Source organism: Streptomyces sp. NPDC051051 (genome assembly GCF_040682975.1).
Classification (GTDB): Bacteria; Actinomycetota; Actinomycetes; order Streptomycetales; family Streptomycetaceae; genus Streptomyces.
The window spans coordinates 56085-113170 of record NZ_JBFBCB010000019.1 but is presented as its reverse complement, the minus strand read 5'-3'; the positions used below and the strand labels follow the sequence as shown (position 1 = coordinate 113170).

Annotated in this window: 49 protein-coding genes, 1 tRNA gene and 2 pseudogenes (1 of these 52 only partly in view); 30 read left to right on the top strand and 22 right to left on the bottom strand. The window is 72.4% G+C overall.

The annotated features are described in order from the left end of the window. Positions 1-23: 23 nt before the first annotated feature. The 3 genes from AB0N31_RS16870 to AB0N31_RS16860 form a co-directional block, all read right to left on the bottom strand. Positions 24-1217 carry an HTTM domain-containing protein gene (locus tag AB0N31_RS16870; protein ID WP_366059126.1) on the bottom strand — a complete coding sequence of 398 codons (1194 nt, stop codon included), beginning with the start codon at positions 1215-1217 and terminating at the stop codon, positions 24-26. Then, complete coding sequence (locus tag AB0N31_RS16865; RefSeq protein WP_366059125.1) at positions 1207-1722, bottom strand: DUF5819 family protein; 516 nt, start codon at positions 1720-1722, stop codon at positions 1207-1209. The genes AB0N31_RS16870 and AB0N31_RS16865 overlap by 11 nt, the downstream gene beginning before the upstream one ends. 337 nt (positions 1723-2059) lie before the next feature. Next, on the bottom strand, positions 2060-3370 hold the full coding sequence (locus AB0N31_RS16860; protein WP_366059124.1) for an ice-binding family protein: 1311 nt from the start codon (positions 3368-3370) through the stop codon (positions 2060-2062). Positions 3371-4404: 1034 nt separating this feature from the next. Here AB0N31_RS16860 and AB0N31_RS16855 point away from each other — a divergent pair. The 3 genes from AB0N31_RS16855 to AB0N31_RS16845 all read left to right on the top strand — a co-directional run bounded on the left by AB0N31_RS16855 (position 4405) and on the right by AB0N31_RS16845 (position 6304). Beyond that, positions 4405-5199 carry a hemolysin III family protein gene (locus tag AB0N31_RS16855; RefSeq protein ID WP_366059123.1) on the top strand — a complete coding sequence of 265 codons (795 nt, stop codon included), beginning with the start codon at positions 4405-4407 and terminating at the stop codon, positions 5197-5199. A gap of 476 nt (positions 5200-5675) precedes the next feature. Continuing rightward, positions 5676-6047, top strand: coding sequence for a DUF952 domain-containing protein (locus AB0N31_RS16850; RefSeq protein WP_366059122.1), 372 nt, complete (start codon positions 5676-5678; stop codon positions 6045-6047). Continuing rightward, entirely contained in the window at positions 6038-6304 is a 267-nt protein-coding gene (locus AB0N31_RS16845) for a CopG family transcriptional regulator (protein ID WP_366059121.1), read from the top strand. Before AB0N31_RS16850 ends, AB0N31_RS16845 begins: the two co-directional genes overlap by 10 nt. Positions 6305-6340: 36 nt before the next feature. Here AB0N31_RS16845 and AB0N31_RS16840 read toward each other — a convergent pair whose 3' ends face one another. From AB0N31_RS16840 to AB0N31_RS16830, 3 genes are all read right to left on the bottom strand, one after another. Then, positions 6341-6742: a luciferase family protein gene (locus AB0N31_RS16840; protein ID WP_366059120.1), complete on the bottom strand. Its 402-nt coding sequence runs from the start codon at positions 6740-6742 to the stop codon at positions 6341-6343. Positions 6743-7048: 306 nt separating this feature from the next. Continuing rightward, positions 7049-7429 (bottom strand): hypothetical protein, encoded by a 381-nt coding sequence (locus tag AB0N31_RS16835; protein WP_366059119.1) that lies wholly within the window; start codon positions 7427-7429, stop codon positions 7049-7051. Between the two features lie 11 nt (positions 7430-7440). After that, positions 7441-7788: an antibiotic biosynthesis monooxygenase gene (locus AB0N31_RS16830; RefSeq protein WP_366059118.1), complete on the bottom strand. Its 348-nt coding sequence runs from the start codon at positions 7786-7788 to the stop codon at positions 7441-7443. Between the two features lie 291 nt (positions 7789-8079). Between AB0N31_RS16830 and AB0N31_RS16825 the strand changes: the two genes are divergently transcribed. Then, positions 8080-8901 (top strand): ferritin-like domain-containing protein, encoded by an 822-nt coding sequence (locus AB0N31_RS16825; RefSeq protein ID WP_366059117.1) that lies wholly within the window; start codon positions 8080-8082, stop codon positions 8899-8901. Here AB0N31_RS16825 and AB0N31_RS16820 read toward each other — a convergent pair. From AB0N31_RS16820 to AB0N31_RS16810, 3 genes are all read right to left on the bottom strand, one after another. After that, entirely contained in the window at positions 8792-9187 is a 396-nt protein-coding gene (locus AB0N31_RS16820; protein WP_366059116.1) for a MerR family transcriptional regulator, read from the bottom strand. The genes AB0N31_RS16825 and AB0N31_RS16820 overlap by 110 nt on opposite strands. A gap of 266 nt (positions 9188-9453) precedes the next feature. Then, positions 9454-11007: a DEAD/DEAH box helicase gene (locus AB0N31_RS16815; RefSeq protein WP_366059115.1), complete on the bottom strand. Its 1554-nt coding sequence runs from the start codon at positions 11005-11007 to the stop codon at positions 9454-9456. A gap of 229 nt (positions 11008-11236) precedes the next feature. Next, on the bottom strand, positions 11237-11440 hold the full coding sequence (locus AB0N31_RS16810) for a cold-shock protein (RefSeq protein WP_363087555.1): 204 nt from the start codon (positions 11438-11440) through the stop codon (positions 11237-11239). Between the two features lie 534 nt (positions 11441-11974). On the opposite strand from AB0N31_RS16810, the gene AB0N31_RS16805 reads away from it, so the two are divergent. Then, positions 11975-14197, top strand: coding sequence for an MMPL family transporter (locus AB0N31_RS16805; protein ID WP_366059114.1), 2223 nt, complete (start codon positions 11975-11977; stop codon positions 14195-14197). Between the two features lie 116 nt (positions 14198-14313). Further along, positions 14314-15549: a sensor histidine kinase gene (locus AB0N31_RS16800; protein WP_366059113.1), complete on the top strand. Its 1236-nt coding sequence runs from the start codon at positions 14314-14316 to the stop codon at positions 15547-15549. A gap of 27 nt (positions 15550-15576) precedes the next feature. On the opposite strand, the gene AB0N31_RS16795 is transcribed toward AB0N31_RS16800, so the two are convergent. The 3 genes from AB0N31_RS16795 to AB0N31_RS16785 all read right to left on the bottom strand — a co-directional run bounded on the left by AB0N31_RS16795 (position 15577) and on the right by AB0N31_RS16785 (position 17377). Further along, a complete protein-coding gene (locus AB0N31_RS16795) occupies positions 15577-16125 on the bottom strand; it encodes a tellurite resistance TerB family protein (RefSeq protein WP_366059112.1) in 549 nt (182 codons plus the stop codon). 180 nt (positions 16126-16305) lie between these two features. Continuing rightward, a complete protein-coding gene (locus AB0N31_RS16790; protein WP_366059111.1) occupies positions 16306-16629 on the bottom strand; it encodes an SCO5918 family protein in 324 nt (107 codons plus the stop codon). 280 nt (positions 16630-16909) lie between these two features. Next, a complete protein-coding gene (locus tag AB0N31_RS16785) occupies positions 16910-17377 on the bottom strand; it encodes a DUF5994 family protein (protein ID WP_366059110.1) in 468 nt (155 codons plus the stop codon). Positions 17378-17670: 293 nt separating this feature from the next. Between AB0N31_RS16785 and AB0N31_RS16780 the strand changes: the two genes are divergently transcribed. Then, positions 17671-18366 (top strand): hypothetical protein, encoded by a 696-nt coding sequence (locus AB0N31_RS16780; protein ID WP_366059109.1) that lies wholly within the window; start codon positions 17671-17673, stop codon positions 18364-18366. Between the two features lie 26 nt (positions 18367-18392). On the opposite strand, the gene AB0N31_RS16775 is transcribed toward AB0N31_RS16780, so the two are convergent. Beyond that, positions 18393-18653: a hypothetical protein gene (locus tag AB0N31_RS16775; RefSeq protein ID WP_366059108.1), complete on the bottom strand. Its 261-nt coding sequence runs from the start codon at positions 18651-18653 to the stop codon at positions 18393-18395. A gap of 211 nt (positions 18654-18864) precedes the next feature. Here AB0N31_RS16775 and AB0N31_RS16770 point away from each other — a divergent pair, with 211 nt between their 5' ends. From AB0N31_RS16770 to AB0N31_RS16710, 13 genes and pseudogenes are all read left to right on the top strand, one after another. Continuing rightward, positions 18865-19809, top strand: a complete 945-nt coding sequence (locus AB0N31_RS16770) for an RNA polymerase sigma-70 factor (RefSeq protein ID WP_366059107.1) — start codon at positions 18865-18867, stop codon at positions 19807-19809. A 93-nt stretch (positions 19810-19902) separates the two neighbouring features. Beyond that, entirely contained in the window at positions 19903-21117 is a 1215-nt protein-coding gene (locus AB0N31_RS16765) for an FAD-dependent oxidoreductase (protein WP_366059106.1), read from the top strand. Positions 21118-21280: 163 nt separating this feature from the next. Beyond that, complete coding sequence (locus AB0N31_RS16760; RefSeq protein WP_366059105.1) at positions 21281-22936, top strand: helix-turn-helix domain-containing protein; 1656 nt, start codon at positions 21281-21283, stop codon at positions 22934-22936. Between the two features lie 227 nt (positions 22937-23163). Then, positions 23164-24495, top strand: coding sequence for a diaminopimelate decarboxylase (locus AB0N31_RS16755; protein ID WP_366059104.1), 1332 nt, complete (start codon positions 23164-23166; stop codon positions 24493-24495). Between the two features lie 33 nt (positions 24496-24528). Continuing rightward, positions 24529-24759, top strand: a complete 231-nt coding sequence (locus AB0N31_RS16750; protein ID WP_366059103.1) for a hypothetical protein — start codon at positions 24529-24531, stop codon at positions 24757-24759. Positions 24760-25131: 372 nt separating this feature from the next. Continuing rightward, positions 25132-26010, top strand: a complete 879-nt coding sequence (locus tag AB0N31_RS16745; protein ID WP_366059102.1) for a universal stress protein — start codon at positions 25132-25134, stop codon at positions 26008-26010. 235 nt (positions 26011-26245) lie between these two features. Then, on the top strand, positions 26246-28216 hold the full coding sequence (locus AB0N31_RS16740) for an Ig-like domain repeat protein (RefSeq protein ID WP_366059101.1): 1971 nt from the start codon (positions 26246-26248) through the stop codon (positions 28214-28216). 326 nt (positions 28217-28542) lie between these two features. Continuing rightward, complete coding sequence (locus AB0N31_RS16735) at positions 28543-29082, top strand: hypothetical protein (RefSeq protein ID WP_366059100.1); 540 nt, start codon at positions 28543-28545, stop codon at positions 29080-29082. After that, positions 29079-29594, top strand: coding sequence for a PP2C family protein-serine/threonine phosphatase (locus AB0N31_RS16730; protein ID WP_366059099.1), 516 nt, complete (start codon positions 29079-29081; stop codon positions 29592-29594). Before AB0N31_RS16735 ends, AB0N31_RS16730 begins: the two co-directional genes overlap by 4 nt. 281 nt (positions 29595-29875) lie before the next feature. Beyond that, complete coding sequence (locus AB0N31_RS16725) at positions 29876-30364, top strand: hypothetical protein (protein WP_366059098.1); 489 nt, start codon at positions 29876-29878, stop codon at positions 30362-30364. A gap of 195 nt (positions 30365-30559) precedes the next feature. Beyond that, complete coding sequence (locus AB0N31_RS16720; RefSeq protein ID WP_366059097.1) at positions 30560-32593, top strand: flotillin family protein; 2034 nt, start codon at positions 30560-30562, stop codon at positions 32591-32593. A gap of 84 nt (positions 32594-32677) precedes the next feature. Then, positions 32678-33454, top strand: a pseudogene (locus AB0N31_RS16715) (DNA repair ATPase); the annotation flags it as partial. A gap of 792 nt (positions 33455-34246) precedes the next feature. Beyond that, the gene (locus AB0N31_RS16710; protein ID WP_366059096.1) at positions 34247-35326 is read left to right on the top strand and encodes a helix-turn-helix domain-containing protein; all 1080 of its coding nucleotides are present in this window, start codon (positions 34247-34249) and stop codon (positions 35324-35326) included. A 138-nt stretch (positions 35327-35464) separates the two neighbouring features. Here AB0N31_RS16710 and AB0N31_RS16705 read toward each other — a convergent pair whose 3' ends face one another. Both AB0N31_RS16705 and AB0N31_RS16700 read right to left on the bottom strand, forming a co-directional pair. Beyond that, complete coding sequence (locus tag AB0N31_RS16705) at positions 35465-37132, bottom strand: transglycosylase domain-containing protein (RefSeq protein ID WP_366059095.1); 1668 nt, start codon at positions 37130-37132, stop codon at positions 35465-35467. Positions 37133-37263: 131 nt separating this feature from the next. After that, the gene (locus AB0N31_RS16700; RefSeq protein ID WP_366059094.1) at positions 37264-38328 is read right to left on the bottom strand and encodes a sigma factor-like helix-turn-helix DNA-binding protein; all 1065 of its coding nucleotides are present in this window, start codon (positions 38326-38328) and stop codon (positions 37264-37266) included. Between the two features lie 257 nt (positions 38329-38585). Between AB0N31_RS16700 and AB0N31_RS16695 the strand changes: the two genes are divergently transcribed. Beyond that, positions 38586-39122 (top strand): SigE family RNA polymerase sigma factor, encoded by a 537-nt coding sequence (locus tag AB0N31_RS16695; RefSeq protein ID WP_366059093.1) that lies wholly within the window; start codon positions 38586-38588, stop codon positions 39120-39122. After that, positions 39112-39864 carry a hypothetical protein gene (locus tag AB0N31_RS16690; protein ID WP_366059092.1) on the top strand — a complete coding sequence of 251 codons (753 nt, stop codon included), beginning with the start codon at positions 39112-39114 and terminating at the stop codon, positions 39862-39864. The genes AB0N31_RS16695 and AB0N31_RS16690 overlap by 11 nt, the downstream gene beginning before the upstream one ends. A gap of 52 nt (positions 39865-39916) precedes the next feature. Here the strand turns inward: AB0N31_RS16690 and AB0N31_RS16685 are convergent, their stop codons facing one another. After that, complete coding sequence (locus AB0N31_RS16685) at positions 39917-41398, bottom strand: endo-1,4-beta-xylanase (RefSeq protein ID WP_366059091.1); 1482 nt, start codon at positions 41396-41398, stop codon at positions 39917-39919. A 280-nt stretch (positions 41399-41678) separates the two neighbouring features. Continuing rightward, positions 41679-42287 (bottom strand): TetR/AcrR family transcriptional regulator, encoded by a 609-nt coding sequence (locus AB0N31_RS16680; protein WP_366059090.1) that lies wholly within the window; start codon positions 42285-42287, stop codon positions 41679-41681. Between the two features lie 86 nt (positions 42288-42373). On the opposite strand from AB0N31_RS16680, the gene AB0N31_RS16675 reads away from it, so the two are divergent. Then, on the top strand, positions 42374-43141 hold the full coding sequence (locus AB0N31_RS16675) for an SDR family oxidoreductase (RefSeq protein ID WP_366059089.1): 768 nt from the start codon (positions 42374-42376) through the stop codon (positions 43139-43141). Between the two features lie 131 nt (positions 43142-43272). Here the strand turns inward: AB0N31_RS16675 and AB0N31_RS16670 are convergent, their stop codons facing one another. Further along, entirely contained in the window at positions 43273-44643 is a 1371-nt protein-coding gene (locus tag AB0N31_RS16670) for an MFS transporter (protein WP_366059088.1), read from the bottom strand. A gap of 120 nt (positions 44644-44763) precedes the next feature. Here AB0N31_RS16670 and AB0N31_RS16665 point away from each other — a divergent pair, with 120 nt between their 5' ends. Both AB0N31_RS16665 and AB0N31_RS16660 read left to right on the top strand, forming a co-directional pair. Further along, on the top strand, positions 44764-45660 hold the full coding sequence (locus AB0N31_RS16665; RefSeq protein ID WP_366059087.1) for a LysR family transcriptional regulator: 897 nt from the start codon (positions 44764-44766) through the stop codon (positions 45658-45660). 1504 nt (positions 45661-47164) lie between these two features. After that, on the top strand, positions 47165-47731 hold the full coding sequence (locus AB0N31_RS16660; protein WP_366059086.1) for a dihydrofolate reductase family protein: 567 nt from the start codon (positions 47165-47167) through the stop codon (positions 47729-47731). Between the two features lie 80 nt (positions 47732-47811). On the opposite strand, the gene AB0N31_RS16655 is transcribed toward AB0N31_RS16660, so the two are convergent. Then, positions 47812-48108, bottom strand: a complete 297-nt coding sequence (locus AB0N31_RS16655; protein WP_366059085.1) for a hypothetical protein — start codon at positions 48106-48108, stop codon at positions 47812-47814. A gap of 41 nt (positions 48109-48149) precedes the next feature. Here AB0N31_RS16655 and AB0N31_RS16650 point away from each other — a divergent pair. Continuing rightward, positions 48150-48521, top strand: a pseudogene (locus tag AB0N31_RS16650) (conjugal transfer protein TraS); the annotation flags it as partial. Positions 48522-48964: 443 nt separating this feature from the next. On the opposite strand, the gene AB0N31_RS16645 reads toward AB0N31_RS16650, so the two are convergent. Next, positions 48965-49038, bottom strand: a tRNA-Gly gene (locus AB0N31_RS16645). Positions 49039-49590: 552 nt separating this feature from the next. On the opposite strand from AB0N31_RS16645, the gene dcd reads away from it, so the two are divergent. The 3 genes from dcd to AB0N31_RS16630 all read left to right on the top strand — a co-directional run bounded on the left by dcd (position 49591) and on the right by AB0N31_RS16630 (position 52462). After that, entirely contained in the window at positions 49591-50166 is a 576-nt protein-coding gene (gene dcd / locus AB0N31_RS16640) for a dCTP deaminase (protein WP_366059084.1), read from the top strand. Positions 50167-50173: 7 nt separating this feature from the next. After that, entirely contained in the window at positions 50174-50683 is a 510-nt protein-coding gene (locus tag AB0N31_RS16635) for a phosphoribosyltransferase (RefSeq protein WP_366059083.1), read from the top strand. Positions 50684-51124: 441 nt separating this feature from the next. After that, the gene (locus AB0N31_RS16630; protein WP_366059144.1) at positions 51125-52462 is read left to right on the top strand and encodes a DUF5933 domain-containing protein; all 1338 of its coding nucleotides are present in this window, start codon (positions 51125-51127) and stop codon (positions 52460-52462) included. 105 nt (positions 52463-52567) lie between these two features. Here the strand turns inward: AB0N31_RS16630 and AB0N31_RS16625 are convergent, their stop codons facing one another. Together AB0N31_RS16625 and AB0N31_RS16620 are read right to left on the bottom strand one after the other, a co-directional pair. Next, on the bottom strand, positions 52568-53575 hold the full coding sequence (locus tag AB0N31_RS16625) for a Yip1 family protein (RefSeq protein WP_366059082.1): 1008 nt from the start codon (positions 53573-53575) through the stop codon (positions 52568-52570). Between the two features lie 149 nt (positions 53576-53724). After that, positions 53725-56016 carry a (Fe-S)-binding protein gene (locus tag AB0N31_RS16620; protein ID WP_366059081.1) on the bottom strand — a complete coding sequence of 764 codons (2292 nt, stop codon included), beginning with the start codon at positions 56014-56016 and terminating at the stop codon, positions 53725-53727. Between the two features lie 286 nt (positions 56017-56302). Here AB0N31_RS16620 and AB0N31_RS16615 point away from each other — a divergent pair, with 286 nt between their 5' ends. Continuing rightward, positions 56303-57086 carry the 5' portion of an undecaprenyl/decaprenyl-phosphate alpha-N-acetylglucosaminyl 1-phosphate transferase gene (locus AB0N31_RS16615; protein WP_366059080.1) on the top strand. Its footprint extends 392 nt past the window's final position, so the window shows 784 of its 1176 coding nt (coding positions 1-784); its start codon is at positions 56303-56305; the stop codon falls past the right edge of the window.

Below are 57086 nucleotides of genomic sequence, written 5' to 3'. Positions count from 1 at the left end.
GGGACCGGACGGTGCCGCCCGGCTCAGCCGCTCTTCGGGGGGACCTGGGGGGACGCGGGTCCGATACCGGGCGCGGTGTCCCTCCGGCCTGCCGGAAGGGCGACTCGCCGCGGGGAGCCGGGTGTGCCGCCGGGCCGTCCCTGCGCGGGTACGACTCCGGGCCCTGCCGTCTGTTCGGGTGCGGCCCACCCTCCGCCCGTCCGCCGGACCGCGCGTCGCCAGAGGCGGGGGAGGAAGGTGTAGAAGCGGTCGGGGAGGAACACGGCGTCCGCGATGATCATCGCGCCGGAGAAGAGGGGCAGCCCCATGAGCACCGCGATGCCGACGTGCATGCTCAGCAGCATCGCGAGAACGGGGTACTTGAGCCTGCCGAAGAGCACGAACGGGAAGGCCACCTGCAGGAGCACGGTCAGGTAGCCCGCGACCGCGACCAGGAGGGTGTACTGGTCCACGAAGTGGGAGAGCGCGGGCCAGGGCCGGAAGAGTTCGAGGTTCAGGGCGTAGTGGAGAGCGGTGCCGCCGCCCCAGGTCGCGCCCTGGACCTTGTACAGACCGGCCGACCCGTACAGGAAGCAGACCTGCGCCGCGATGACGAACATGCCGCAGTTGTGCACCACCGTGATCAGGGTGGTGCGGACATCGCGGAGTTGCCCGGCGAAGGGGCTCCTCGCCGGTTCCGGCGCGCTGCCCGCACGGACCGCTTCGAGTCTCTTCCTGCGCGCGTCCAGGGACCAGCGCCGACCGCACGCGGTGAGGACGAGGTAGAGGGCCATCAGCAGGACCAGGTTGTCGCCCCCGTCCGTCATGAAGATCGCCCGGCCGTGGAACGAGGCCACCACGACGGCGAAGAGGACGGACGTCACGCGGGTCCGCCAGCCCAGCAGGAACAGCGCGGACGTGACGAGGGCCAGCGCGTAGCAGAGCTCGAAGTAGGCGCGGTCGTCGGACAGGGTCAGGACGCTCCTCCACCCCGTCTGTTCGAAGAGCTGGTGTGCCAGGGCGGGCGTCCACGGGGAGTCCGGGCCCCAGATCTGGGCACGGTGGGGGAACTCGCGCAGCAGGAAGACCAGGTAGAGCAGTCCGTAGCCGATGCGCAGCACCGACGCGGCGTACAGGGACACCGGCCGACCGGTCACCAGCTCCCGGGCGGCGCCGATCCGGTCGGCGAGCCACCGGCGGCCGACGGCGGACGTGGTCCTTCGGGCCTCACTCTCCATGGCCGCTCACCTTCCACCAGGGCAGGAGCCGGTTCTCGACCGGCGTCGGGGGACGATCGCCGTCGGCAGTGCCGGGCGCGGCGACGGGCAGGGTGACGACGCGCAGCTGAACGAAGCCGAAGGCTCCGCCGTCGTGGGCGGCGACGCGGTCCGCGGCGATGTTGCCCAGGTATCTCTGCATCATCAGGGCGCGTTCCGTACGCGCCTTGTCGTCTCCTCCGTGGGAGTCGACGTAGGCGGCCCACGCGCGGCGCAGCATGTTCTGGGCCGTGTGGCTCGGGAACGGCTGGTGCGCGACCGCGGAGGCGTCCACGGCGGTCAGGTCGAACCAGGCACTCACCCGCATCGATCCGCCGGGGCCGGTGTGTGCGGTTCTCGCCAGGATCTGCCGGTTGACGGATTCGGGATCCGGTGCGAAAAGCCGCCAATTCTGTTCGAAGTAGGGGTAAACCCAGGAATTGATCATCGGGCTGTACCGCTTGGAGACGGGGTTGGCCGGTGCCACGTGAAGGAACACCAGAACCACGTGGACGACACTCGCCGTGAGGCACAGGAAAACGGCGGTACGCAGTGCGTAGGTCAGCGCACGGGCACGTCTCGGCAACCCGGGCGGTGCGGCCGTGGCGTCAGGAATTTCCCGCCCGACCGGATCCGATGCGGAATGCTGAACTTCCTTCGCGTCCGCTGAGTGAATTCCGCCCGACACTGCACACCCTGTCTTTCTCGTTCCGACTGCTCGCACCCGCGTTCCGCGCCGGCTGCCACCGGCGGCGCGCGGCGGATTCGATGGGAATTCCGCCGCGCGCCGTCATCCGGTGAGCGCACTGATCGAAGCGCGCCGCCTAGCCCTCGTGACCCTTGGAGTGGTCGTCGCCCTCGTGGGTCTCGGGAACGTCGTCGTAGCCGAAGTTCTCGTCCGACTGCTTGTCGTGGTCGTACCCGCCGGGGTGGGGCTTGCCGCCGTGGTCGGGCCCACCGTGTTCGTGCTTGCCGCCGTGGTCCGGCTTGCCGTGGCCGTGCTCGCCGCCCTGGCCCGGCTGCCCCTCGCCCTCGTGATCCGGCCCGCCCGGCGCATGGTCGGGACCGCCGTGCCCGCCACCGGGGCCGCCGCCGTGCCCGCCAGTGGTGTTGCCGCCGATCGTGTTGCCCTCGGTGTTCCCGCCGGTCGTGTTGCCCGCGTTGTTCCCGGCGGTGTTGCCCGCGGTGTTCCCGGACGTGTTGCCCGAAGTACCGCCGGAGGTGACGAGCGGTCCGCCCAGGAGGCCGCCGCTGACCAGGCCGCCGCCGAGGAGTCCGCCGCCCGTGGTCGTGCCGGTGGTGGTTCCGGTCGTCGTGCCGGTGGTGGTTCCGGTAGTGGTTCCGGTCGTCGTGCCGGTGGTGGTTCCGGCCGTCGTACCGCCGGTGGTGGAGGCCGCGCAGCCGCCGAGGAAGATCCTGTTGTTGTTGAGGGTCACGGAGCCTTCCTGCGCCAGCAACCGGCCCTCGACGTTGGCACCCTGGTTCGCGCTGATCGAGATTCCGGTCATGAGCGTGCCCACGAAGCTGGAGGTGACGCCCAGCGTCGCCGATGCCCCGACCTCCCAGAACACGTTGCAGGCCGAAGCGCCGTTGGTGAGGAGGATCCGGCTGGAGGTCGCCGTCGTCAGCGATTCGGGGATCTGGAAGACCCAGACCGCGTCGGAGCTTCCCTGACCGTCCAGGACCAGGTCGCCGGTGATACCGACGCCGGACGTGGCGCGGTAGACGCCGGGAAGCAGCGCCGGGCCGCCGCCGATTCCCGCCGGAAGGGCGAAGTCCGGCGCCTGGCCGGCGGCGTTGTTGAACGCCACGAGCAGGTCGGCCTTGGCCTGGAGGGCCGCGGCGTCCGCGGCGTGGATGGCGCCTCCCACCTGGCCGGGCGGGAATCCGGTGATGGACGGGGTCGGGTGGGTCCCGAGGTCGTGGGCGAGCACCGAGTTGCCGGTGTTGGTCACTCCCGCACCCGCCAGAACGGAGTAACTGGCGGTCGTTCCCAGAGGTACGGGCAACGCGATGGCCGACGCCGCCGTCGGCGTCATGAAGACCATCGCGGCGGAAACCGTCGTGGCGAGGGCCGAGGCCAGCAGGCCGGACAAAGTGCGGCGGCGAACCGCTTGGGGAATCTTCAGCTTCATCGAAAGGCCATTTCCTTGTGTGGGGGCCGTGGGGTGCCGGGCCCTGCCGGACGCCCGGAAATCCTTGTTCGTTGCTGCCGCCGCATATTACGCAGAAATATCCTGGCGCCAAGTCGGACGGGACCGGGAGGAATTGCCGCTCATTCAAGTGGCGCACCGCGTTACGGAAATAATTTGATTCATATTTCCGATCATTTCCGTGCCCTCGGACGGGTGGATCCGCCGCACCGGAATCGGCCACCCGCGCTGCACGGCCGGCGCGGACGCCGAGGCGCGGGGCGCGGGCGGCGGGTGGCGGAACGGCCGGGGGGACGCATGTGCCCCGCCCTGCGGTCGCGAACCCGGCGGGGGCGGTCCCCCCGCCCCTCTCGCTCTCCGGGGGCGATTACCTCACCGTCCGACGCGCAAAAATCTGTCGTCGTCGGAGTAGACATTGGGCGGTGGCGCGGCTATGGTTTCTCTCGTAGCCAGAAGGACCCAAGGGCCCGGCAGACACGAACTGCCGGGCAGCAGTACCGCAGTTGCAGTGCGCAGGACGGTTCGGTGGTGGAGTTTCGAAGCCAGGTTTGTCGCAGGACGGCGACGGGGCTGACGACCGGACCGGGTGGCCCGCAGTGATCAGGGGCCGCCACGAGCAGTACCAGTAGTACGCAGTACCAGCAGTACGCAGTTCCCCGTTTGGCAAGCAGTTGATCACCGAGGGAAGAACGGAGGAGCCGAACGCCATCAGGATCGCCCGGGCGAGTGCCTTGAACCCGGGTACCGCAGGACATCGATAGTGAGGTGGTCTCCGGTCGAGCAACCGCGATCCCGGCACCCCCGACAGCGTTTCGGTCGGGGCTGCGGAAACAGAGGGCCGGCGCATCACGAAGGCCGGCAGATGGTGTAGCAGTTCCTTCGGGCCCTGGCGCCGTACGGCGCCAGGGCCCTCCTACGTGTTCCCCGCAGAGGTGCCGCCGGCATCCGACCCGCACCCCGCACCCCGTGGCGTCGCGCCGGGCCGCCCGCTTCAGCCGACTCCAGAATGTGGACGCATGATCGCCGAAGACGCTCAGCCGCCGGCCCACGGACGGGAGCCCCGGCCCCGCCCCGGCACCACGCCCGACCCCCTCCGTCCCCCCGCCGCCGACGCGCCCGCCGACACGGCCGGCCGGCCGACCGCGGCCGCCGCCCTGGAGGACGGCGTCGAGCGGGCGGTGGCCGTGCTGAAGCCGAAGATGCGCGGCTGGCTGCACGCCGGCGTGTTCCCCCTCGCGCTGGCCGGTGGCATCGTCCTGGTCGCCGTCTCCCGCTCGGACGCCGCCGTGGCGGCCTGCACCGTGTACGCGCTGTCGGCCTGCCTGCTCTTCGGCACCAGCGCCGTCTACCACCGCGGGACGTGGGGCCCGCGCGGTGAGGCGGTCCTGCGGCGGCTCGACCACGCGAACATCTTCCTGATCATCGCCGGCACCTACACACCGCTGGCGGTACTGCTGCTCGACGCGGACCGGCAGCGGGTGCTGCTGGCCGCGGTGTGGGCGGGCGCCCTGGCCGGCATCGCCTTCCGCACCCTGTGGATCGGGGCTCCCCGATGGCTGTACACGCCGTGCTACATCGTGCTGGGCTGGGTGGCCGTCTTCTACCTGCCGGACTTCGCGCGCACCGGCGGCACCGCGGTCGTCGTCCTCGTCATCGCCGGCGGCCTGCTCTACACCGCGGGCGCCGTCGTCTACGGGCTCAAGCGCCCCGACCCGTCCCCGGCCTGGTTCGGCTTCCACGAGGTCTTCCACGCCCTGACCATCGCCGCCTTCACCGCGCACTACACGGCCATCCTCCTGGCGGCCACGTGACGGAGGCGGGGCGGGCCGGGGCCCCCGCTTCGGGTGGTGGTCGGCGGCAAGCCGGGATTCGGAGGGGGATGGCAGTCCCGGCGAGGGCCGACGTGTGTCCGGGCGCAGGTGGTCACCTGCTGCGCCGACCCCAGGGCCTCTCGTTCGGATCATGCCGGGCTCGCGGGCCCTGACGCCCTCCTCCGCCTTGCGATGCACGGCATCAGACCCCGCTCCCCGATCCGGCCTGATCCGGATGAAAGACTCCAAGGTGCCGAAGCCCCCGCAAAACCAGCCGAGTTGGCATATTCACCCACGCGAGTGAGCCGCGCCCGGCGGGAGGGAGGGGTGGGGCTCGGTGGGGTTTCTTTCCCCCTGATGATCCTTGGGGAAGATCGCCCATTGGCGCCGCAGCCCGAGTTCTCGGGCTGCGGCCGCACGGTCCGAGTCCGTGGCCGCCTCGCCGGGTGGACCCCGCACCGGGATATAACCGGACGATGATCTACCACCTGGTCCCGAAGGCGGAGTGGGACGCCCGTCCCGACCATCCGTACGCGCCCGCCTCCCTCGGCGAGGAGGGCTTCGTGCACTGTTCGCCGGACGAGGCGACGACGCTGGCCGTCGCCGATGCCTTCTACCGCACGGCCCCCCGACCGCTCCTGGCGCTCCTCGTCGACGAGGACCGCCTGACCGCCCGCTGCGCCTGGGAGGCGGCGGCCCCGGCCCCGCCACCAGGTGTCCCCGACTCCACCCGGTTCCCCCACGTCTTCGGCCCCCTCGACCGTGACGCGGTCACCGCTGTGCTGGAAGTCCAGTGGGACGAGAACGACAGGGCGACGGGACTGACTACGCTGGGTACATGTCGCTGAAGCGCATCGACGTCTACGCCGACCCCGAGGACCTGGCGATCATCAGGGAGGCGGCCGCGCGGCGGGGTGTGAGCGAGACGGAGATCATCCGGCAAGGCATCCACCTCGCGGCGATGGCCCACCGGGTCCGGGACGAACCGCCGTTCTCCGGCGCCGCCGAGGGGCCCGGTCGTACGGCGTCCCGGGCCGAGGTCCGTGACGCCGTCGCCGACGCCGTACGCCGCCAGAGCGGCTCGGCCCCGGAGCGCACCACCTGATCTCCGGTGGCAGCCGGACGGCAGTGCGGCCGCGCCTCAGCGGTCGTCCGGATCGTCGCGCGGCACCAGCGTGACCCGGTGCAGGTTGCAGGTGAAGGGGGAGGGCGCCGCGGCGGCGACCGGGCCCTGCGAGAGGTGGGCCTTGAGAGCGACGCTGACCAGGCTCATCAGCAGGTCCACGTCGGTGTCGCAGTCGAGGTGGACGGTGACCCAGCGGGAACCGGGCACCACCCGCACCGCCGTCGATCCCATGAGGTCGGAGTGGATCCGCCGGATGGCCGGAACGGTCAGATGCAGGTCCACGTCCCGGTCGGAGTGGAAGTGGAGTATCTCGCTGTGGACGGAGCGCAACGCCCGCCCTGCGCCACAACTGGCCTGTCCCGTACTGAGGTCGGGCCAGACTTCCAGTCGCGCCATGGCGCGCTCGGCCAGAGTCATGGCCTCATGGTCGCCTGCTTGCCGCCCGGCTACCAGGGGTTGAACGAAATGTGACTGTGGCGTGAGGCCGCCGTCACGTGCCGTACGTGGCCCGTGACGCCCCGGTCGCCTTCGCCGGTGCCCTCCTGCGCACGAGCACGAACAAGCGCACCGGCGGCGAACGTGTGGTCGATGCCGACCGGGGGGTCGCGCACCCGCCTGCCGCAGGCGTCCGGCGCCGGGCGGCGGTGACCGCGGTACGGGAGGACCGGGGCGGCAGGGCCCGCCGGACCGGGCCCGCCGGCCCTGCCGCCCCTCAGTGCTCCGTCACTGATCCGCGTACCTGAGGTCCCCGATCGTCCACGCGCTCACGTCTTCCAGGGCGACGCGGTACATGCCGCCGGTGTCGGGGATGCCGAAGTTGCCCTGGAGGATGCGGGCCACGTGGAAGTGCAGATGGGTGGGCCGTCCGGCCCGCGGTTCGGGAGGTGCGTCGGTGCCGTCCGCGCGGGTGAACACCGAGGAGAACGCCCCGAGCTGGTCGGAGGCCTCGAGTACCTCCGCCACCCGCTGCTTCCACAGGGTCTCCGGTGCGAGCCGGCCCGTGATCACGGCCCCGGGGATCACCACGGTGAGGGACATCCGACTGTTGTGCTCCGACTCCACCCTTGCAGCGATGTCGACGAGCAGGTCATCAGCGTGCGCCATGAGTGTGGAGCCTACTCGGTGGCGGGTCCGCTCTGCCCGGGGGATGCCTGCTGGACCACCTCGAAGGACCACAGCGTGGCACCCGAGGCGGCCGGTTTCCGCTGTTCGGCGCCCTCGGCACCGCCCTCGCCGCCGTGCGCCGCCTGGGCCCGCCCGGACATCCAGTTCTGGAAGTCCTCCTCGCTGCGCCAGCGCGTGTAGACGAGGTAGGTGTCGGTGCCCTCGACCGGGCGCAGCAGCTCGAACCACTCGAACCCGTCCGAGTTCTCGACCGCGCCCGCCCGCGCGGCGAACCGCTTCTCCAGCGTCTCGCGCTGCTCCTCGGGAACGGTCAGCACATTGATCTTGACGATGCTCATGACCCCCATTGTCCGCCGTCCACGGGGAGGGTGCCCACCGGCCCCACCCCCCGCCGGCCGGCGCCCACGGCTGACGCGTCGTCATCACCAGTGCCCGCCCGGTAAGTTGCGGTCGACCGGCACCGCTGAGCCGCCGCCTCCCGGACCACCCGCGAAACCGGCACATCTGTACGAGCGCGGCCGTTAGGTTGACCCCATGGAACAGGGTGGGGAACCGCGACTCCCGTCGTACCGGTGGGCCGACGCGGGCGGCCGCGGCGGTCCCGGGGCCGTCCGGCCCGTGAGGGACCGATGACCGGGCCCGGCCGCGGCGGCTTCGCGCCGTGGGCGCGGCACTTCGAGGACGAGCGCGAGCGCCGCGACGCCCGGGGCGACCCGGACTGGGCGCGGGGCGCGACACTGCACCCTGCGGTGTGGTCCGGCATCCAGCGCTTCCAGGTCGGCGAGGACGGCGACGGCGCCCACCTCGTCGCCAAGGCCGACCGGGCCGGTGACCCCGACTACGCGCGGGCGGTCCGGCTGTTCGTCGCCGAGGAGCGCGACCACGCCCGCCTCCTCGCCCGGCTGCTGGCCGCGGGCGGCAGGCCGACCCTGGCCGGTCACTGGACCGACGCCGTCTTCGTACGGCTGCGGCGGCTCATGGGCCTGCGCCTGGAACTGCTCGTGCTGATGATCGCGGAGGTGGTGGCACTGCGGTACTACCGCACCCTGCGCGACGGCACCGACGACCCGCTGACCGCGGACGTCGCCGGCCGGATCCTCGCCGACGAACAACGCCACGTGCCCTTCCACTGCGAGCGGCTGCGCGCCTGTCTCGCGGAGCTGCCCCGGCCGGCCCGGCAACCCGTGCTGGCGTCGTGGCGGGTGCTCCTGCTCGCGGTGTCGCTGGTCGTCGCCGTCGACCACGGTCCGGGGCTGCGCCGGCTCGGCCTCGGACGCCGGCGTTTCGTGGCGGACGTCATGGCCTCCTCCGGTGAGGTGGTCTCCGCCGTGCTCGCACCGGTCAGCCGGAACCCCGCCCCGAACCGGAACCCGAAGGCGAATTCGAGTGGGACCGCGTGTGCGAAGGGGAATCCTGCGCCTCGCTCGCGGCCCGCCGGTACTCGTCGTTGATCCGCCGGGCCTCCTCGAGCTGGTCCTCCAGGATGACGATGCGGCACGCGGCCTCGATCGGGGTGCCCTTGTCGACCAGCTCGCGGGCGCGGGCGGCGATGCGCAGCTGGTACCGCGAGTACCTGCGGTGCCCGCCTTCCGAGCGGAGCGGACTGATCAGGCGGGCCTCCCCGATGGCCCGGAGGAAACCGGGGGTGGTGCCGAGCATCTCGGCCGCCCGGCCCATCGAGTACGCCGGGTAGTCGTCGTCGTCCAGACGACCGCTGAGCGGGTTGTCTGCTGTCATGTCACCTCGTTGATCGCCGCGTAGAAGGGGCCCCGCCGCTGTCCGGCACCCGGGCCCCTGAGGAGATTCAACACCGTCCACCGGTCCCGCCGCCGTGCCGGTCCACCGTTACGGGTACCCCGCTCCGGTGTCCCCCGCTCCGGGCCGCCCCCGGCCGGGCATGCGGAAGGGCCCCGCCGGCAACTGCCGACGAGGCCCTTTCGTGCAGGTGGGAGGCGGTTCACCGGCCGTCCCCGCACGCCCTGGGGCGTGGTGTTTCCCTCTGGTCAGGCCGCCGAACCGAAGGCGGACCGGCGCTGGGACCGGCCGCGCGAGGACGACGCGTCGCCGGAGGACCGGCCCCGCTCGCCGCCGCGCGCGCCCCGCTCACCGCCGCGCTCGCCACCGCCACCGCGGCCGCGACGGCCGCGGGAGGACGAGCCGCCCGAGGAGGCGGAGCGCCGGGGGCGCTCCACGACCGGCGCGGTGATCACGACGGGGACGCCGGACGGGGTCTGGGCGCCGGTGATACGGCTCAGCTCCTCCTCGCCCGAGCGGACCGCGGTGACCTGGGCGGTGACGCCGGCCGCGGCCGTCAGCCGGCTCATGGCGCGCCGCTGGTCCGGGGTCACGAGGGTCACGACACTGCCGGACTCGCCCGCACGGGCGGTACGGCCGCCGCGGTGCAGATAGTCCTTGGGGTCGGTCGGCGGATCCACGTTGACGACCAGGTCCAGGCTGTCGACGTGGATGCCGCGCGCGGCCACGTTCGTCGCGACGAGCACGGTCACGTGGCCCGTCTTGAACTGGTCCAGCGTCCGGGTGCGCTGCGGCTGGGACTTGCCGCCGTGCAGGGCGGCGGCGCGCACGCCGTTGCTCAGCAGGTGCTTGGTCAGCCGGTCCACCGCGTGCTTGGTGTCCAGGAACATGATCACGCGGCCGTCGCGGGCCGCGATCTCGGTGGTCGTGCGCTGCTTGTCCGTGTCGTGGACGTGCAGGACGTGGTGCTCCATCGTGGTGACCGCGCCGGCCGACGGGTCGACGGAGTGGACGACCGGGTCGGAGAGGTAGCGGCGGACCAGCCGGTCGACGTTGCGGTCCAGGGTGGCCGAGAACAGCATCCGCTGACCGTCGGGCTTCACCTGGTCGAGCAGCGCGGTGACCTGCGGCATGAAGCCCATGTCGGCCATCTGGTCGGCCTCGTCGAGGACGGTGATGCGGACCTCGTCGAGGCGGCAGTCGCCCCGGTCGATGAGGTCCTTCAGCCGTCCCGGCGTGGCGACGACGACCTCGGCGCCGCCCCGCAGGGCGCTCGCCTGGCGGCCGATCGACATGCCGCCGACGACGGTGGCCAGCCGCAGCCGCACGGCGCGGGCGTACGGCGTCAGCGCGTCGGTGACCTGCTGGGCCAGCTCGCGGGTCGGCACGAGGACGAGGGCGAGCGGCTGACGCGCCTCGGCCCGCAGGCCCGCCGTACGGGCCAGCACCGCGAGGCCGAACGCGAGGGTCTTGCCGGAGCCGGTGCGGCCACGGCCGAGGACGTCACGACCGGCCAGGGAGTTCGGCAGGGTGGCGCCCTGGATGGGGAAGGGGACGGTCATGCCCTCGTTGGCCAGCGCGGCCGCCAGCGGCGCGGGCAGCCCCAGGTCGCCGAACGACTCGACGGCGGGCAGCGGGGGCGTCACCGTCTCCGGCAGCGCGAACTCGCCCTGCTGCGCCATCGGCCGGCGGCCGGAGCCGCCCTGCGAACGACGGGGCCCGGAGGAGCGGTTGCCGGAGGAGCGCTGCGGGGCGCCTGCGGAGCGGCCGTAGGAGCGGGCGCCGGAACGTGCATGGTTCATGCGGGGGAACCTTCCTTGATGCGGCGCGTATCAAGGAATTCCCGGAGCACGTGAAAGGCACGGAGAATTGCGAGAACGAGCCGGAGTGGGTGGGGCCGAAACAGGTGGACGGGAAACACGTCACCGTCCTGCGGGAAATCAGGTAATCCCACGCGGCACCCGGAAAAGCGGCGAGCCGGGGCCCGCACCCCACGGTGCGGGCCCCGGCTGCGTCACGCGTCAGGCAGGGTCAGGCGGGAACGATGTTCTCCGCCGTCGGGCCCTTCTGGCCCTGAGCGATGTCGAACGACACCTTCTGGCCTTCCTGGAGCTCACGGAAGCCCTGGGTCGCGATGTTCGAGTAGTGAGCGAAGACGTCGGGACCGCCGCCGTCCTGCTCGATGAAGCCGAAGCCCTTTTCAGAGTTGAACCACTTCACGGTGCCGCTGGCCATTTTTTTCTCCTTCGGGACGGTTCGGAGTCACCCTGTGTGACTCCGGTCGCCGTGATGATCACCCCGATGGAAAAACCTTCTGGCAACCACGACTGCAACTGACGAAGACACTAGCACGGTGCGTTCGGCCGAGTGCGCTGCACTATTTCGCCTGGTGAGCGGGGTGCGGGAATATTCACGGGGCGCTGCGTCAATTTCTCATCTGGTGACTGCAGATATTCCTCCATCGGCGCCCTCGCCTTCCGTTCGGAGGTACCGGACGCACCCCCGTGACCTCCTGCGACGATCTGCACGGGCACCGCCCCGCGCGAAACCCCCGCACTCTCGAATTCCCTCCGAATGCGACGAAGGACACATCGGTGGGAACACGAGACCGATGCGCGGGCCCTTCCGTAGTCCCGCCGGTGGATCCCGCAGGGCCCGCCGTACTGCGTTCTCAGTAGGAGGGATTGTCGGCAGGCGGACGACGACAGGCCGGGGGCGGTGCGGCGAGTCTGGACGGACAGTCGGCACCAGATGCGGAGACCCCCTGTCGTGGCTACTTTCCTCTATCGCGTGGGCCGCCTGGCCTTCCGGCGGCGCTGGTACGTCGCCCTGGTCTGGGCGGCGGTCCTGGCCGCCGTCGGGCTGGGCGCCCTCAAGGCCCCCGGAGCCGCCGACGAGCAGTTCTCGATGCCGGGCATCGAGTCCCAGAAGGCGTTCGACCTGCTGGATGAGCGCTTCCCCGGGGCCTCCGCCGACGGCGCCACCGCACGGGTCGTCTTCGTCGCCCCGGACGGCCGGAAGGTGATCGCGGCCGACAGCAGGCGGGCCGTCGAGGACGCGGTGGCCGACCTGGCCGGCGGACCGCAGGTCGCGAGCGCCGCCGACCCGTTCCGGGCGCGGGCGGTCAGCGAGGACGGCTCGACGGCGTACGCGACCGTCACCTACAAGGTCGCGGCGAACGAACTCACCGACGACAGCAGGGCCCGCCTGGACCGGGCCCTCACGGACGCCCGCGCCGCCGGGCTGACCGTCGAGGCCGGCGGGAACGCGCTGGAGAACGGGGCCGGGCCGGGCGGCGTCGCCGAGATCATCGGCGTCTCGATCGCCGCGGTCGTCCTGCTCGTCACCTTCGGTTCGCTCGCCGCGGCCGGACTGCCCCTGCTGACCGCGATCATCGGCGTCGGCGTGAGCATGGCCACGATCACGGCCCTCTCCGACGCCCTCGGCCTGTCCACGACGACCGGCACCCTGGCGATGATGCTCGGCCTGGCGGTCGGCATCGACTACGCCCTGTTCGTCGTCTCCCGCTACCGCGAGGAACGGGCCCACGGCCGGACGCCCGAGGAGGCGACCGGTCTCGCGGTCGGCACCGCCGGGTCGGCGGTCGTCTTCGCGGGCCTCACCGTCGTCATCGCCCTGGCCGGACTCGCCGTCGTCGGCATCCCGATGCTCACCAAGATGGGCCTCGCCGCGGCGGGCGCGGTCGTCCTCGCCGTACTGATCGCGCTGACGCTGGTGCCGGCCTTCCTCGGGTTCTGGCCGAACGCCGTGCTGGCGCGCAGGGCCCGCAGGAGCGGCCGGGTCGAGGGCGGCGCCGTCGACAACGGCGGCACCCGCTGGGCCCGGTTCGTGCTGCGCCGCCCGCTGCCCGTGCTGCTGCTCGGCGTGGTGGGCCTGGGCGCGCTCGCGCTGCCCGTGACCGACCTGCAGCTGGGCATGCCCGGTGACGAGGCGAAGCCCACCTCCGCCACCGAACGCCGGGCCTACGACGCGCTCGCCGACGGCTTCGGACCCGGCTTCAACGGGCCCCTGACCATCGTCGTCGACGCGCGCGGCGACTCCGACCCGAAGGCGGCCGCCGGGGCCGTCGCCGGCCTCATCGGCGGCACCGAGGGCGTCGTCTCGGTCTCCCCGGCCCGCTTCAACGAGGCCGGTGACACCGCCGTCTTCTCGGTCGTGCCGTCCACCGCGCCGACCGACGAGCGCACCAAGGACCTGGTGAAGACCATCCGGGGCGAGCGCCGCGGCGCCGAGGCCGAGACCGGCGCGACCTTCGAGGTCACCGGCAGCACCGCGCTGAACATCGACATCGCCGACAAGGTCCGGGCCGCGCTGGTCCCTTACCTGATCGTCGTGGTCGGCCTGGCGGTCGTGCTGCTGATGCTGGTCTTCCGGTCCCTGCTCGTGCCGCTCAAGGCGGCCCTCGGGTTCCTGCTGTCGGTGCTGGCCTCCCTCGGCGCGGTCGTCGTGGTCTTCCAGCAGGGCCACGGCGCCGGGATCCTCGGCGTGGAGCAGACCGGCCCGATCATGAGCCTGATGCCGATCTTCCTGGTGGGCATCGTGTTCGGCCTCGCCATGGACTACGAGGTCTTCCTCGTCTCCCGCATGCGCGAGGCGTACGTCCACGGCGAGCGGCCCGGCCAGGCGGTCACGTCCGGCTTCCGGCACAGCGCCCGGGTGGTCGTGGCCGCCGCGCTGATCATGATCGCGGTGTTCGCCGGGTTCATCGGCGAGAGCGACTCCATGATCAAGATGATCGGGTTCGGGCTGGCCGGAGCCGTCCTCTTCGACGCCTTCGTCGTCCGGATGGCGATCGTGCCGGCCGTGCTCGCCCTGCTCGGCGCCAGGGCCTGGTGGCTGCCCGGGTGGCTGGACCGGATCCTGCCCCGCGTCGACGTGGAGGGCGAGGCACTCGCCCACCGGCCCGCCCCCGGCGACCGGGACCCGGCCGACGAGCCGGCCGCCGCCGGCCTGGAGCCGGCCCGCACCTGAGCCCGCCCCGCCCGACCGGGACCGTCCGTGGTGAACGCCCCGGGCGGTCCCGTCGCCCCACCACGGCGGCGGAGGCCACGATGGACCCCGCACCACCGACCGGAGAGCCGACCCCGATGAGCAGCAGCCTCGAGCGCTACACGGACCGCGTCGAGAAGTACTCGGCACGCGTCGGGAAGTACGCGGACCGCCACCCCCGCCTCATCGACCTGGCGGTGGTCCTCGCGCTGATGGGCTGCGCGAGCCTCGGCAGCTCCCTCACCATGCCCGGCATCGCCCCGCCCGACCACGCCGGGACCTGCACCGCCCTGATGGGCATCTCCTGCCTCGCGCTGCTGCGGTACCGCAGCCACCCGCGCACCGCGGTCGTCGTCACCGCGGTCTGCACGGTGATCGCGGTCGCGCTCGGGTACCTGGTCACCCCGCTGCTGCTGGGACCGATCATGGCGGCGCTCTACTGGCTGGCCATGCTCACCGCCCCCGGGACGACCCGCGCCTTCGGCCTCGGCACGACCCTGGCGGTGACGGCCGCGGCCGTCTTCTCCGACAGCATGGACGACCTCTCCCTGCTGCTCAGGACGATCGGCCCGTTCTTCTGGCTGATGCTGCCGATCGCCGCCGGCACCATGACCCGGCTGCGGCGCGCCTACCTCCAGGCCGTCCAGGCCCGCGCCGAGCACGCCGAACGCACCCGGGAGGAGGAGGCCCGGCTGCGCGTCACGGAGGAGCGCATGCGCATCGCCCGGGAACTGCACGACGTCGTCGCGCACCACCTGGCGCTGGCCAACGCCCAGGCCGGCACCGCCGCCCACCTCGCGCTCACCCGCCCGGAGCAGACGAAGCGGATCCTCACCGACCTGACCGGCACCACGTCCTCCGCGCTGCGCGAGCTGAAGGCGACGCTGGGACTGCTGCGCCAGAACGACGACCCGGCCGCCGGCCCGCTGGAACCGGCCCCGGGCCTGGCCCGCCTGCCTGAGCTGGTCGCGGCGTGCGAGTCCGCGGGGCTCACCGTCACGGTCACCACCGAGGGGGAGCCCCGGCCGCTGTCGCCGGGAGCGGACCTGACCGCGTTCCGCATCGTGCAGGAGGCGCTCACCAACGTCACCAAGCACGCGGGCAGCCACTGCGCGCGGGTACGACTGGTGTACTCCGGGTCCCGGCTGGTGATCACGGTCAGCGACGACGGCCCGGCCACCACGGCGCCGCCCGCGACCGGGCCGGGCCGCGGCTTCGGTGTCCTGGGCATGCGCGAACGCGCTCGCTCCATCGGCGGCGAACTGCGGCTGGGACCCCGCCCGGAGGGCGGCTTCGAGGTCACGACGGCGCTGCCGCTGATCCCCGAAGCCTGACCGCCGGTCACCGGCCCCGGCCGGGCCTCAGAGGCCGAACTCCTGTGCCGACAGGCCGAGGACCGAGCAGGCCTCGCGCAGGACCTGCTCCTCGGCCGGCGCGACATACCCGTCCGCACCCGCGACGACGAACCCGGTCTGGACGACGGCTCTGGCCTCGGTCGGCTTCTTCGCGGCCTTGGCGATCTCCTGGAGGACCTCGGCCTTGCCCTGGGGGAAGTCGAACGCCAGCCGGTCCACGTGCTTGTTGAAGCGCTGGCGCAGCTGCTCGGGCGGGAAGTTCTGCAGGACGTCGTTGTGCAGGATGAGCGACTCCACGTGCTGCCGCTCGGTCGGGTCGACGTGCCCGTCGGCGGCGGCGACCAGGGCGCACATCGCCATGCTGGCGTCGCGGTAGGCGCCGCTCTTCAACTCGGTCTTGAGGGAGGTGAGCTGGGACTTGAGCGTGCTCACCAGCTGGGCGCGCGAACCGCCCGGGCCCGCGGCCCCCGGCCGCCCGTGGCCACCGGTGCCCCGCGCCCCCTGTGCCTGCTGGAGCCCCTTGGCCTGGTCCTTGATCCGATCCCACATCGCCACGCGTGCCACCCTCGGCTTCAGCCTTGTCGTTCCGGTCCGACGCGCGGCTCGCACGCGTCATCTTGCCAACGGCCGCCGCGGCGGCGAAGTTCCACGCCGGCCGGGCCGCCTGGCGGGGCCGCGCTCAGGGCGCCGGCGCGGCCGTGGGGCACGGCGCCGGCGCGGTGCTCCCGTCCGCGCTCACACGTCCCGCGGGGCGGGGCCGCCGAGCATCTGTGATGCGGACTGCAGGGCGCTCGGGGAACCGGCGCTCACGGGCGCGGCCTCCTCGGGCAGACCGTGGCAGGTGAAGCCCAGACGGCGCATGGCCCGGACGACCTCGCCGCTGCTGAAGTCCCGCCGGTCCTGCCGGGTGACGACCTCGCCGACCTGCTTGACCGGGTAGCGGCGGCGGCCGACGGTGACGGACTCGCCCGTGATCAGCTCGGGAGTGACGCCCGCCATCGCGACCAGCACCCCGCTCTTGGTCAGGTCGAACGGGTACCGGGCGATGACACAGCGCATGTTGCCTCACAGAGCGAAGAGAAGGGGCCGGCCCGGGGGGACGGGGCCAGGGGGAGGTGAGCGGTGGGGGAAAGGCGGGTGACGCATCCCCCGGACACAGCGAACTGGGGCCCGCACCCCAAGGTGCGGGCCCCAGCTGAGAAGTGCGGGTCGGTGCCGGTACCGGGCGGCGACGGCACCGGAAATCGACAGTAGCACGGGCCGATCGGGCCCGGCCGGTCGAAGAATTCGCCCGTTCGGGCGAGCGTCGGCGGTCACTCGGGCGAGCGCCGGCAGTCGCTCAGACGAGGCCGTCGGCCCCTGCGGACATGAGCGGCCGGGCCGCCTCCTCCGTCGTGCCGGGCGGTACGACCCGGAGATCCCGGCGTCCCCGGCCGGGTGCCATGAGGACGACGGTGTCGGGCGCGTGCGACGTCGTGGACCTGCGCAGCCGTACGACCTGGTTGCACACGAGCATCCGGCCCGGCGACCCGGCCCACGCCGTGCCGTTGACCATGACGCTGACGATGTCCCCCCATGCGCGCGGAAGTCCGGCGAGCAGCTCGGGAAGCTCCGTGAGGAGGTCGTCGGAGCGCGGCCACCAGACCCCGTCGAGGCGGCGCGGCACCTGACCGTCGGGCGCGAGCCGGAGTCTGAGGAGAGGGCCGGGCCGGGTGGTCCGGGACCGCGCGGGAGGAAGGGGAGCGTGGCGAGGAGGTGAGCGGCGGAGCTGACCGTCCGCAACGGTGTGGTCGGTGGGCGCGTGCATGTCGCGTTCCCTGTCCCCGGGCCGCCGTCGCGGTGGTCCGGTGCCGTGGTGCATCGGGAACGACGCCGACGCTGAGGTGACGTACGGAGAACTCCCGATACCCCCACGGTACGCCACCCGGGGTGTCCGCCCACGATGATCGAACAGAAGTTCGACGATCGCTGTGGCCTGCGCACGCTGGAGTACCGTGGAGGAGCCGGGAGTGTCTCGTGCACCGGCCCTCCGCCGCTGCCGTTCCCGGTGACCGACGACGCCGGACCGGATTCGTCCGCGCCCGGAGCAGGGCTCGCCCCATGACCGTGAACGTTCCCGACCGGCCCGCGACCCGGGAGCCCGCGTGGCCCGGTGTCCGCCGGTGGCCCCTTGCACCCGGACGCGACCGCGGACCGGTTCCCACCGCCCGCGACCAGGACCCGTCCTCCCGGGACGCCGACCGCGTCCGCGCGCTGAGCCGGGGTCAGGTCGAGGACCGGCTGGGCCAGTTGGGCGACCTGTACGCGGACACCGCCGGCGGCAAGCCGTGGGCGAGGGAGCGGGACCGGGACGACTTCCTGCGGGGGCTCGCCGTCGACCTGCGACGGCCGGGTTTCGCACTGCTGATCGCCGAGACCACCGTGGTCACCGGGTGCGCCTACGGCTTTCCCGTGGACGACCGCGGGGCCTGGTGGCGGGGGGTGCGTCCGGACGGGAGCCCGTCGGCGGACCCGCGTCGCCCGGCCGCCCCCGGGAGGCTCTTCGCGATCTCCCGGATCGTCGTCCAGCCCCCGGTGCGAACGCGGCACCAGGGGCATGACGGGAACCTCGCCCGGCGTCTCCAGCGGCGGCTGCTCGCCGACCACGACGCGACGGCCGGGATCACGCTGGTGAGCCGTACCGACGCCGGGATGCTGAAGGCGCTGCTGTCCTGGGGGTGGCGAGAGGCCGAGGCGGCCACCGGCGGCGAGCCGCTGCCCGCCTCGCCCTGGCACGTCCTGATCCTCGACGCCTGAGGGCGGGGACGCCTGAGAACGGGCGGTCAGACCTCGTCGGTGTGCGAGGGGTCCTTCGAGGAGGACTCGCTGGCCGACAGCCAGGACCGTGCGGGCCCGGCGGCCTGCGTGGTGTCGATGGTGAGGTGCAGCCGGGTCCCGCCCTCCTGGCCGGCCGGGTAACTGCGCTGTTCGGCCGAGGCGAAACAGCGGCGCAGCACCTCGGCGACGCGGCGCGCGACATCCGGCGTGGCCGCGACGACGCGGACCTCCGCGTACCCCTCCGAGGGCAACGGCTCTTGATCCACTCAGGCCTCCCGTACATGTGTGCCGGCGCGCTGACGACTTACGGCCCGCCCCCCGAAGCCTATGCCCGCGCGCCGGTCCCCGGCTGCACCTGCCGCACCTGCCGCACCTGCCGCACCTGACGCACCGGCCGCCCGGGCGGTCACGGTGCGGGGGGCGGGCCCGGGGGACGCGGCCGCCGTCCCCCGGGCCGCGAGGGCTAGGATCCGGGCCATGGCCCTGACCGTGAACGACGTGGAACGGTTCGAGGCCTCCAGGTCCCGCCTGGAGGTCATCGCCTATCGCCTCCTCGGCTCGGCGAGCGAGGCCGAGGACGCCGTGCAGGAGACGTTCCTGCGCTGGCAGGCCGCCGACGTCGCGCGCATCGAGGTTCCCGAGGCCTGGCTGACGAAGGTCCTCACCAATCTGTGCCTCAACCAGCTCACCTCGGCCCGCGCCCGGCGCGAGACCTACGTCGGCCAGTGGCTCCCCGAGCCGCTGCTCGCCGGGGACCCGATGCTCGGCCCCGCCGACACCGCCGAACAGCGCGAGTCGGTGTCGTACGCGGTCCTCACGCTGCTGGAGCGGCTGTCGCCCGCCGAGCGGGCGGTGTACGTGCTGCGGGAGGCCTTCGACTACCCGCACCGGGAGATCGCCGAGATCCTCGACATCACCGAGGCCGCCAGCCAGCAGTTGCTCCACCGCGCCAAGAAGCACGTCGCCGACGGCAGGGCCCGTACCGAGATCGACGAGGCCGCCGCCCGGCGGATCGTCGAGGAGTTCCTCGCGGCCGCCACCAGCGGCCGGACCGAGCCGCTCGTGCGGCTGCTCACCCAGGACGCCGTCTCGATCGGCGACGGCGGCGGCAAGGTTCCGGCCCGCGCCAAGGCGTTCGAGGGCGCGCTCGCGGTCGCGACGTTCCTGCGCGGCCTGTTCAAGCCCGGCAAGGCCAAGCGCGCCCTGGTCGGCGACTCGGCCGAGATGTACGCCACGGTCGCCAACGGCGACCCCGCGGTCGTCGTGGTCGTCGACGGCCGCGTCATCGGCGTCATGAGCCTGGAGATCACCCCGGAGGGCATCGCCGGGCTCCGCAACCAGGTCAACCCCGACAAGCTCGAACGCGCGACACGGCACTGGGCGGCCACCGGCCACGGCGAACCGGTCCGCGTCACGTTCTGACGCGGGTGTGAGCTGCTTCACACCGCGTTCCTGTCAGGAAACGCGGGGCCGCCCGGTTCAAGGGGCGAACCCGCTCAAGACAGGAGCATGGAGATGCAGCACCGCATCATCGTCCTCGGAGCCGGATACTCCGGAGCCGTCGCCGCCGGGCGCCTCGCCAAGCGGCTGCACCGCGAAGACGTCGCCATCACCCTCGTCAACGCCGAGCCCGACTTCGTCGAGCGCGTGCGGATGCACCAGCTCGCGGTCGGCCAGGACCTCAGGCCCCGGCCCTTCGGCGAGATGTTCGCGGGCACCGGCGTGGAGCTGAAGCTCGCGAGGGTCACCGCCGTGGACGCCGACCGCCGGACCGTCACCGTGACCGGCACCGACGCCGGCACGGAGGCCGCCGAGGAGGAGGAACTGGGGTACGACACCCTCGTGTACGCCCTCGGCAGCGCCTGGAACGACCAGGGCGTCCCCGGCACCGCCGAGCACGCCCACGAGATCGCGAGCCGCCCCGGAGCCCTCCGGCTGCGCGAGCGCCTGGCCCGCCTGGACGCCGGACAGCCGGTGGTCGTGGTCGGCGGCGGCCTCACCGGCGTGGAGGCCGCGACCGAGATCGCCGAGGCCCGCCCCGACCTCGACGTCGCCCTCGCCGTCCGCGGCGGCCTCGGCGACTGGCTCTCGCCCAAGGGCCGCGGGCACCTGCGCAAGGTCTTCGACGACCTCGGCATCACCGTGCACGAGCACGCCGCCGTCACCGCCGTGGACGCCGACCGCGTCACCACCGCCGACGGCACGTCCGTACCGGCCGCGGTCACCGTGTGGACCACCGGCTTCGCCGTCCACCCGGTCGCGCGGGCCACCACCCTGGAGGTCACCGACACCGGCCGGATCGTCGTCGACCGGAGCATGCGCTCGGTCTCCCACCCGGACGTGTACGCCGTCGGCGACGCGGCCGAGGCCGCGGGTCCCGCCGGCAAGCCGCTGCGCATGTCGTGCGCCTCGGGCGTGCCCACCGCCTGGCAGGCCGCCGACGCCATCGCGGCCCGCCTGACCGGCAGGAAGATCCCGGAGGTGCCCCTCCGCTACTTCAACCAGTGCGTCTCCCTGGGCCGCAGGCAGGGCCTGATCCAGTACGTCACCGCCGACGACCGGGCCGTCCGCGCTGCCCTGACCGGACGCACCGCCGCCCTCTACAAGGAACTGGTCTGCAAGGGCGCGGCCTGGGGAGTGGCCAACCCCACCCTGGGTTTGCCGACCCGCCGCCGCCGGGTCGCGGGGAAGGCGGCGCGCACGGCGGCCCCGGTCGGGACGCCGGCCTGACGGGCGGCGCGCGGAACACCGGTCCCGTGACCGGCCCGGCCCCGTGGCGCGCTCGGTTCCGGTGACCCGCTCGGTTCCGGTGACCGGTCCGGTTCCGGTGACCCGCTCGGGTGACTCCTCCTACACTCGCCGTCACACACCGTGCCGACGGAAGGGGAGCCGGATGGCGCCGGACGCGATGGCCGGGCCGGGGGGCGACGCGGTGCCGGGCCCGACGCTGGACAGACTGCTGTCGGTCATGGGGGCCGGTGCGCTGGAGCTGTGCGCGGCTCCGCGCGGCCTCGGGGTCGTGGTCGAGGGGGTCACTGTGCTGGACCCGCTGGACCGGGGGCCGGCGCGGGGGCAGGTGCTGCTGGCGGTGGGCGTCGATCCGCAGTCGGCCGCCGCCGTCGACGCCGTGCGCGAAGCCGCCGGATCGGGCGCCGTCGCGGTCGTCTTCGGACAGGGCGGGTCGGGGCGGCTCCCCGAGCCGCTGCGGGCGGCGGCCGAGGACGGCGGGACGGCGCTGCTGTTGCGGACGGCGTGGTGCGGCTGGACCGAGCTGGTCGGGGCGCTGCGGGCCGGTCTGGTCCTGTCCGGGGTGCCCGCCGATCCGGCGGTGTCCGCCGTGCCGCCGGGCGACCTGAACGGCCTGGCCGACGCGGTCGCGGTCCTGGTCGGCGGCGCGGTGACGATCGAGGATCTGGAGTCCCGCGTCCTGGCGTACTCGTCCACGAAGGAGGAGGTGGACGAGCTGCGCCGGCTGACGATCCTCGGCCGCCGGGTGCCGGAGTGGCGGGTCTCCGCCATGCGGGAGGCCGGGTTCTTCCGGGCCCTGTGGGGTTCGGGGGACGTCATCCACCGGCCGGCGCACGGGGACAACCCCGAACGCCTGGTGGTGGCCGTCCGGGCGGGCGGCGAGGTCCTCGGCTCGATCTGGGTGGCGGCCGCGGGCGGCGACCTCCCGCCGCACGCCTCCGACACCCTGCGGTCGGCGGCACGGGTGGCCGCCGCGCACCTGCTGCACCACCGGTCCCACCGGTCGCACGCCCGCCTGGCCGAGGACGCGGCCCGCGCGCTGCTCGACGGACGCGGGTCCGCCGCCGTCCTGACCGAACGCACCGGGATACCGGCGCGGGGGCACTGCGCCGTGCTGGCGGTGCGCACCGGAGCGTCCGGCAAGGCCGAGGAGACCGGAAAGCTGTGCGCGCTGCTGGCGGTGCGGTGCGGCGCGTACGACGTCACCCCGCTGGTGCTGCCGGTCGACCGGGGTGCCCTGGTCCTGCTCGGCGCGCTGCACCAGGACGCGCGACGGGCCCGCGAGCAGGTGGTGCGGACGGGGGCTGCGCTGGTGCGGCAGGTGGCCGACACGTTCGGACCCGACGCGAGGATCGGCCTGGGCACCGTGGTCGAGACCCTGGCGGACCTGCCCGAGTCCCGCCGGTCGGCGGACCTGGCGCTGCGGGCCCTGCTCTCGCCGGGAGAACACCGCACCGTCGCCTTCGCGAGCGAGGTGGCCGAGACCATCGCCCTGAACCAGATGCTGGACACGCTGACGGGGGCGGGGACGGCGCCGGCCCCGGACACGCCGGTGGCGCGACTGCTGGCGTACGACGCCGGCCACGGCGGGGGCACGATGGTGCGGACCCTGCGCGCCTACCTCGACCACTTCGGTCACGTGCCGGACACCGCGCGGGCGTTGGGCGTGCACGCCAACAGCCTGCGGCACCGGATCGGCCGGCTCACCGAGGTGTCCGGGCTCGACCTCGGCAGCCCGGACGCCCGGCTCCTCGCACAGCTGCAACTGCGGCTGCTGGAGCGCGAGGGCGGGCAGGACTGAGGCGGAGGGTCCCGTCGGGCGCCGCCACGAAGAAGGAGCGGCTCCTTCGTGCCCGCGCACCACGGCGGCCGCCCCCCGCCCGCGGTTTCGCCCCACGGCGAGAACCGCGGTGCGCGACACCGGAACTCCCGACGAAGACACCCGCACCGCCGCGCGGGGAACCTGATGGTCCCGCCGCACGGCAGGCGTGCGGCGGTCGGGACCCCAAGGCTCCGGGAAGGTGCGGAATGAGCGTTTCTGCCAGGAACAGCGGGTACGAGGGCGAGACCGGGGCCGACCGGCGTGAGCGCATACTGCGGGCGGCCGTCCGGCAGGGACTCCTGGACCCCGACACGGCGCTGCTGGCCGGGTTCGTCGACCTCGACGGCGTCGAAGGGACCGTCACCTCCCTGCGGAACGCGTTCCCCGACTCCCTCCAGGTCCTGCACGCGTTCGCGGCCAAGGCGAACTGCCTGGTCCCCGTCCTGGAGGAACTGCGCCGGGGCGGCATGGGCTGCGAGGTGGCCAGCGCCGGCGAACTGGCCCGGGCGCTGGAGGCCGGCTTCGACCCCGCGCACATCGTGTTCGACTCCCCGGCCAAGACCCGGGCGGAACTGGCCCGTGCCCTGAGCCTCGGCGTCGCCGTGAACGCGGACAGCTTCCAGGAACTGGCGCGCATCGACGACATCCTCGCCACCCGCGACACCGCCTCCCGGATCGGCGTGCGGGTCAACCCCCAGGTCGGCGGCGGCTCGATCAGCGCCATGAGCACGGCCACCGCGACCTCCAAGTTCGGCATCCCGCTGACGGACGAGGGCAACCGGCGGCGTCTGCTGCGGGCGTACCGCGACCGTCCCTGGCTCACCTGGGTGCACACGCACGTCGGCTCGCAGGGCTGCCCCCTGGACCTGATCGCCGAGGGCATCGCGCAGGCGGTGGCGTTCGCCGAGGAGATCAACGCCCACCTCGGCCGCCGGCAGGTCACCGGCATCGACATCGGGGGAGGACTGCCCGTCAACTTCGCCGACGACGAGACGACGCCCGGCTTCGACACCTACGTGGACCGCCTGCGCGAACACGCCCCGGCCCTGTTCTCCGGCGCCTACGAGATCGTCACCGAGTTCGGCCGCTCCGTCCTGGCCAAGAACGGGTTCATGGCCGCGTACGTCGAGTACACCAAGACCGTCGGCGGCCGCCCCATCGCCATCACCCACGCCGGCGCGCAGGTCGCCACCCGCACCGTGTTCGCCCCCGACGCCTGGCCCCTGCGGATCGAGGCCTACGACCCCGGCGGCACCGCCAAGCACGGCCGGCCCGTCGCCCAGGACGTCGCGGGCCCGTGCTGCTTCGCCGGCGACCTGCTGGCCCGCGACCGCGAGCTGCCCCTCCTCGACGCCGGTGACCTCGTCGTCGTACCGGACACCGGCGCCTACTACTTCTCCACGCCGTTCCACTACAACAGCCTGCCCGAGCCCGCCGTCCACGGCGCCCGGGTCGACGCCGACGGCCACGTCGCCTTCCGCCCGCTCCGCCCCGCCCCGGCCGCCGACCCCGCCGTTCCGGTCCTCGCAAGGCGATGACCGGCTCTCCGCAGAAAGGCAGGTGCAGCAGCCATGAACGTACGGCGCGCCCGCTCGGGGTGCCCCACGGAGCCGCCCCGGCGGGAAGCCGTCCGACGACGGCTGTCCGCCACGGCCGCACGCTGCCGCCGTACGGCGTGCGACCTCACCCGGTGGCTCTCCCGCCGCCGCCGCGCAGCGGCCGACCAGTTCCTGCGGGGTGCCTGCTACGGCGCCGGCACGGCCGTGGCCGGTCTCCTTGCGGTATGGCTGCAGACCCGCTGACGGCGCCGGTGGGTGGGCCGCGACCCCGCGGACACGGGTTCGACGGGGAGGGTCCACCCGCTTCTCGCGGATCCTGATCACGCGGTGCGCAGCTCCCGGCTGCTCCTCCGCGTCTTCGTACGGGCCCTCCCCGTCATCCACAGGACACCACGGGCGCCACCGCGCGCAGAAGGGCCGTACGGTCCCCCGCCCAGGGCCGGACGGGCACCGGCGCGGGTCCGGAGCCGGCGTGCGACGCGTCGCCGCCGCGGGAGGTGCCGGCCGGCCCGGGCGACGGCACCACCCGGCCCCGCGCCGAAGGGCGGCGACGGGGCGACCCTGGAGGGGGAGCGAACGCGTTCCCCGGGAGCCGGGCATGTGACGGGAGGCGCGATGAGCGGTCTGGTGGTCGTCGGTGTGGACGGGGCGGAGTCGAGCCTCGCCGCGGTGGAGGAGGCCGCGCGGGAGGCGCGGGCCCGTGGCGCGGGCCTGCGGATCGTGCACGCGTTCGTCTGGCCCGCGATGCACGTGCCCACGGGTCCCTCGCCGCTGGGGCCGCCCGAGGGCGGGATCCGCACCATGGTCGACCGTCTGACGGCCGAGGCGGTCGAGCGCGCGCGGGCGACGGCGCCGGACGTCGGCGTCCGGCACGCGGTGGTGACCGGTGAACCGCTGACGGTGCTGGAGGCGCAGTCGCGCGAGGCGGAGCTGGTGGTCGTCGGGTCGCGGGGGACGGGCGGGTTCGTCGGGCTCCTGGTCGGGTCGACCGCCGTGCACCTGGCGGCGCACGGCCGGTGTCCGGTGCTGGTGGTGCGCGAGCCGGCCCGCGCCGACGGCCCGGTCGTCGTGGGCGTCGACGGCTCGGCGGCGGGCCGCCGGGCGGTGGACTTCGCGTTCGCCGAGGCGGAGCTGCGGAAGGTGCCGCTGGTGGCGCTGCACGCCTGGACCACGTGGAACGCGCCGCTGCCCGCCCCGCAGGACGCCTCGGAGCCGTACGCGAACCCGCCGGGCGCCCTCGCCGGTGAGGAGGAGCGCCTGCTGTCCGAGGCGCTCGCCGGCTTCCGCGAGCGGTATCCCGGTGTGGTGGTGGACCACAAGGTGGTGCACGGCGGCGTACGGGAGGCGCTGATCGAGGCGAGCCGGTCCGCGCAACTGGTCGTGGTCGCCGCGCGGGGCCGCGGCGGCTTCACCGGCCTGCTGCTCGGCTCCGTCAGCCAGGCTCTGCTGCACCACGCCCACTGCCCCGTCGCGATCGTCCGCGGCGGGGAGTGACCGCGCCCGAACGGACCCCGTCCGGCCGCCCGCGGCGGGCACGGAACCCGGCCGTCGACCGTCCCGGCCGTCTGCCGGCCGGCGATATTTCCGTCCCTGATTGTCACTGGCATGCCATACGCTGCTCTCCTCGGCGGCGTCCACACACCCATCGTCGGTGTGAGGGGGGACGCGCGGCCTTTTCGTCTTCGCCCGGGCGACCGACCGGGCTGCTTCTGTGGGGGTTCACATCATCGTGCGCACGCGCACCCTCTCGACCGCGACCGCCCTCGCGGTCGTCTTCAGCTCCGCGGTCCTCGCCGTGGGCACCGCGGGAACGGCCGTGGCCGACTCCGCCAGGACGCTTCCGGTGAAGTCGGTCGGCGACCTCGTCGTGGACGGCGCCCACCAGCGCGTCTACGTCTCCGACCCGACCGGCGGCAAGATCGTCGTCACCGACTACACGGGCGCCGTGAAGGCCACGCTGACCGGGCTCTCCGGCGTGACCGGCCTCGCCCTGTCCGCCGACTCCGGACAGGTGTACGCCGCCGTGACGACCGGCGACCGGATCGTGTCGGTGGACACGGCGACGTACGCGCAGACCGCGAGCTACCCGGTCGGCGCCGCCCCGGGCGACCTGGAGGTGGTGGACGGCCGGATCTGGTTCGCCCACGACACCGACTTCGGTTCGCTGGACGTCTCCGGCACCGAACCCGTCGTCCACCTCGCCGAGCGGGGGGACGTCGGCTTCCACGGCGCGTTCGGGATGTTCCTGGCGGCCGACCCGGCCGTCCCGGGCGTCCTGGTGGCGGGCAACGGCGGCACGCTCGCCGTGTACGACGTCACGGCCGACGGAGCCACGCTGCGGAGCAAGGGCGACATGGACACCGCCGTGAAGCAGCTGGACCTGACGCCGGACGGCAGCCAGGTGCTCACCTCGTGGGGCAGCCCCGAGTACGGCTACGGCATCGGCGCCTACTCGACCACCGACCTCACGAAGGTGGCGGGTTACCCCATCGACGCGTACCCGAACGCCGTACGGGTCGCGCCCGACGGCAGCGTCGCGGGCGGCAGCTTCTCCTGGTACGAACCCGACGTGCACATCCACCGGCCCGGTGACCCGACGCCGACGCGGGAGTACGACTTCCCCAACACCGGCAACAGCAGCGGCGCCGACACCCTCGTGGACGGGGCGCTGGCCTGGGCGCCGGACGCGAGCCGCGTCTTCGCCGTCTCCGTGAACACCTACGGCACGTACACCCTGCGCGCCCTGACCGACCCGACCAAGGAGCTGCCCGCCCTCACGGTGTCGGCCCCCACGACGGCGGAGCGGGCCAAGAAGCTCACCGTCACCGGCCGGCTGACCTCGAAGACGCCCCTTCCCGCGGGCACCGCACTGAAGGTGATCCGCACCGACGTGGAGTCCCCGGGCGGCAAGGCCCTGGCCGCCGTCAGGACGAGGGCCGACGGCGGTTTCTCCTTCGCGGACACCCCGCCCGCCGGCGGCAAGGTCACCTACAAGGTGTCCTACGCGGGCGACGCCACGCACGCCCCCGCCGCCGGCTACGACGCGGTACAGGTCTCGCGCAAGGCGACCGCGCTGACCCTGACCAACAACGGCAAGCTGTACGCGTACGGCAAGGACGTCACGTTCACCGCGCACCTCGGCACGACGTACAAGAACCGCACCGTCGCGATCTACGCGGACCCCTTCGGTTCCGACAAGCCGAAGAGGCTGCTGAAGAAGGCCAGGGTCAACTCCGGCGGCAACCTGTCGGCGGTCGTCGACATGACCCGTGACACCACCGTCACCGCCGTCTTCGACGGCGACGCCCGGTACGCGTCCAAGACCGTGAAGTCGACGGCGTACGCCCAGGTGAAGATCTCCACCGCCGTCTCCCGGCACTACAAGACGGGCAAGATCGGCTCCACGACGTACTACTACTTCCGCAAGAGCACCGACCCGGTGTTCACCACGACGATGAACTACTACACGGGCCGCCAGCAGCGGTTCCAGCTCCAGGTCTACTACCAGGGCTCCTGGTACGACTCCGGGTCCGAGTACTTCGCCCTGGCCACCAACGGCAAGTCCGCCGTACGCCTGGAGGCGCCCGGCGAATCCGGCATCCGGGCCCGGATGCGCTCGTCGTACGTCAACGGATCCTCCGGCGACTCCGTCAACTCCACCACCCATGGCGCCTGGAAGTACTTCGCCTTCACCAACTGACCTTGGCACCGAACCCGCTCCGGCCGACGTCGTACCGGAGCGGGTGACGTGTCGTCAGTTCTTGTCATCACAAACGGATTTAGCGGGTCCTGTTCGCTTGTGCGGTGAACTCCTGTGGACAAGAGGCCATTTGTGCAGGCGTTCCGCATGATTTCGCACGCGAACTGCTGTTCGCGTGCCATCATCGCGAGACAGAGATTGATCACCCGGTGGACCACCCGAGCCGTCATACCGAAGGTGGTGCGCCGGGCCTGAGGAAGGATGTCGCCCCGGATGGGCAGACCCGTTCCCCCGCAATCCCGTGTCCGCGCGCCGCACCGGCCGCTGTGGCCCGTCACGGCCGCCGCACGGCCGACTCGTACCACGTCGACACCAGCCCCTGGCGCATGGCCCGTTACTGCCTGACGGTGCGCGGCTTCCACGGCAACTACAGCGACCCGGTCCGGATCGACGTCAGCGACGAGCCCGCCCCCGCCCCGCAGGCACCCGAGATGCCGACCGCGACGGGCACCGCCGACGGCATCCGGCTGGCCTGGCCCGTCAACGACCCGGCCGCGGCCCGCTACGAGATCTGGCGCCGCACCGAGACCGACCCCGAGTACCTCGAGCAGGCCGACGTCCCTGCGGCCCCCTCCCCGTCCTCCAACGCCTACTGCGCGGTGGTCGCCGTGGACGCCGACGGCGTGCGCTCCGAGGCCGCGGTGCTGCCGTGGACGGGCGACGGCTACGGCGCCTCCATGAGCCTGGCCGCGAGCGGCTCGGCGGACGGCGTGCTGCTCACCTGGAAGTGGTCCTGCCAGAACGAGTGTGGCGTGCCGCCTCGCACGCGCTGGCCCGCACCGGCACGACGCCCGGCCGGCTCATGACCGGGCTGGACGCGTTCGTCGGCGATCTGGCGGACCAGCTCGTCACCTGCGTCTGCCTGGTGATCGACCAGGACGCGTGCGAGGTCACCCTGTGCTCGGCCGGGCACCTGCCCGTCATCGTCCTGCCCCCCGACGGGCCCGCCCGCCGACTGCCGGCACCGGTCGGCGTGCCGCTGGGCGTCAACGACGCCTGCGGCGGCGGGATGCCGTTCGAGGAGGCGACCCGGCCGCTGCCGCCGGGCAGCACCCTGGTGCTCTACACCGACGGACTGGTCGAACGGCCCGGCACCGACATCGAGGCCCGGATCGGCCTGCTCACCCACGCCCTGGACGGCGTCCCGAAGGACGCCCTCGCGGACGCGGAGAGCCTCGACCGGGCGGCGTCCCGCCTGATCAGGACCCTCATCCCCGACACGGCCGTCCACGACGACGACGCGACCCTGCTGATGATCACCGTGCCCGCCCGGGAAGGGACTGTGCTTGTCCGGGAAGGGAAGGCACCCCGTGCCTGACGGCCGGTCCCGGAACCCGGTGACCCGCCGGACGCGTGGTCCGGGCTCCGGGGGGACGGCCCCGGCGCCCTCTTGACGCCTTCTTGGCGGGGCACCGGCATGGACGGTCCGGTCAAGACTGCCGGGATCCGGCAATGCGGTGAGGTGCCGGCGCCGACAGGATGGGGGGCGAGGGAAGCACGCGAGGAAGGTCTCGATGCCGGGCACCGGCAGGTGCCCGGCATCGAGCCGCCCGGGCGTGCCGAGGCCGTCGCGGGACGGGTCCGATCGGGGGGTTGGGAATGCGGACGTTCTTCATGGTCGCCACCGGGTTTCCGACCTTCCTGTTCACCGTCCCCCTGCTGGTGGCCGCGGGCTTCTGGCTGCTGGTCGCGGTGGGGGCCGCCGACCCCCGCACGTTCGACGAGGACGCGGACCTCGGCGCGCTGGGGCTGGGCGGCGTACCGGTCGCGGTCGCGGTCTCCCTGTGGACGGCCCTCGCCTGGGCCGGCAGCCTCGGCGCGGCCGTCCTGCTGGAGCCGTTCGCCGCCACCGGACCGGCGCGTGCGCTGACGGGGCTCGCCGGCCTCGCCGCCGCTCCCGCGGTCTCGTGGTGGGCGACCCGGGCGCTGGTACGGCTGCCGCAACGCCTGCGCCCCGATGAACCCGGGCCGTCCACGCCGGACTCCGCCGGGCCGCTCTGCGCGGTCCGTCCGGAGCGGGCGGACGACGGCCTCTTCCGGAGCGACCGCCCGGACGCGGCACACCGGGCACCCGGTCGGGCTGCCTGAGCCGCAGCCACGACCGCAGCGCAGCCACGACCGCAGCCGCACACCGCTCCGGCCTGCGGGAGCGGCCTGCGGGGGAGCACGGAAGCGCAGGTCCACTTCCGGGCCCCGGCATGCGCTCCCTCCCGCTTCTTCCGACTCCCGAGGACGTCCGGGCCCTCCCGGTCCCGGGTCCCTCACCTGCCAAGGATGCTTCTCATGACCGCCATCACCGTGGGCGTCGGCGTCTGCCTGCTCGCAGCGCTCCTCCTCTTCCTCGTCGTCTCCCGCCTGTTCCGCAAGGTCGAGCAGGGCAAGGCCCTGATCGTCTCCAAGCTGCGCAAGGTCGACGTGACCTTCACGGGGCAGGTCGTGCTGCCCGTGCTCCACAAGGCCGAGGTGATGGACATCTCGGTGAAGACCATCGAGATCACCCGGGCCGGCAAGGAGGGGCTGATCTGCCGGGACAACATCCGCGCCGACATCCGCATCTCTTTCTTCGTGAAGGTCAACAAGACCGTCGAGGACGTCGTCAAGGTCGCCCAGGCCGTCGGTACGGCACGGGCGAGCGACCGGAACACGCTGCAGGAGCTGTTCCACGCGAAGTTCTCCGAGGCCCTGAAGACCGTCGGCAAGCAACTGGACTTCACCGACCTGTACACCAAGCGCGAGGAGCTGCGGTACCGGATCATCGAGGTCATCGGCGTCGACCTCAACGGCTACCACCTGGAGGACGCGGCGATCGACTACCTGGAGCAGACGCCGGTCACCCAGCTCGACCCGGCCAACGTCCTCGACGCCCAGGGCATCCGCAAGATCACCGAGCTGACGGCGATCGAGCACGTGCGCACCAACGAGTTCCGGCGCCACGAGGAGAAGGAGATCACCCGGCAGAACGTCGACGCCCGCGAGGCCGTCCTGGAGCTGGAGCGCCGCCAGGCCGACGCCGAGATCAAGCAGCGGCGGGAGATCGAGACGGTGCGGGCCAGGGAGGAGGCCGAGACGGCGCGGGTGGTGGAGGAGGAGCGGCTGCGGGCGCAGGGCGCGTTCCTGCGGACCGAGGAACAGCTCGGGGTGCAGCGCGAGAACCAGGCCCGTGAGGTCGCCGTCGCCGCGAAGAACCGCGAGCGGGTCATCGCCGTCGAGAGCGAGCGGATCGAGAAGGACCGCCTCCTCGAGGTCATCGCCCGCGAGCGGGAGACGGGGCTGACGCGGATCGCCGCCGAGAAGGAGATCGAGGCGGAGAAGCGGGAGATCGCCGAGGTGATCCGGGAGCGGGTCGCCGTGGACCGCACGGTCGCCGAGCAGGAGGAGTCGATCAAGAAGCTGCGTGCCGTGGAGGAGGCGGAGCGGCAGCGGCAGGCCGTGATCATCGCCGCCGAGGCGCAGGCGCAGGAGAGGCTGGTCAAGGACATCAAGGCCGCGGAGGCCGCCGAGCAGGCCGCCGTGCACCGCGCCGCCGAGGAACTCACCCTCGCCGAGGCCCGGTTGAAGAGCGCCGACCTCGACGCGCGGGCCAAGCTGCGGCTGGCGGAGGGCGTCCAGGCGGAGGCCGCCGCGGAGGGCCTGGCGGCCGTCCGGGTCCGGGACAAGGAGGCCGAGGTCGTCGAGAAGACCGGCCGGGCCGAGGCCGGGGCGGCCGAGGCGCGGATGCGGGCCGAGGCGGAGGGCGCCCGGGCGAAGGCGCTCGCCGAGGCCGAGGGCATCGGCGAGAAGCTGAAGGCGGAGGCGGCCGGCCTGAGGGAGAAGGCGGCGGCGATGGCCGCGCTCGACGAGGCGTCCCGCGGCCACGAGGAGTACCGGCTGCGGCTCCAGGCGGAGAGGGACATCCGGCTGGCCGGACTCGAGACGCAGAGGCACGTCGCCGAGGCGCAGGCCACCGTCCTCGCCACCGGACTGGAGAACGCCGACATCAACATCGTGGGCGGCGAGTCCGTCTTCTTCGACCGCCTGGTCTCCTCCATCGCGCTCGGCAAGAGCGTCGACGGGTTCGTCCAGCACTCCGAGACGGCACAGGCCCTGGCCGGGCCCTGGCTGGACGGCTCCGCGAGCTTCACCGACGACCTCGGCCGGATGCTCGGCCCGGTCTCCACGGCCGACGTGCGGAACCTGACCGTCTCCGCGCTGCTGATGAAGCTGATGAAGACGGACGGCGCCGACTCCGGCGCCCTGCGGCAACTGCTCGACAGGGCGGGTGAGCTGGGCGTCGCGGACGCCTCCCTCGCGGCCCTGAACGGCAGCGCCAAGGCCTGACAGGCCGCGGTCCGGAGCTGCCGCACAGGGGACGGCAGCTCCGGACCGCCTTTCCCACTTCTGAGAGCTTCTGAGAGGGACCCCATGACCACCGGCCCGGACACCGGTACGTACGAGGTGCTGCGCGACCGGCTCACCGCGCAGGCCGCCGAACTCGCCCGCCGCGCCGAGGCGCTCGACAGCCGCCGCGTCGAGGAGTTCGGCGCGACGCGCCTCGAACTCACCGGCACGGGGCACCTGCGCACCGCGCACACCTGCGTGCCCCGCGACCTCGTCGCCCTCGGTGACGTGCTGCTCCTCGGCCACCACGCGCTCACCGGCCGGGGGCCCGACACGGCCGTGGACGACGTCTTCGCGCTGCACGACCGCGACCTGAACCGGTTGCCCGACGACGCCGTGCCCGGCCTGCTCGACGACCCCGGCTTCGTACGGGAGTTCAAGGCCCTGCACCGCTACTACAGCCAGGCCCGTCTGCTGCGTCTGAGCCGCGTCGACGGCAGGCTCCTGGCCGTGTTCCGGACCGGCGCCGAGGCGGACGACATCCGCGTCCTGCGCTGGGCACTCGCCGACGACGGGCAGGTGTCCTTCCTGGACGCGCGCGGCGACCGCGACCACGTCCCCCCGCCCGCCCACGACTTCACCTGGACCGCGACGACCCGCGAGGACCACGTTCTCGGCCGCCACCCGCACGTGTCCGTCGAGGGCGAACTCTTCGTCACCACCGTCGGCGGCGCCCTCACCCTCAAGACCGAGGACGACACGGAGACGGGCGAGGGCATCCACTCCGAACCCGTCGACGAGCCGTTGCAGGCGCTCGCCGACGCCGACATCGCGTACGCGCGGGTGGGCGCCCTGATCCTGTTCGCCGCCAGCTTCGTCGAGAACGCCCTCACCGCCAACCCGGTCCTCGCCCCGCTCGCCGGGCGTCCCCGCGCCGACCTCGACCTGCTCGTCCGGCTCGCCGGGCACGACCCCGCGGCCCGCGCCGACCGGCTCACCCACCCGTACGCCCCTGCGGAGCTGGAACGCGTCCTCGCGGTCCTGGGCCACCTGCTGACGGTCCGCGAGACGGTCCTGGCCGTGAACGCCGCGTACCTCGCCTCCGCCGCGCAGTCCGAGGCCACCCGCACCGAACCGCCCTTCCGGCTCCAGGGCTCGTACCGCAACATGAACAAGATCGCCCAGCGTGTCCAGCCCGTCATGAACGCCGCCGAAGTGGCGGCCCTGATCGACGACCACTACCGGGCGGAGGCCCAGACCCTCACCACCGGCGTCGAGGCCGGCCTGCTCAAACTGGCCGAACTGCGGGGCACGCTCACGCCCGGACAGGCGGCCCGCTGGTCGGAGGTGAAGGCCGCCCACGTCCGCACCCTGGCCCTCGGCGGCCCGGAGGACGCCCCTCTCGTCCGTGCGGTCGCCGCCCTGGGCCTGCTGGCCGACCGGATCGCCGCCGTGGAGTCGGCCATCTCCCGGGCCGCCGACCCGCGCACCCCGCTCGCGCACCCGAACGGCCGGCACGCGGCCCACCCGGTGTGCCGCACCGAGGGGCACTGAAGTGCCCCTGCCGCGTGCGGTACGTTTCCGCCGCGGTCGCCGAAGAAGGATTCGGCATGCACGGCAGGTCGACGGCACATTCGATTCGGGGGAACCGGCATGGCGGGACGGGACGTGTCGGAGAGGCACGAGGGATGCGAGGCGTACCTGGAGGGGTACGCCCGTGTCCTCGCCGACGCCTCGGCCACCGGCCGCCGGCTCTCCCGGGAGGAACTGGCGTCGCGCCGCGCCCTGGGCGAACAGGCCGCGGAGACCGGGATCGGACTGCGCGCCCTGGTCGGAGCCCACCTGGCGGCCACCCGGGCACACTGGCCCACCGGGAACGGCGCGTCCGTGGACGACGTGCTGTCCGCCGCCGCGCAGGCCGTCGACGCGTTCGCCGAGGGCTACGAACGGGCCCAGCGGCACGCCGTACGGCAGGAGGAGGCCGCCCGGCGGGAGTTCATCGACGACCTGCTGTACGGCCGCAGCGACCTGGGGCGGCTGGCCCAGCGCGCGGAACGCTACGGGCTGCGGCTCTCCTACGAGCACGCGGTCGCCGTGGCCCGTGGCACGGCCGCCCACGGCGAGGGCGACCCGGTGCTGCGGGAGGTGGAGCGCGCGCTGATAGGCCGGTTCGGCGACCGCAGCATCCTCCTCACCACCAAGGACGGCCGGCTCGTGTGCGTCGCCCCCGGCGACCAGGGCGACGTCCTCGCGCACTTCGCCGAGCAGGCGTTCGCCGCGACCGGCGGCGGCCAGGTGGCGATCGGCCGCCCGCACGCCGGCCCGGCGGGCGTCGTCCAGTCGTACGAGGAGGCCCTGAACGCCCTGGACCTGGCCGAACGCCTGGAACTCGACGAACCCGTGCTGCGCGCCGCCGATCTCCTCGTCTACCCCGTCCTCACCCGTGACCGGCAGGCCATGGCCGACCTGGTGGAGAACGCCCTCGGCCCCCTGCGCCGGGCCCGCGGCGGTGCCCAGCCGCTCCTCGACACCCTCACCGCCTACTTCGACTCCGGCTGCGTCTGCGCGGAGGCGGCCCGGCGGCTGTCCCTGAGCGTGCGCGCCTTCACCTACCGCCTGGAGCGCATCCACAAGCTCACCGGCGCCGACCCGTCCGACCCGGTGCACCGCTACAGCCTCCAGACGGCGGTGATCGGCGCACGGCTGCTCGACTGGCCGGCGAAACCACTCTGACCCGTTCGCCGCGGGGTCGTCGGACGGACCCGGATGCCCGGGCCCGACGGATCACCGGGGGCGCGGTGTCCGGACGGGCTCCGGGAACACGGTTTCGGCCGGGACCGTCGTCCGGACGTACGCCTGGACGAGGAGCCGTCAGTTGTCCGCCAGATCGACGTCCTCCTCCGCGGCCCCCTTCGGCCCGCCCTTCGTGGCGGCCGCCCAGAGCCCCGCCGCCACCCGCTGGGCGAACGCGGTCGGCGACGGCTCGTTCGGCAGCTGCGCGGGCACCGTCGTGCCCTTCCTGCCGCCTGCCCGGTCGGCGAACAGCGCGACCGTCAGGGCGAGCCGGCCGTCGTACCCGGTGGTCCACACGGTCCGCCGGGTGATCCCGCCGCCCGCCCCGCCGGTGGTGAACGCCTTCGCCCCCGCCGACCCGGCGGCGACGGGCACCGGTCCGGCTCCCGACCGCGCGTCCGCCTCCCCCGCCTCCTTCTCGTCCAGCACGCGCCGCACCTCGGGACGCGCCCGGTAGACGGTGCGGCCCTCCCGTGTGATGCGCGCGACGGTGTACGGGGTGGCGTACCTGCCGTCCGCCGCCACCGCCGCGTACGCCGCCGCCAGCCGCAGCGGAGTCGGCGCCGCCGTCCTCAGCAGGGTGCCCAGCGGCTCGCCCGCCCCCCTCGCCCCGCTGAACGGCTCGAGGACCGTCCCCGCCTCCACCGCCCCGCTCACCGCGTCGTTGAACGGCTGCCGCGCGTAGTCCGAGCCCCCGTACAGCAGCCGTACCGCACCGTCGCCGGGCACCATCCCCACGACGGCCGTGTGCACCCGGACGCCCTTGCCCCCGGGATGCTCCTCGACCAGTTGCGTGGCGCGATCCTGCGCCGCCAGGTCGAAAGTGGTCGTCACGCTGTAACCGCCGCTCGCGAGCTGGTCCTCGGCGATGCCGAGCCGGTCGGCCGCCTCCCTGGCGGCGACGTCGATCAGATACTGCCGCTGCCCCTCGGTCTCGCCCGGCGGATAGAACCGGAACGCCGGGAAACGCGCCGCGGCCCGCTGCCCGGCCGTGATGCTCCCGCCCGCCACCATCGCGTCGAGCACCCACTCCCAGCGGTTCTCCAGCGTCGCGGTCACCTCCGGATCGGAGCCCGCCTTCTCGTAGTACGAGGGGATGTTGACGATGGACGCCAGCGCGGCGCCCTGGGCGACCGTCAGGCTCTTCGCGTCCACGCCGAAGTAGTTGCGCGCGGCGGACTGGATGCCGGCGGCGCCCCGCCCGAAGTACACGGTGTTGAGGTAGCCCTCGAGGATCTCGTCCTTGGTGCGGGTGCGGTCCAGTTTGATCGCGATGAGTGCTTCGCGGGCCTTGCGGGACAGCGATCGCTCCGGGCTCAGCAGCGCGTTCTTCACGTACTGCTGGGTGATGGTGGAGCCGCCCTGCGGGTCGCCGCCCGTCAGCGTCGCCAGCGTGGCCCGTGCGAGGGCCCGCGGCGAGATCCCGCTGTCCGTACGGAAGGAGCGGTTCTCCGCGGCGATCACCGCTTCCTGCACGTGCCGGGGGACCGCGGACAGCGGGACGTCCTGCCGGTCGACCGGTCCGCGCCGGCCCAGGTAGGCGCCGCCCGCGTCGAGGAACACGGTGCTCTGGGTGACGGTCTCGGGGTGCGGCTCCGGAACGGTCGTCAGGTGGTACGCCACGACGGCCGCCGCACACAGCGACGCGATCAGCGTGAGGAAGACCTGGAACAGCCGCCGGAGCCGTCGGCCCCGGGTGCGCCGGTACCGGATCCGGAGCGGTGTGCGCCCTCCGCGCCGGAGCACCGACCGCCTCCTCTTCCCCGGTCGCCGTGCCGCTCGCGCCGCTCCGGCCGTCTCCGCCGTCCCGCCGGTTCCATCGGTTCCGCCGGCTCCGCCCGCTCGTGCCGTTCCCGGCCCGGTCGTCCCGCCGCCGTTCATATCCGTCGCCAGGTGCTGTCCGACCGTGCGGCGACCCTGCCCGAGGCGTCGTACACCGTGACGATCCGCTCGTCCCCTCCCGCGTCGAAGAGCATCCGCATGTTCTTCTCGGGCAGCGGCGCGCTCGCGTACCAGATGCCCCAGCCCGGGTTTCCCGCCAGGACCAGGACCTTCGCGGTGGTCCTGCCGTCGCCGGCGCTCACCTCGACGCGGCCCGGCTCACCGTTCAGACCGTGGAAGAGGCCCGACAGGAAGAACCCGTCGGGCACGCTGTCCACCCGCACGGAGACGCCCGGTCCGTCGCCCGGGCGGTCGCTGTTGTCCCCCGGGAGATCCGTGGGCACCGACCAGTGCCCGCCGTCGGCCGTCAGCCACACCCGTACCCCTTTCCCGACGGTCACCCGCTCGCCCGGCGCCACGACCCGGACCGGGCTCGTCGCCGAGCCGGCGCCGCCCCCCGCCCGGGTGCCGGACGTCCCGTCCTGCGCCCCGCCGGCCCCGACACGGTCGGCCGCGAGCAGGGCCGCGGGCACGAGCAGCGCCGCGCAGGCGGCCGACGCCACGGCGAGGCGCCGGCGCCGCCGGACGCGGCCCCCGGCCCGGAGATCGGCCAGCGGCACCTCGGACGGGACGACGTCCCGGGCGGCACGGGCGTACGCCTCGCGCAGCCGTCCGGGGTCGCCGCCGGCCGCTTTCAGGCCGTGCCGGAAACGGGCCCGCACCGCGCCCGCCGAGCAGCCCAGCAACTGGGCGATCTCCGCGTCCGCCAGCCCCTCCCAGACCCGCAGCACCACCACGGCCCGCCGCCGCGCGGCCCGCCGCCCGCGCAGCCGGCGCAGGTGGCCCCGCACCAGACAGCGCCGCACGTGGAAGTCCCTGTCGTCGCGCGGGACGCGTCGCCACCGCGCGCACATCCGCACCAGGGTTCTCCGCACCAGTTCCTCCGCCGCACCGGGGTCGTCGGTGAGCAGGCGCGCGGTCACGATCAGCCGGGGCCAGTGCGTCCGGGCGTACGCGGCGAAGTCGCGGCCGGTGGGGAGCACATCGCGGGTGGGTGGCACGGGGGAGGTCCTTAGGCTCGGGAACTCGGTCGTGGCCGGACGTGCGGGCGTCCGTCCTGGTCAGGCAACTGCTTTTTCGTGCGGGTAGGTTGGGCAGCCGACGAGCCGTCACCGTCGGGAGAGGGAGCCCGGAACCGCTGCGCGCCGTCTTCCCGGTGGGGTGCGCCTCGCTCGGTGCGACCTGCGCGACTACGGGACCTGTACGCACGGCGGAGGCGGCCGGGTTGCAAGAAAAGGACGAAGATTCCGGTGAGGGCATGACCGAGGACGAGTTCGACGCCTTCTACGCGACCGCGTTCCCCCGGCTGACCGGACAGCTCTACGCCTTCACCGGAGACCACGGCGAGGCACAGGACGTCGTCCAGGAGGCGTTCGTACGGGCCTGGGCCCGGCGCCAGCGGTTCCTCGCCGACAGTGCTCCCGAGGCGTGGATCCGCACGGTGGCCATGCGGCTGGCGGTGAGCCGCTGGCGGCGTTCGAGGCGCTGGCTGGAGCTGGTGCGGCGCACTCCGCCGCCCGACTCCACCCCGGGGCCGAGCCCCGAGAACGCCGCGCTCGTGGCGGCCCTGCGCGAACTGCCCGAGGCCCAGCGGATGGCGATCGTCCTGCACCATCTGTGTGACCTGAGCGTGGAGCAGGTAGCCTCCGAGACCCGTGCGCCCGTGGGGACGGTCAAGGCGAGGCTGTCCCGGGGACGGGCGGAGCTGGCGAAGCGTCTCGCGGCGGACGAGGCCGACGGGCGGGTCGACGAGGCCGGCGCCCCGGTCAGGAAGGAGAGCGGCCGTGGCCGATGAACTTTCCGCCGCGCTGCGCGAGTTGGCCGCGGCACACGCGACCGCTCCGGTCGTCGGCGGCCCCGCGACACGGGCCCGGGCGGTGCGCCGGGTACGCCGCCGCCGGGCCGCCGCGACCCTCGGCGCGGGGACCGCGGCCCTCGCGCTGATGGGCCTCGCGCTGGGCCTGCACCTGGGCGGGGACCGCGACCGGCCGGCCGGACGCCGGCCCGCGGCCGTGGCCCCTCCCCGTTCCACCCCGCCGTCCACGGCCGGACCGACGCCCGTCGGCGGCGGGCTCGACCTGTCCGGGCGCACCCTCATGTTCGGCGGCCGGGCGATGCCGATCCTCTCGGAATCCGACGCCCTGTCCGGGGCCACGAGCCCGATGACGGTGGTCGCGAAGGAGGATCCGGGAGAGATGCCCCTCGACGCGTCCCGCGAGGGCCCCACGATAGGACCCACCACGGTGAGCGTCCGGTACGTGGTCGAGCTGCGCGACGGGGAGGGCCGACCGCACCACGTCGGCCTCTTCTCCCCGCAGCTCGAGGACCTGAGCGACGACGACGCCGCAGACGGCTGGATCGGCCTCGGCGCCGAGGACGCCGAGTGGTTCCACACCCGGGTCCGCCCCGGCGACACCTTCCCGGTGACGACCGGCACGACGCCGACGCCGAAGCCGACGGCCACGCCCTCGGCCGCCGCTCCGGTACCCGGCGCCACGGCATCACCCCGTGCCGCCGGTACCCGCGAGGAGCGCTGAGGCCCGGCCCGGCCCGACGTGGCCGGGCCGGGCGGGTCCGGATCACGTCAGGTCAGGACGAAGCCGTCGTGGCGGCGCCGCCGAACGTCCATTTCTGGTTGCCGGCGTTCGCGCACGCGTACAGCTGGATCTTCGTGCCGTTGGCGGTGCCCCCGCCGACCGCGTCCAGGCACAGTCCGGACTGGACTCCGACGACGGAACCGTCGGAGTTGATCCGCCACTTCTGGTTGTCACCGCCCCAGCACGTGTAGATCTGCGCCTTGGCACCGTTGCCGGTGCCCGCCGCGTCCAGGCACTTGTCGCCCAGGATCCGGAACTCGCCCGCGGAGGTGTAGGTCCACCGCTGGTTGCTGCCGCCGGAGCAGTCCCACAGCTGGAGCTGCGTGCCGTCGGTGGTGGTGGAATTCGGATCGTCCAGGCACCGTCCGGAACCGACCCCCTTGATCTCACCGGTGCCCGTTCCGGGCGGGGTCGTCGGCGGTGTGGTGGGAGGCGTCGTCGGGGAGGCGGCGTTCAGGGTGTTGAGCACGGAGGTGTACGCCGCCTTGCTGTTGCCGTTGTTGTCGAACAGCAGGGGGTTCTCGCCGGTGCGCCAGGAGTCGCTGTCCCGGATGCCCCAGACGGTGATGCCGGTGCAGCGGGCGACGTTCAGACAGGCCTGGACCGTGTTGGCGTAGGCGGTCGGCGGCGCCTGTGCGATGTCGAGTTCGGTGATCTGGACGTCGACGCCGAGGGCGGCGAAGTTCGACAGCGTGGTCTGGAAGCTCGACGGCGGGCCGCCGGTGCCGAAGTGGGACTGGAGTCCGACGCAGTCGATGGGCACGCCGCGGGACTTGAAGTCGCGCACCATGCGGTAGACGCCCTGGGTCTTGGCGTCGCTCCAGTTCTCGATGTTGTAGTCGTTGTAGCAGAGCTTGGCCGCGGGGTCGGCGGTCCGCGCGGTGCGGAACGCCTCCTCGATGAAGCCGTCGCCCAGCAGGTTCTGGAACACCGAGGAGCGGTGCGCGCCGCTGCCGCCGTCGGCGAAGGCCTCGTTGACCACGTCCCAGGAGTGGATCTTGCCCTTGTAGTGGGCCATCGTCTGGTCGATGTGGTTGTTCATGACGCTGCGCAGCGTGTTGGCGTCACCGATGGAGGAGACCCAGTTGGGCAGTTGGGAGTGCCAGACCAGGGTGTGACCGCGCATCCGCTGGCCGTGGGCCTGCGTGTGGCTCATGATCTGGTCGCCCGGACCGAAGTTGAACGCCCCCCGGGACGGTTCGACCGTGTCCCACTTCATCTCGTTCTCCGCGGTGACCATGATGAACTCGCGGTCGAGGATGGTGGAGTACGTCGAGTTGCCGAGCTTGGACGCGGCGACGGCCGTACCGAAGTACCGGCCCGACTGCGCGGCCGCCGCCCCCAGCGAACTCGCCGCCGCGGCATCGGTCGCCATGCTGCCGACACCGACGAGTGCCAGCGATGCGGTGACGGTCACTCCGGTCGTCGCGAGCAACACCTTCTTGTAGCGATCATGCCAATTTAACGAAGGCATGCGGGTCCTCCTCTTGGCGTGCGGGTGGGGCACCGGTCGAGGGACGGGTGCCGGACTGCCGGACTACCGAACTTCGGCAGCGTTTGCTTCGAAAGTTTCGCTATTTCTGCGAACTTTTCGGGCACCTTAGAGCCACCCCGCGCACGCGTCAATACATCTCGTTCGCCACGGATCGCGCGGCGTCCCGGTTTCAGCCGCGCGGCGAGGAAGGGGGGCGCGATGTGGTGCGTACAGTGCTCCGAAAATTTCGAAGACGCTGTCTAATCTTTCGTGTCCGGTCTCAGGAGGCCGGTTCGGGCCAGGCCGCCATGGCGTACTCGGCCACGCGCCGCAGTTCCGCCGTGGTCGCCCCGTCCCGCGCCTGCTGCGACATGCCCTGCACGACCGCGGCGAAGTAGACGGCCAGGGCCCGGGTGTCGGCCCCCTCGGGGAGCGACCCGCTGGACCTGGCGTCCTCCAGCCTCTCCTCGAAGGACCGGGTGTTCGCCACTCTGCGCGCGCGCAGGTCCTGCTCGATGTCGGCCGTCTGCGGGGAGCAGTTGGCCGCCGCGGTGATGACCAGGCATCCGGCCGGGTGCTCCGGGTCGGTGTACGACACCGCCGCCTCGTCGAGCATCCTCGCGAAACCCGCGCGAGCGTCGCTCTCCCGGGCGAGCGCGTTCTCCATGAAGGCGCCGAAGGTGCTGCCGTAGCGGTCGACGACCTCGGTGAAGAGGGTGCGCTTGTCGCCGAAGGCCGCGTACAGGCTCGGCGGCGAGATCCCCATCGCGGCGGTCAGGTCGGAGACGGACGTGCCCTCGTAGCCGTGCTGCCAGAACAGGAGGGTGGCCCGCACGAGTGCCGTCTCGCGGTCGAAGCTCCGCGGCCTGCCGCGCTTGGTCGTCGTCATGGCCGAATTTTACAGCGATCGCTACGTAATTCGCGTAGAGTCAATTCATAGTCATCGCTACAGAATGTCGATGTGAAGGGGAGACCATGGGGACGCTCACGGGCAGGACGGCGCTGGTGACCGGCGGCAGCCGCGGGATCGGACGCGCGATCGCCGAGCGGCTCGGAGGCGACGGGGCGCTGGTGGCCGTGCACTACGGGCGCAACGCCCGGGCCGCGGACGAGGTCGTCGGTGCCGTCAGGGCCAAGGGCGGTACCGCGTTCGCGGTCCGCGCCGAACTGGGCGGGACCGGGGGCGTCGAGACCCTTTGGGAGGGCTACGACCGCCAGGTCCTGGAGCACTCCGACAGCACCGGCCTCGACATCCTCGTCAACAACGCCGGCATCACACCGCGCGGCGAGATCGAGGAGACCACGGTCGAAGCGTTCGACGAGGCCGTCGCCCTCAACATGCGCGCCCCGTTCTTCCTCGCGCAGCAGGGACTCCAGCGGCTGCGGGACGGCGGGCGGATCATCAACATCTCCTCCGGGGCGACCCGGATCGCGCTCACCGACATCATCGCGTACGCCATGACCAAGGGCGCCGTCGACGCCTTCACCCTCACCCTCGCCAAGGCCCTCGGCGGGCGAGGCATCACGGTCAACTCAGTGGCCCCCGGCATCATCGACACCGACATGAACGCCTCCTGGCTGCGCGGCAACGAGGCCGCGGAGCGGTCCGCGGCCGCACTCTCCGCCCTCGGCCGGGTGGGCCGCCCCCAGGACGTCGCCGACATCGTCGCCTTCCTCGCCTGCGACGACGCCCGATGGGTGACCGGTCAGGTCATCGACGCCACCGGCGGTTCCCGGCTCTGACCCGGCAGCCGGCGGTACGGACCCGGAAGCGGGCGCCCCACGCACGGTCGCGCGCACGCGTGTTCCGCACCGCCACGGGGAGGGCCGAACCGGCAGGCGGGTGGTGCTCGCTCGCCCGCGCTTGCGGCTGGTCAGCGAGGTGTACCTCCGGGGCGCGTCATGGCGAACACCAGCCAGGCGAGGGCGCAGAGACCGGCCGACAGCAGCAGGGACCATCCGGTGTCGGCGGTCGCGGCGGCGCCCATGAGGGCGACGCCGAGGGTGGCGCCGACCTGGCGCACGGCGTTGAGGAGGCCGCCGACGGAACCGGCCGTGCCGGGCGGCGCGGCGCCGATGACGGCCGCGACGAGGGCCGGCAGGACGCAGGAGATGCCTAAGCCGGTGAGCAACAGGCCCGCCGCGAGCCATGCGTAGGCGCTCCCGGTGAAGACCGCGCAGGTCAGAACCGTCCCCCCGGCGGCCAGGAGAGCCAGTCCCGCCAGAATCGGGGGCCGCGGGCCGGTGCGGGCCACGATCCTGCCGGTCAGCGGCGGATTGACGGCGAAGGGAACGGTCAGCGGCAGGAACGCCAGCCCTGTTTCCAGCGCGCTCAGGTGCCGCTCGTGCTGCAGCAGCAGGGGCAGCACGAAGAGGGATCCGGCCAGGGTGAAGTTGGCGACCGCGCCCGCCAGCAGCCCGGCACGTACCGGCGCCGACCGCAGCAGCGTCCGGTTCACGACCGGTGCCCCGCTCCGCCGTTCGAGCACGGTGGACACCAGGACCGCGACGCCGAGCCCGCCCGCTGACCACGCGGTGTGCACCCGCGCGCCCGCGCCTGCGGCGATCAGCGCGTCCGTGAACAGGGCCAGCACCGCCACGGCCGCCACCTGCGCCGGCCAGTCGACGCGGCGATCGCTGCGCGGACAGCGCATCGAACGCCCCCGGGTCAGGGCCAGCACCAGCAGACCCAGGGGCACGTTGACCAGGAACACCGCGCGCCATCCGGCCGCCTCCACCAGTGCGCCGCCGGCGATCGGGCCGGCCGCGACGGCCGCGCCGCTGACCGCGGCCCACACCGAGATCGCCCGGGCGCGTGGCGCGGGGTCCGGGTAGAGGCGGGCGATCACGGCCATGGAGGCGGGCACGCAAGCCGCCGCTGCCGCCCCCGAGACCGCCCGGAGGACCAGCAGCGCCCACAGACCCGGGGCCAGGGCGCTGAGCAGGGACGCGAGAGCGAACACGGCCGTACCGGAACGAAAGAGCCGCTCGGCGCCGAACCGGTCGGCTGCCGCTCCCGCCGACAGCAGCAGGGCCGCGAAGACCACGGTGTAGCCCGTGGTGGTCCACTGCAGGTCCGCCATCGACGCGCCCAGTGACGCGGCCAGGTCGGGTTCGGCGACGGACAGCACGGTGGTGTCGAGGAGCACCATGAAATAGCCCAGCGACACGCCCGTCAGCGCGGCTGCGCGTCTCGCCCGGGAGGGCGCGGGTGCCGCGGTCGCGACGGAGTTCACGACAGTCATGGAAGAGCGGGCCTCCGGTGAGCAGCGGGAAGAATCACGCGGCCCACCATCGCCCGACGAGGCGAGGCGCTCCACCGGCGGAACCGCACGCCCCGTTCGGAAATCCCGAACGCTCCGGCGGTGTTGGGCTCTTACGTGGAACTACGCCAACTCACCACCTTCGAGGCCGTGATACGGCACCGGACCGTGACCGACGCCGCTGTCGCACTCGGCCTCGCCCCCTCCTCGGTGTCGCAGCAGATCCGCACCCTCGAAACCGCCCTGGCCGTCACCCTCTTCACGCGCGGCCCCAAAGGCATGGAACCGACCCCCGCGGGGGAACGCCTGCGCGGCTGGGCGCGCACTCTGCTCGACACCGCCGAACAAGCCGTCCACGACGTCCGCACCGAGCGCCGACGGCTGCGGCTCGGCGCCCTGGAGACCCTCGCCGGCTCCCACGTCCCCCTCGTCCTCGCCCGGCTGGCGGAACACCGGCCCGACATCACCGTCGACGTCACGTCCGACCGCGCTCGCCAAGGGCTCCTCACGGACGTCGTCGAAGGGCGTCTCGACGCGGCTCTCCTCCTGGACGCCGGGGACGACCTCGGCGGACTCGGCTTCCCCGCCCCCGCCGAACCCCTCGCCTTCCTCGACCTCGATCCCGTTCCCCTGGCCCTGGTCGCCGCCCCGACCCACGCCCTCGCCGGCCGCACCTCACTGGGCCCGAGCGACCTCGACCACGAACGGCTCCTGGTCAACGTCCCCGAGTGCTCCTTCTGGATGGCCGGACAACGCCTCCTCGGCACCGGCCCCGAACGCGTGCGAGCCGGCGGAGTCCCGGTGATGCGCTCCTGGGCCGAACACGGTCTCGGCATCACCCTGCTGCCCCGCTTCGCCGTCACCGACAGCCTCCGCGCGGGCACCCTCGTCCGGCTCGCCCTGCCCCTGCCCGACCTCAGCCTGCGCCTGGTCTGGCGAGAGGACCGGGAAGCGCTGCCCGGCCTGCGCGACATCCTCTACGCCGCGGTCCGCCCGTGAGCGGGGCAGGCCCCGGTGGTCGTCCGCCACCGTTCGGCAGCGTTGTCACGCGGTCGGACACTCACTCCAGAAGGACCGGGCTCATGCGCAACGCCCCACGGCTTCCCTGCCGCTCGGCGCGCATCACATAGTGCAGGAGCGAAACTGGCGATCACCACCCCGACTGTAGCCAGCGGCATACCGCCGGCGCCTGGCGTCTGGCTACTCTGGCGGCGAGTTGACGGCCGACGAGAGCACCTCAGGCGGAAGCTCCTTGGGTACGAGCAGATCATGGGCGACTCCGGGCTCTCGGAAGAGGAACGCGGGAGCAGGCTGGAACGGGAGGTACCTAGCGAGAGCACCTGGGGTGACCTCCTCCACATTCGAGAGCGCATCGAGCTCGTAAGCCTCGAGCAAGCACCAGAGGTCACCGATCCCGCCGTGCTCACTTCCGTCGGCCTGCCATGCGCAACCGCCGCGGGCCTGCTGTCGACGTGGTTCGACCGACCCCACTGGCGATCAAACGGCGGACGCGCAGTCCACGGAGCGTGGGGCACGACCCCGGAAACAACGAAGGGAACACCCCTGAGCCGGCCCTTCGGCCTGTGTCCCCGGCAGGATGCGAACCTTCGACACCCGCCTCAGGAGTTCGATCACCGGCTCTCTCCACCTCGCAGACGCCGGGGAGACCGGGATGTGGCGGGCTGCTTTTGCCTGGTGTCGTCCGTGATCGTTGATGTCAGGTTTGGACGTCGGACAGGGAACCTCGGGGTGCAGCACGGTTCGAGGTGTGTGTCATTTGCTCCGTCGGACATGCCCCACGACGATCCCGACGACAGTAAGCACACCGATGACAATGAGTAACCAATCCGGCATGCCGTCAACGCCCCTGTACGAGCTCGCGTCCCAGCCGTCCGAAGCCCTCATGGCACCCTCCCCGCACGGTCGACCTTGCCCGCGCGTGTGCCCGACTCGGAGATCGATACGCCAACAACCCTAAAGACGAACGCCGTTGGTCGGCCTCGGGCGCCCTCGCACGGCCCAGAAACGGCTTCGCTTGGCGCGCTTGGCCTGGAGCCGGGACCTTCCCGCACCGCACCCTCGAACTGGGCCCGAAGATTCTCCGGATACGGACCGAACCCCCCGATCGGTAGGAACAGAGCAACGAACTCCCAATCGGCGCCAGTCAGTTGCGCACGCATCGCACCCACAGTTCTACCGGGCCCCGAACCCGCACGGGTCCGCAAGCCGATAGACGTGGGGTCTCGCCGCTCGTGACATGCCGATTTTGCGTGACCTGGGCGTTCTTGGCTGTCTCACGGCCTTGTCACCCATGATCAGTCTCAAATCCGTGGCATTTCTTCGAGAGGGCGAGGTCGAGATCAGGCAGCTTGCCCGTGTCGGCCGAGTACACCAGGCTGAGCACCGAGCACGAGGACTACCGGCGAGCCCAGATCGCGCACCGATGAGTTTCCCGCGCCGCGTCGGTCTGTACGCCGGACACCCACGGACGGGAGGCTGGACCATGCGGAAACTGATCTACGGCATGAACCTGACCCTGGACGGCTACATCGCCGCGGCCGGCGACGACATCGGCTGGAGCGGACCGCCGAGCCACGAGCTGTTCCAGTGGTGGCTCGACCACGAGCAGGCGAGTGGCCTGTCGCTGTACGGGCGCAAGCTATGGGAGACGATGAGCTCCTACTGGCCGACCGGCGACCAGCAGCCCGACGCCACCCCGGCGGAGATCGAGTTCGCGCGGAACTGGCGGGACACGCCGAAGGTGGTGTTCTCCTCGACGATCGACAAGGTCGACTGGAACACCCGCCTGGTCACCGGCGACGCGATCGCCGAGATCAGCCGGCTCAAGGCCGAGGACGGCGGCCCGATGAACATCGGCGGCGCAACGCTCGCCGGGGCGGCCATGCGCGCCGGGCTGATCGACGAGTACGCGATCGCCACCCATCCGGTCCTGGTGGGCGGCGGCACGCCGTTCTTCACCGCGCTGGACAGCTGGGTGAACCTGAACCTGGTGGAGACGCGGACTTTTCCCGGCGGCGTGGTCCTGACCAGGTACGAGACGAGGCGCTGAGCAGCAGCACCCCACACGCTTTGGTCTCACGGTGATGTCGTATACGACATCGGTACGACACGGCCCGTGAGATGACGACATCAGCAGCGAGACCCTCCAACGGAGATCACAACACCGGACAGGCCCTGACCGTCCTCTCGGCCGGGAAGTGGTGCGCCCCGGAGGAACGCTCGGTAGGCGTCCGCGGCGGCACCCTCCACGATCGGCCCCTCCGGTCCGTACCGCGTGTCGCTCCGGTCGCGCTTCGGCCCGGAGATCCAGAAAGCCTCATCGGTGCCGACGTCGTAGAAGTGGGCGTCGAACAAGCCGATACCCGTCGCGCGCCGCAGGGTCCGGCCGTGGAAGCAGGCGGTCTTCCAGCTCTTGGAGAAGTCCACCCATCCGATCCACGAGGGATGGCTCAGGCGGGCTGATCGACGTGACCGACCTGGTGGCGTTGGCCGAACTGGGCGGACCGCTTGCCGTGATGGGCGGCGCGGCCACCACCCGGCGGGAGATACGGCCGGTTCCCCCGCGCCGCGGAGTGATCCGACCCAACTCGACGGGCCTCCGCGTACGGTTGCGGCTCGCCCCCGGGCAGGAACCGGCGGACGTGGCCGCCTCGGCCGAACGACTGCGGCACGACTGGGGTGTTCACGCCGTGTACGTGCGGGACGTCAAGCCTGGTGTCGTCGAACTCCGGCTCGTCGGCTACGACGTCTTGCGCAAGGTGCGGATGCCGCGCCGCGTCGACGGCGGGCTTCTGCGGGTGCCGGTGGCCCTCCGGGAGGACGCGACCGCCTTCGTCCGGCCTGGGTCGAACAAGACTGTGGTCAGATGCCGGCGAATGCGGACAGCAGAGTGTCGGTCCGGAGCTGGAGTTCAGGGTCTCGACCCCGGTGACGCTGACGGACGTCACCTCGCTGCCGACAGAGTGGGCGAGGCTGACTTCCAGGGTGGCGCTCGTGCCGGCGAGCGGATACGAGTACCAGCCGTCGGACTTCTCGTCGTCGGTGTCCCGGACACCGATTTCGACGGTGTCCCAGTCGGTGTCGTCGAACGCGTACTCGACGTAGCGGGACAGCAGCTCCAGGGAGGCGCGCAGGTCGCGACCCATGATCCATCCGTCGATCTGCTTGCTCATGTCCTCCCCCAGTGGTCCAGACGATCAGCGTTCTGGCACGGATCTGGCACGCGACGAGTGATCACCATGAACAGCAGAAAGGCCCGGGTCGATGACCTGGGCCTTCTTCGTGGAGCGGGTGACGAGAATCGAACTCGCGCTCTCAGCTTGGGAAGCTGATGTTCTACCATTAAACTACACCCGCGTAAGACGCCGGTCGGGCCGGTGTCTGGTCGCGCGGTCACTCTACCTCATCCCCGGCCCCCGGCGCTGAAGCCCTGGGGGCCGAGTGTGTTTCGAGGGGTGGGATCCAGGTGTCCTGGGCGGGAGTTGGGGCATACGGTAGAGGGGTCGGAGTGGGTCCCGGCGTGGACGGAGTGCCGCCTGGAGGGTCGTCTCGTTCCTCCCGTAATGTGGCTTTCGTCGTCCGGCGAGCAGCAGCCGGACGCGGCTCTTGGGGAAGGGACTCGACGACTTGATGGATCACACCGTCGTCCGTTGTGCCGATGGGCACGTGTTCAGCACCGCTTCGTTCCCGATGCAGCAGGCCGAGCGGCTCGGTCCCGGGCGGCTCGTCCGGTGTCCTCGGTGTGCCCGGCTCCGCAGTGTGGTGCCGGTGACCCTCGAGAAGCGGTAGCGGCGAGAAGCGGTAGCGGCGAGCTGCAGGAGCAGCGAGCGGCACCAGTGGCAGCAGCAGCCTGGCGCGCGGAATCGTCCTGATGACGGCCGGTCCGCGCGCCTTGCGTATCCTCAGGGCGTGCTTCTCTCTGACAAGGACATCCGGGCCGAGATCGACGCCGGACGGGTACGGATCGATCCCTACGACGAATCCATGGTGCAGCCGTCCAGTGTCGACGTGCGCCTCGACCGCTACTTCCGGGTGTTCGAGAACCACCGGTACCCGCACATCGATCCCTCGGTCGAGCAGGCGGACCTCACGCGGCTGGTGGAGCCGGAGGGCGACGAGCCGTTCATCCTGCACCCCGGGGAGTTCGTCCTGGCCTCCACCTACGAGGTCATCACGCTCCCCGACGACCTCGCCTCCCGGCTCGAGGGCAAGAGTTCGCTCGGCCGGCTCGGGCTCGTCACGCACTCGACCGCCGGTTTCATCGACCCCGGCTTCTCCGGGCACGTCACCCTCGAGCTGTCCAACCTCGCCACCCTGCCCATCAAGCTGTGGCCGGGCATGAAGATCGGGCAGCTGTGCATGTTCCGGCTCAGCTCGCCCGCCGAGCACCCCTACGGCAGCGAGCGGTACGGGTCCCGGTACCAGGGGCAGCGCGGACCGACCGCCTCCCGCTCCTTCCTCAACTTCCACCGGACCCGGGTGTGAGCGGCGCATGAGCGACGTACGGGAGAACCTCAGCTACGAGCGGTTCGGCGTCGCCGTCCGTGAACTCGCCCAGACCATCGTCGACGACGGCTATCAGCCCGACATCGTGCTCAGCATCGCCCGCGGCGGGGTGTTTGTCGCCGGCGGCCTCGCGTACGCCCTCGACTGCAAGAACCTCCACCTGGTGAACGTCGAGTTCTACACCGGCGTGGGCACCACCCTCGAGATGCCCGTCATGCTCGCGCCCGTGCCCAACGCGATCGACTTCTCCGACAAGAAGGTCCTGATCACCGACGACGTCGCCGACACCGGCAAGACCCTCAAGCTGGTGCGGGACTTCTGCCTCGACGCCGTCGCCGAGGTCCGCAGCGCCGTGATCTACGAGAAGTCCCACTCCCTCGTGAAGTGCGAGTACGTCTGGAAGCGCACCGACGACTGGATCAACTTCCCGTGGAGCGTCCTGCCCGTCGTCCGCAGGTCGGGGGAGCCGGTCACTCCGTCCAGGGAAGCTCTCTGACCTGAGCCGGGAGCGTCGACGGCCGGGATCACCGCGCGGTGGTCCCGGCCGTTCGCCTTTTCCGGTCGTTCCCCGCTCGGACCTGTTCGAGGCCGGCTCGGCTCCGGTGACCTCGGTGGTCCGGTCCGCCCGCGAGCAGGGGGGCCGAGGGGCCGAGGTGCGAGGGGACCGCGGTCCGCCGATGACCCGAGGGTGCGTCCGTTCACGAGTTGGGCCTTCGGCGCAACCCGTCCGTGGCGCGCCGCTAACATGTTCGAACTCGCGATGAACGCCCCTATCGGCCTTCCTCCACCGGAAAACCATGCCGTCCGGCGTGTTGATCACCTTGGTCAGTCAAAAACTACTAAATCGGTCAAACAATTGATACCTATAGCATCGCGGGTGTTTTCGCGAATAAAAGGCAGACCCGATTTCTCCGGGTGGCGTCGGCCCCGGACGGTGCTGTGGGCCGCGGGAACGGCCGTGGCCCTCGGATTCCTCGTCGCGCTGGAACTCGTGGCGCGTCGTCTCGGCCTGCCGGGCCCGATGACCACGCAGGCGCGGGAAGTGGTCTTCCCGCCCAAGTCGGGTGGCCTGCTGTACGCCTCCATGGCGTTGATGATGGTGGTGCTCACCTGGCGGCAGCGGTTGATCGCCCTCGGCGCCGCGATCGGTGTCGACCTCGTCTTCGTCTCGGTCCGGTGGGCGGCCGGCGTCGAGGTGACCGAAGGCCACCCCTTCGGCAACGGTGCCCTGTGGGTGACTCTCGGCTGCGCGGTCTTCGCCGTCACGCGCCGCACCGGCCCGGAACGCGTCCTGCTGCTGAAGGGGGCCGGGCTGGCCCTGCTGCTGATGGCCGGGCGCAAGACCGGTGACACCTGGCTGCTCATCACCTCGGAGACCCGCCCCCTCGTGCTCGACCAGTACGTGGCGACCGCCGACCACGCGCTGGGCAACCCCTCGTGGCTGGTGGGCCGGGTCGTGGAGGCCAGCGGCCCGATCGGCTTCAACTTCCTCGACTTCGTCTACGGCCAGCTCGCGGTCGCCGCGGTCGTCGCCGCGCTGTACCAACTGCGCAACGTGGCGGTCGAGCGCCGCTTCCCGCGCCACCACCTGGTGCGCACCTTTCTGGTGATCGGCCTGATCGGTCCGGCCTTCTACATGCTCTACCCGGTGGTCGGGCCGATCTTCGCCTACGGCACGGGCGCCGAGCACTGGGCGGACGTCAGCCTGTGGGCACCGGACATGCCGCCCAGCGAGCCCTGGGCCGTGGCCGACCTGTGGCCGCAGACACCGCCGCCGCTCCAGCCCCCGCGCCACATGTCCTTCGACGAGATCACCCCGCGCAACTGCATGCCCAGCCTGCACACGGCGTGGGCCACCGCGATCTTCATCCATTCCCGAAAGGGCCCGCGCGTCCTGCGGTACGCGGGCACCTTCTGGCTGGTCGCCACCCTCTGCGCGACGCTGGGATTCGGCTACCACTACGGCGCCGACCTCATCGCCGGAGTGGTGTTCACCCTCACCATCGAGGCGGCTCTGCGCGCGTTCGACCAGGGCTGGGACCGGTCGGGGCTCCGGCTGGCCGCCTACGGCGCGACGGTCTTCACCGCGCTCCTGGTGTCGTATCGCTACCTGCCGTCGGAGATGGCCGAGCACCCGTGGGTGTTCGGACCGCTTCTCCTGCTGGCGACGGGCTCGGTGGTCTACGGCTACGTGCGGACGACCGCACGGTGGGAACCGAAGGCCGCGCCGGCGCCGGCGCCGGAACCCGAACCGCGACCCGAGCTGATCGTCTGACTCCTGCCGCCCCGGACGGCGCCCACCCCTGCGGAACCGGAAAGGCCCCCGGTAACCGGAAAGGCCCCCGGTGTCCGGGGGCCTTCTCCGTGTCGGTGCCGTGCGTCAGAACGTGCCCAGCTTCACGATCGACAGGATGGCGATCAGCTGGATCGCCGACGCGCCCAGGGCCTTCGGCCAGGGCAGGTCGTGGGAGCGGCTGACCATGAGGGTGAGGAGGGCGCCGGCGGCGACCCAGGTGGCCCATCCCAGCAGCTGCACGAACGACGCGTCGCCGCCCAGGAACATGGCGAAGACCAGGCGCGGGGCGTCCGTGAGGGACATGATCAGCATGGAGAGGCCGACCGTGGGCTGCCAGGCGCCGTCGCCGCCGAGCTGACGGGCCAGGGTGTGGGTGACGACGCCCAGGATGAAGGAGCTGATCACCATCGCCACGGCCGTCGTCAGGACGATCGGGATCGCGTTGGACAGCGTCGCGTTGATCGTGTCCGCGCGGGTGTCGTCGAAGCCGAACACCGCGAGCAGGCCGTAGAGGAAGGTGACGACGAGGGCGGGGCCCCACAGCGTGTAGTCCCGCATCCGCAGGAAGGTCTGGTCGGGGGACAGGACGACGCCCCGCAGGAGCTGCTTCCATTGCAGGCGCGGGCCGGTCGGGCCGGCCGGGGCCGCGGCGCCCGCGTGGTAGGTCTCGCCCTGGTTGTACTGCTGGTGGTCGTCGATCGAGAACGCCTGGGTGTGACCCGGGTTGTTCGCGGCGTACGGGTCGTGCGGGGGCGCGCCGTAGTGGTCGCCGCCACCGAAGTACTCCGGCTCGCCGCCGCCCTGGCCGCCGCCGTTCGAGGGGGGCCACTGCTGGCCTCCGCCTCCGCCGCCGTACTGCGGCCGCTGCTGCGGCGGGTACGGCTGCTGCGCAGGCGAGTAGCCGTGCGGAGACGGCCCCGGGGGCGTCTGCCGCCCGCGGGGAGGGTCATGGGGTCGCGCTTGCGGGGCGCGGCCGTCCCGGCCGCCACGTCCGATCCTGAATCCAGCCACGTCATCGAACGTACCTGGTCCCGGAGAGTGACGTGCGGGGCCCGGCCCTCCGGAAGCGGCATTGCGGCCGACCTGTGACATCCCCTAAGGGGAGTCCCGTACGACCGTCCGGGGGGCCCGCGGGACGGGCATCGGCACCGGCGGCCCGGGACGCGCGGTACGGCCGTTGGGACGACGGCGCCCCCCGTCCACGGTGGACGGGGGGCGCCGCAAGGTACCGTCGCCGGCGGTCACTTCACCGGCTGGGGCTCCGGCTCGCTCTCCGACTCGGCCGAGCCCGCGGGGGGTTCGTCGTCGACCGGGGTCTTCACGGAGTCGAGGAGGAGTTGGGCGACGTCCACGACCTGGACGGACTCCTTGGCCTTGCCCTCGTTCTTCTTGCCGTTCACGGAGTCCGTGAGCATGACGAGGCAGAACGGGCAGGCGGTGGAGACGATGTCGGGGTTCAGGGACAGGGCCTCGTCGACGCGCTCGTTGTTGATGCGCTTGCCGATCCGCTCCTCCATCCACATCCGCGCGCCGCCGGCGCCGCAGCAGAAGCCGCGTTCCTTGTGGCGGTGCATCTCCTGCTGGCGCAGTCCGGGCACCGCGGTCATGATCTCCCGCGGCGGCGAGTAGATCTTGTTGTGGCGGCCCAGGTAGCACGGGTCGTGGTAGGTGATGAGGCCGTCGACCGGGGTCACCGGGATCAGCTTGCCCTCGTCGACGAGGTGCTGGAGCAGCTGGGTGTGGTGGATGACCTCGTAGTCGCCGCCGAGCTGCGGGTACTCGTTGCCGAGGGTGTTGAGGCAGTGCGGGCAGGTGGCGACGATCTTCTTCGCCGACCGGGGCTTGCGGGACTCCTCGGTGACCTTGCCCTCGTCGTCCGTCTCCTCGCCGAACGCCATGTTCAGCGCCATGACGTTCTCCATGCCGAGCTCCTGGAACAGGGGCTCGTTGCCGAGGCGGCGGGCGGAGTCACCGGTGCACTTCTCGTCGCCGCCCATGATCGCGAACTTGACGCCCGCGATGTGGAGGAGTTCGGCGAAGGCCTTGGTGGTCTTCTTGGCGCGGTCCTCGAGGGCGCCGGCGCAGCCGACCCAGTACAGGTACTCGACCTCGGAGAGGTCCTCGATGTCCTTGCCGACGACCGGCACCTCGAAGTCGACTTCCTTCGTCCACTCCAGGCGCTGTTTCTTGGCCAGGCCCCAGGGGTTGCCCTTCTTCTCCAGGTTCTTGAGCATCGTGCCCGCCTCGGACGGGAACGAGGACTCGATCATGACCTGGTAGCGGCGCATGTCGACGATGTGGTCGACGTGCTCGATGTCGACCGGACACTGCTCGACGCAGGCGCCGCAGGTGGTGCAGGACCACAGGACGTCCGGGTCGATGACGCCGTTCTCCTCGGCGGTGCCGATGAGGGGGCGCTCGGCCTCGGCCAGCGCGGCGGCGGGGACGTTCTTGAGCTGCTCCTCGGACGCCTTCTCCTCGCCCTCCATGGTCTTGCCGCCACCCGCGAGCAGGTAGGGGGCCTTGGCGTGCGCGTGGTCCCTCAGCGACATGATCAGGAGCTTCGGGGAGAGCGGCTTGCCGGTGTTCCAGGCGGGGCACTGCGACTGGCAGCGCCCGCACTCGGTGCAGGTGGAGAAGTCCAGCAGGCCCTTCCAGGAGAACTGCTCGACCTGGGAGACGCCGAAGACGTCGTCGTCGCCGGGGTCGGCGAAGTCGATCGGCTTGCCGCCGGAGGTCATCGGCTGGAGGGCGCCCAGGGCGGTGCCGCCGGCGGCCTCGCGCTTGAACCAGATGTTCGGGAAGGCGAGGAAGCGGTGCCAGGCGACACCCATGTTGGTGTTCAGCGAGACGACGATCATCCAGACGAAGGACGTCCCGATCTTGATCATCGCGGTGAGGTAGACGAGGTTCTGCAGCGCGGTGACCGACAGGCCCTTGAAGGCGAGGACCAGGGGGTACGAGGCGAAGTAGCCGGCCTCGTAGTGATCGACGTGGTGGAGCGCGCCCTCGAGGCCGCGCAGCACGTAGATGGCGAGGCCGATGGTGAGGATGACGTACTCGACGAAGTACGCCTGACCGGACTTGGAGCCCGCGAAGCGGGACTTGCGGCCGGGCCGCGAGGGCAGGCTCAGCAGGCGGATCACGATGAGCACGGCGATGCCCAGGATCGTCATCACGCCGATGAACTCGATGTACATCTCGAACGGCAGGAACGTGCCGATCAGCGGCAGCGTCCAGTCGGCCTGGAAGAGCTGGCCGAACGCCTGCGCCAGGGTGGGCGGCAGCGTCAGGAAGCCGACGGCCACGAACCAGTGGGCGATGCCGACGACGCCCCAGCGGTTCATGCGCGTGTGGCCGAGGAACTCGCGGACGAGTGTCACGCTGCGCTGGTAGGGGTTGTCGGTCCGGGTGCCGGCCGGGACCGGCTGGCCCAGCTTGAAGTACCGGACGAACTGGCCGATGGCGCGGGCGAGCAGGGCGACGCCGACCACGGTCAGGGCCAGCGACACGATGATCGCGGCGAGTTGCATGGGGGCTCCTCGGGCCTGCGAGGTTTGCGGGGTTTCGTCGGCGGCGCCGACATTACTAAGCGGTAACTTATGCAGTCCGTCTGAGACTACCCCTATCCTCCGCCGCACTGTAGTCGGGCACGGGGTGATCTGGATCGCTGAGGGTCACCTCAGGTCCGGTGCGGGAGCGGCTCGGGAGGCCGGCCCGAGGGGCGTGCGGAGGCGGCCCGGGAGACGGCTCGGGGGCGGGAGAAATCCGATCGTGTTATTCGTACCGAATGGATACATTTATGACTAATTTATAGCCGTGCTCTACGGGATCGTCGCCGCCACCACCGCCCTGCTCCTCGCCGCCGTCCTCGCCGCGCTGCTGCGCGCCCCCGCCCTGCGACTCGGACTGCTCGACCGGCGGCAGCGGCAGCGACGCGTGCCGCTGTCCGGGGGCGTGGCCGTCGTGCTCGCCACCTGCGTGGTCGCCGTCACCGGCGACCGCACCGGCCTCGCGCCGCTCGGCGAGGGGATGGGCGCCCTGCTCGCCGCCGGGGCGGGCGTCGCCGCCCTCGGGCTGGTGGCGGACGCCTGGCGGCTGAAGACCCGGTTCCTCCTCGCCGGTACGGCCGTGGCGGCGGCGTTCGTCGTCCCGTACGCCGACACCGGTGTGCCCGCCGGAGTCGCCGCCGTCGGCTGGATCGCCTGCGTCGCCCTCGCCTTCCGGTCGCTCGACCACGCCGAAGGGGTGGGCGGCACCGTCGGGGTCGTCACCGCCTTCGGGGTGGCCGCCTGCGCCGCGGCCGAGGTGATGGACGGTCTGGCGGTGCTGCTGAGCGTGCTCGCCGCCGCGCTGACCGGCTTCCTCATGCACAACTGGCCCCCCGCGCGCGTGGCGCTCGGCGGCTGCGGCGCCCTGTTCACCGGTTTCCTGCTCGCCGCGGCGGCCGTCACCACGCGCGCGGGGCAGGACGCGGCCACCGGGGCGGGGGTGCTGTTCGCGCTCACCGCGGTCGCCGTGGCCGACGTCGTCCTCGTCGTGCTGGCCCGGCGCACGGCCGGGCGCCCGCTGCTGCGCCGCGGCCCCGACCACCTCGCCCACC

Coding starts and splice junctions, on each gene's coding strand:
- AB0N31_RS16730 (WP_366059099.1), top strand. CDS start 29,079: ATGACCGGGCTGGACGCGTTCGTCGGCGATCTGGCGGACCAGCTCGTC.
- AB0N31_RS16820 (WP_366059116.1), bottom strand. CDS start 9,187: ATGACAGCAGACAACCCGCTCAGCGGTCGTCTGGACGACGACGACTAC.
- AB0N31_RS16780 (WP_366059109.1), top strand. CDS start 17,671: ATGACCGTGAACGTTCCCGACCGGCCCGCGACCCGGGAGCCCGCGTGG.
- AB0N31_RS16660 (WP_366059086.1), top strand. CDS start 47,165: ATGCGGAAACTGATCTACGGCATGAACCTGACCCTGGACGGCTACATC.
- AB0N31_RS16840 (WP_366059120.1), bottom strand. CDS start 6,742: ATGACTCTGGCCGAGCGCGCCATGGCGCGACTGGAAGTCTGGCCCGAC.
- AB0N31_RS16620 (WP_366059081.1), bottom strand. CDS start 56,016: ATGCAACTCGCCGCGATCATCGTGTCGCTGGCCCTGACCGTGGTCGGC.
- AB0N31_RS16710 (WP_366059096.1), top strand. CDS start 34,247: ATGGCGGGACGGGACGTGTCGGAGAGGCACGAGGGATGCGAGGCGTAC.
- AB0N31_RS16810 (WP_363087555.1), bottom strand. CDS start 11,440: ATGGCCAGCGGCACCGTGAAGTGGTTCAACTCTGAAAAGGGCTTCGGC.
- AB0N31_RS16760 (WP_366059105.1), top strand. CDS start 21,281: ATGGCGCCGGACGCGATGGCCGGGCCGGGGGGCGACGCGGTGCCGGGC.
- AB0N31_RS16725 (WP_366059098.1), top strand. CDS start 29,876: ATGCGGACGTTCTTCATGGTCGCCACCGGGTTTCCGACCTTCCTGTTC.
- AB0N31_RS16850 (WP_366059122.1), top strand. CDS start 5,676: ATGATCTACCACCTGGTCCCGAAGGCGGAGTGGGACGCCCGTCCCGAC.
- AB0N31_RS16830 (WP_366059118.1), bottom strand. CDS start 7,788: ATGAGCATCGTCAAGATCAATGTGCTGACCGTTCCCGAGGAGCAGCGC.
- AB0N31_RS16695 (WP_366059093.1), top strand. CDS start 38,586: ATGACCGAGGACGAGTTCGACGCCTTCTACGCGACCGCGTTCCCCCGG.
- AB0N31_RS16835 (WP_366059119.1), bottom strand. CDS start 7,429: ATGGCGCACGCTGATGACCTGCTCGTCGACATCGCTGCAAGGGTGGAG.
- AB0N31_RS16855 (WP_366059123.1), top strand. CDS start 4,405: ATGATCGCCGAAGACGCTCAGCCGCCGGCCCACGGACGGGAGCCCCGG.
- AB0N31_RS16870 (WP_366059126.1), bottom strand. CDS start 1,217: ATGGAGAGTGAGGCCCGAAGGACCACGTCCGCCGTCGGCCGCCGGTGG.
- AB0N31_RS16755 (WP_366059104.1), top strand. CDS start 23,164: ATGAGCGTTTCTGCCAGGAACAGCGGGTACGAGGGCGAGACCGGGGCC.
- AB0N31_RS16720 (WP_366059097.1), top strand. CDS start 30,560: ATGACCGCCATCACCGTGGGCGTCGGCGTCTGCCTGCTCGCAGCGCTC.
- AB0N31_RS16675 (WP_366059089.1), top strand. CDS start 42,374: ATGGGGACGCTCACGGGCAGGACGGCGCTGGTGACCGGCGGCAGCCGC.
- AB0N31_RS16680 (WP_366059090.1), bottom strand. CDS start 42,287: ATGACGACGACCAAGCGCGGCAGGCCGCGGAGCTTCGACCGCGAGACG.
- AB0N31_RS16785 (WP_366059110.1), bottom strand. CDS start 17,377: ATGCACGCGCCCACCGACCACACCGTTGCGGACGGTCAGCTCCGCCGC.
- AB0N31_RS16745 (WP_366059102.1), top strand. CDS start 25,132: ATGAGCGGTCTGGTGGTCGTCGGTGTGGACGGGGCGGAGTCGAGCCTC.
- AB0N31_RS16825 (WP_366059117.1), top strand. CDS start 8,080: ATGACCGGGCCCGGCCGCGGCGGCTTCGCGCCGTGGGCGCGGCACTTC.
- AB0N31_RS16670 (WP_366059088.1), bottom strand. CDS start 44,643: ATGACTGTCGTGAACTCCGTCGCGACCGCGGCACCCGCGCCCTCCCGG.
- AB0N31_RS16635 (WP_366059083.1), top strand. CDS start 50,174: ATGAGCGACGTACGGGAGAACCTCAGCTACGAGCGGTTCGGCGTCGCC.
- AB0N31_RS16685 (WP_366059091.1), bottom strand. CDS start 41,398: ATGCCTTCGTTAAATTGGCATGATCGCTACAAGAAGGTGTTGCTCGCG.
- AB0N31_RS16625 (WP_366059082.1), bottom strand. CDS start 53,575: ATGTCACAGGTCGGCCGCAATGCCGCTTCCGGAGGGCCGGGCCCCGCA.
- AB0N31_RS16845 (WP_366059121.1), top strand. CDS start 6,038: ATGTCGCTGAAGCGCATCGACGTCTACGCCGACCCCGAGGACCTGGCG.
- AB0N31_RS16860 (WP_366059124.1), bottom strand. CDS start 3,370: ATGAAGCTGAAGATTCCCCAAGCGGTTCGCCGCCGCACTTTGTCCGGC.
- AB0N31_RS16790 (WP_366059111.1), bottom strand. CDS start 16,629: ATGCGCTGTGTCATCGCCCGGTACCCGTTCGACCTGACCAAGAGCGGG.
- AB0N31_RS16750 (WP_366059103.1), top strand. CDS start 24,529: ATGAACGTACGGCGCGCCCGCTCGGGGTGCCCCACGGAGCCGCCCCGG.
- AB0N31_RS16815 (WP_366059115.1), bottom strand. CDS start 11,007: ATGAACCATGCACGTTCCGGCGCCCGCTCCTACGGCCGCTCCGCAGGC.
- AB0N31_RS16765 (WP_366059106.1), top strand. CDS start 19,903: ATGCAGCACCGCATCATCGTCCTCGGAGCCGGATACTCCGGAGCCGTC.
- AB0N31_RS16800 (WP_366059113.1), top strand. CDS start 14,314: ATGAGCAGCAGCCTCGAGCGCTACACGGACCGCGTCGAGAAGTACTCG.
- AB0N31_RS16770 (WP_366059107.1), top strand. CDS start 18,865: ATGGCCCTGACCGTGAACGACGTGGAACGGTTCGAGGCCTCCAGGTCC.